At 61.5% G+C, this 55,458-nt stretch carries 56 protein-coding genes and 1 tRNA gene (2 of these 57 only partly in view); 30 read left to right on the top strand and 27 right to left on the bottom strand.

Annotated elements, in window-relative coordinates; genetic code table 11:
• A protein-coding gene (locus RHIBR816_RS0127930; RefSeq protein ID WP_018239879.1) for a pseudouridine-5'-phosphate glycosidase crosses the window boundary here: on the bottom strand, positions 1-77 show its beginning. Its footprint begins 862 nt before the window's first position; the window shows 77 of its 939 coding nt (coding positions 1-77); it begins with the start codon at positions 75-77; its stop codon lies beyond the left edge, outside the window.
• Positions 78-163: 86 nt separating this feature from the next.
• Positions 164-1,111: a carbohydrate kinase family protein gene (locus RHIBR816_RS0127925; protein ID WP_018239878.1), complete on the bottom strand. Its 948-nt coding sequence runs from the start codon at positions 1,109-1,111 to the stop codon at positions 164-166.
• A 231-nt stretch (positions 1,112-1,342) separates the two neighbouring features.
• Between RHIBR816_RS0127925 and recA the strand changes: the two genes are divergently transcribed.
• Positions 1,343-2,428 (top strand): recombinase RecA, encoded by a 1,086-nt coding sequence (gene recA / locus RHIBR816_RS0127920; protein ID WP_026187508.1) that lies wholly within the window; start codon positions 1,343-1,345, stop codon positions 2,426-2,428.
• Between the two features lie 229 nt (positions 2,429-2,657).
• Positions 2,658-5,321, top strand: coding sequence for an alanine--tRNA ligase (gene alaS / locus RHIBR816_RS0127915; RefSeq protein ID WP_026187507.1), 2,664 nt, complete (start codon positions 2,658-2,660; stop codon positions 5,319-5,321).
• A 47-nt stretch (positions 5,322-5,368) separates the two neighbouring features.
• Here alaS and RHIBR816_RS0127910 read toward each other — a convergent pair whose 3' ends face one another.
• Positions 5,369-7,027 (bottom strand): SulP family inorganic anion transporter, encoded by a 1,659-nt coding sequence (locus tag RHIBR816_RS0127910; protein ID WP_018239875.1) that lies wholly within the window; start codon positions 7,025-7,027, stop codon positions 5,369-5,371.
• A gap of 166 nt (positions 7,028-7,193) precedes the next feature.
• Between RHIBR816_RS0127910 and RHIBR816_RS0127905 the strand changes: the two genes are divergently transcribed.
• On the top strand, positions 7,194-8,042 hold the full coding sequence (locus RHIBR816_RS0127905) for a GyrI-like domain-containing protein (protein WP_018239874.1): 849 nt from the start codon (positions 7,194-7,196) through the stop codon (positions 8,040-8,042).
• Between the two features lie 184 nt (positions 8,043-8,226).
• Here the strand turns inward: RHIBR816_RS0127905 and RHIBR816_RS0127900 are convergent, their stop codons facing one another.
• Positions 8,227-9,441 carry an NADP-dependent isocitrate dehydrogenase gene (locus RHIBR816_RS0127900; RefSeq protein ID WP_018239873.1) on the bottom strand — a complete coding sequence of 405 codons (1,215 nt, stop codon included), beginning with the start codon at positions 9,439-9,441 and terminating at the stop codon, positions 8,227-8,229.
• Positions 9,442-9,647: 206 nt separating this feature from the next.
• On the opposite strand from RHIBR816_RS0127900, the gene RHIBR816_RS0127895 reads away from it, so the two are divergent.
• The 3 genes from RHIBR816_RS0127895 to RHIBR816_RS0127880 all read left to right on the top strand — a co-directional run bounded on the left by RHIBR816_RS0127895 (position 9,648) and on the right by RHIBR816_RS0127880 (position 13,191).
• Entirely contained in the window at positions 9,648-10,475 is an 828-nt protein-coding gene (locus RHIBR816_RS0127895) for an RNA methyltransferase (protein WP_018239872.1), read from the top strand.
• Positions 10,462-11,265 (top strand): glutamate racemase, encoded by an 804-nt coding sequence (gene murI / locus RHIBR816_RS0127890; RefSeq protein WP_018239871.1) that lies wholly within the window; start codon positions 10,462-10,464, stop codon positions 11,263-11,265. The genes RHIBR816_RS0127895 and murI overlap by 14 nt, the downstream gene beginning before the upstream one ends.
• A 411-nt stretch (positions 11,266-11,676) precedes the next feature.
• Positions 11,677-13,191, top strand: a complete 1,515-nt coding sequence (locus tag RHIBR816_RS0127880; RefSeq protein ID WP_018239869.1) for an ATP-binding protein — start codon at positions 11,677-11,679, stop codon at positions 13,189-13,191.
• A gap of 86 nt (positions 13,192-13,277) precedes the next feature.
• Here RHIBR816_RS0127880 and RHIBR816_RS0127875 read toward each other — a convergent pair whose 3' ends face one another.
• Complete coding sequence (locus RHIBR816_RS0127875; RefSeq protein ID WP_018239868.1) at positions 13,278-13,613, bottom strand: cupin domain-containing protein; 336 nt, start codon at positions 13,611-13,613, stop codon at positions 13,278-13,280.
• Positions 13,614-13,732: 119 nt separating this feature from the next.
• Here RHIBR816_RS0127875 and RHIBR816_RS0127870 point away from each other — a divergent pair, with 119 nt between their 5' ends.
• The 5 genes from RHIBR816_RS0127870 to RHIBR816_RS0127850 all read left to right on the top strand — a co-directional run bounded on the left by RHIBR816_RS0127870 (position 13,733) and on the right by RHIBR816_RS0127850 (position 17,981).
• The gene (locus RHIBR816_RS0127870; RefSeq protein ID WP_018239867.1) at positions 13,733-14,260 is read left to right on the top strand and encodes a MarR family winged helix-turn-helix transcriptional regulator; all 528 of its coding nucleotides are present in this window, start codon (positions 13,733-13,735) and stop codon (positions 14,258-14,260) included.
• 227 nt (positions 14,261-14,487) lie between these two features.
• Entirely contained in the window at positions 14,488-15,105 is a 618-nt protein-coding gene (gene rpsD / locus RHIBR816_RS0127865; RefSeq protein WP_018239866.1) for a 30S ribosomal protein S4, read from the top strand.
• A 107-nt stretch (positions 15,106-15,212) separates the two neighbouring features.
• A complete protein-coding gene (locus tag RHIBR816_RS0127860; RefSeq protein ID WP_018239865.1) occupies positions 15,213-16,160 on the top strand; it encodes a glutaminase in 948 nt (315 codons plus the stop codon).
• Positions 16,161-16,269: 109 nt separating this feature from the next.
• The gene (ttcA, locus tag RHIBR816_RS0127855; protein ID WP_026187505.1) at positions 16,270-17,160 is read left to right on the top strand and encodes a tRNA 2-thiocytidine(32) synthetase TtcA; all 891 of its coding nucleotides are present in this window, start codon (positions 16,270-16,272) and stop codon (positions 17,158-17,160) included.
• A complete protein-coding gene (locus RHIBR816_RS0127850; RefSeq protein WP_018239863.1) occupies positions 17,157-17,981 on the top strand; it encodes an inositol monophosphatase family protein in 825 nt (274 codons plus the stop codon). Before ttcA ends, RHIBR816_RS0127850 begins: the two co-directional genes overlap by 4 nt.
• Before the next feature lie 59 nt (positions 17,982-18,040).
• Here the strand turns inward: RHIBR816_RS0127850 and RHIBR816_RS0127845 are convergent, their stop codons facing one another.
• The 8 genes from RHIBR816_RS0127845 to RHIBR816_RS0127810 all read right to left on the bottom strand — a co-directional run bounded on the left by RHIBR816_RS0127845 (position 18,041) and on the right by RHIBR816_RS0127810 (position 26,722).
• Complete coding sequence (locus RHIBR816_RS0127845) at positions 18,041-19,270, bottom strand: MFS transporter (RefSeq protein ID WP_018239862.1); 1,230 nt, start codon at positions 19,268-19,270, stop codon at positions 18,041-18,043.
• A 150-nt stretch (positions 19,271-19,420) separates the two neighbouring features.
• The gene (locus RHIBR816_RS0127840; RefSeq protein WP_026187503.1) at positions 19,421-20,659 is read right to left on the bottom strand and encodes a multidrug effflux MFS transporter; all 1,239 of its coding nucleotides are present in this window, start codon (positions 20,657-20,659) and stop codon (positions 19,421-19,423) included.
• Positions 20,660-21,073: 414 nt separating this feature from the next.
• On the bottom strand, positions 21,074-21,409 hold the full coding sequence (gene grxD / locus RHIBR816_RS0127835; RefSeq protein ID WP_018239860.1) for a Grx4 family monothiol glutaredoxin: 336 nt from the start codon (positions 21,407-21,409) through the stop codon (positions 21,074-21,076).
• Positions 21,410-21,542: 133 nt separating this feature from the next.
• Positions 21,543-21,785: a hypothetical protein gene (locus tag RHIBR816_RS0127830; RefSeq protein ID WP_018239859.1), complete on the bottom strand. Its 243-nt coding sequence runs from the start codon at positions 21,783-21,785 to the stop codon at positions 21,543-21,545.
• 6 nt (positions 21,786-21,791) lie between these two features.
• Complete coding sequence (locus tag RHIBR816_RS0127825) at positions 21,792-22,025, bottom strand: BolA/IbaG family iron-sulfur metabolism protein (protein WP_014328481.1); 234 nt, start codon at positions 22,023-22,025, stop codon at positions 21,792-21,794.
• 127 nt (positions 22,026-22,152) lie between these two features.
• On the bottom strand, positions 22,153-24,384 hold the full coding sequence (gene purL / locus RHIBR816_RS0127820; protein ID WP_018239857.1) for a phosphoribosylformylglycinamidine synthase subunit PurL: 2,232 nt from the start codon (positions 24,382-24,384) through the stop codon (positions 22,153-22,155).
• 243 nt (positions 24,385-24,627) lie between these two features.
• A complete protein-coding gene (locus RHIBR816_RS0127815) occupies positions 24,628-25,215 on the bottom strand; it encodes an acyloxyacyl hydrolase (RefSeq protein ID WP_018239856.1) in 588 nt (195 codons plus the stop codon).
• A gap of 88 nt (positions 25,216-25,303) precedes the next feature.
• Positions 25,304-26,722 carry a PLP-dependent aminotransferase family protein gene (locus tag RHIBR816_RS0127810; protein ID WP_018239855.1) on the bottom strand — a complete coding sequence of 473 codons (1,419 nt, stop codon included), beginning with the start codon at positions 26,720-26,722 and terminating at the stop codon, positions 25,304-25,306.
• Between the two features lie 81 nt (positions 26,723-26,803).
• Between RHIBR816_RS0127810 and RHIBR816_RS38545 the strand changes: the two genes are divergently transcribed.
• Entirely contained in the window at positions 26,804-27,037 is a 234-nt protein-coding gene (locus RHIBR816_RS38545; protein ID WP_084811192.1) for a DUF1127 domain-containing protein, read from the top strand.
• A gap of 24 nt (positions 27,038-27,061) precedes the next feature.
• Here the strand turns inward: RHIBR816_RS38545 and RHIBR816_RS0127805 are convergent, their stop codons facing one another.
• From RHIBR816_RS0127805 to purC, 4 genes are all read right to left on the bottom strand, one after another.
• Positions 27,062-27,463, bottom strand: a complete 402-nt coding sequence (locus tag RHIBR816_RS0127805; RefSeq protein ID WP_018239853.1) for a hypothetical protein — start codon at positions 27,461-27,463, stop codon at positions 27,062-27,064.
• A gap of 51 nt (positions 27,464-27,514) precedes the next feature.
• Positions 27,515-28,186 carry a phosphoribosylformylglycinamidine synthase subunit PurQ gene (purQ, locus tag RHIBR816_RS0127800; protein WP_018239852.1) on the bottom strand — a complete coding sequence of 224 codons (672 nt, stop codon included), beginning with the start codon at positions 28,184-28,186 and terminating at the stop codon, positions 27,515-27,517.
• A 129-nt stretch (positions 28,187-28,315) separates the two neighbouring features.
• Positions 28,316-28,558, bottom strand: a complete 243-nt coding sequence (gene purS / locus RHIBR816_RS0127795) for a phosphoribosylformylglycinamidine synthase subunit PurS (protein ID WP_018239851.1) — start codon at positions 28,556-28,558, stop codon at positions 28,316-28,318.
• 19 nt (positions 28,559-28,577) lie between these two features.
• Complete coding sequence (purC, locus tag RHIBR816_RS0127790; RefSeq protein WP_018239850.1) at positions 28,578-29,342, bottom strand: phosphoribosylaminoimidazolesuccinocarboxamide synthase; 765 nt, start codon at positions 29,340-29,342, stop codon at positions 28,578-28,580.
• Between the two features lie 223 nt (positions 29,343-29,565).
• Here purC and RHIBR816_RS0127785 point away from each other — a divergent pair, with 223 nt between their 5' ends.
• On the top strand, positions 29,566-29,880 hold the full coding sequence (locus RHIBR816_RS0127785) for a DUF1476 domain-containing protein (RefSeq protein ID WP_018239849.1): 315 nt from the start codon (positions 29,566-29,568) through the stop codon (positions 29,878-29,880).
• A gap of 156 nt (positions 29,881-30,036) precedes the next feature.
• Here RHIBR816_RS0127785 and RHIBR816_RS0127780 read toward each other — a convergent pair.
• Positions 30,037-30,126: transfer RNA gene (locus tag RHIBR816_RS0127780), tRNA-Ser, on the bottom strand.
• 293 nt (positions 30,127-30,419) lie between these two features.
• On the opposite strand from RHIBR816_RS0127780, the gene RHIBR816_RS0127775 reads away from it, so the two are divergent.
• The 9 genes from RHIBR816_RS0127775 to RHIBR816_RS0127735 all read left to right on the top strand — a co-directional run bounded on the left by RHIBR816_RS0127775 (position 30,420) and on the right by RHIBR816_RS0127735 (position 40,705).
• Complete coding sequence (locus tag RHIBR816_RS0127775; RefSeq protein ID WP_026187502.1) at positions 30,420-31,427, top strand: septal ring lytic transglycosylase RlpA family protein; 1,008 nt, start codon at positions 30,420-30,422, stop codon at positions 31,425-31,427.
• 57 nt (positions 31,428-31,484) lie between these two features.
• A complete protein-coding gene (locus RHIBR816_RS0127770) occupies positions 31,485-32,639 on the top strand; it encodes a D-alanyl-D-alanine carboxypeptidase family protein (protein ID WP_018239847.1) in 1,155 nt (384 codons plus the stop codon).
• 56 nt (positions 32,640-32,695) lie between these two features.
• A complete protein-coding gene (gene tmk / locus RHIBR816_RS0127765) occupies positions 32,696-33,400 on the top strand; it encodes a dTMP kinase (RefSeq protein ID WP_026187501.1) in 705 nt (234 codons plus the stop codon).
• Positions 33,397-34,428, top strand: a complete 1,032-nt coding sequence (locus RHIBR816_RS0127760) for a DNA polymerase III subunit delta' (protein ID WP_018239845.1) — start codon at positions 33,397-33,399, stop codon at positions 34,426-34,428. Before tmk ends, RHIBR816_RS0127760 begins: the two co-directional genes overlap by 4 nt.
• 132 nt (positions 34,429-34,560) lie before the next feature.
• The gene (gene metG / locus RHIBR816_RS0127755) at positions 34,561-36,111 is read left to right on the top strand and encodes a methionine--tRNA ligase (RefSeq protein ID WP_018239844.1); all 1,551 of its coding nucleotides are present in this window, start codon (positions 34,561-34,563) and stop codon (positions 36,109-36,111) included.
• A gap of 14 nt (positions 36,112-36,125) precedes the next feature.
• The gene (locus RHIBR816_RS0127750; protein ID WP_018239843.1) at positions 36,126-36,905 is read left to right on the top strand and encodes a TatD family hydrolase; all 780 of its coding nucleotides are present in this window, start codon (positions 36,126-36,128) and stop codon (positions 36,903-36,905) included.
• Between the two features lies 1 nt (position 36,906).
• Positions 36,907-37,743: an MBL fold metallo-hydrolase gene (locus tag RHIBR816_RS0127745; RefSeq protein WP_026187500.1), complete on the top strand. Its 837-nt coding sequence runs from the start codon at positions 36,907-36,909 to the stop codon at positions 37,741-37,743.
• Between the two features lie 250 nt (positions 37,744-37,993).
• Positions 37,994-39,421, top strand: a complete 1,428-nt coding sequence (locus RHIBR816_RS0127740) for an ISNCY family transposase (protein WP_026187499.1) — start codon at positions 37,994-37,996, stop codon at positions 39,419-39,421.
• 282 nt (positions 39,422-39,703) lie between these two features.
• Positions 39,704-40,705 carry an IS30 family transposase gene (locus RHIBR816_RS0127735; RefSeq protein WP_018239840.1) on the top strand — a complete coding sequence of 334 codons (1,002 nt, stop codon included), beginning with the start codon at positions 39,704-39,706 and terminating at the stop codon, positions 40,703-40,705.
• Positions 40,706-41,014: 309 nt separating this feature from the next.
• Here the strand turns inward: RHIBR816_RS0127735 and RHIBR816_RS0127725 are convergent, their stop codons facing one another.
• Positions 41,015-41,770 (bottom strand): SDR family NAD(P)-dependent oxidoreductase, encoded by a 756-nt coding sequence (locus tag RHIBR816_RS0127725; protein ID WP_018239839.1) that lies wholly within the window; start codon positions 41,768-41,770, stop codon positions 41,015-41,017.
• 309 nt (positions 41,771-42,079) lie between these two features.
• Here RHIBR816_RS0127725 and RHIBR816_RS0127720 point away from each other — a divergent pair, with 309 nt between their 5' ends.
• The 7 genes from RHIBR816_RS0127720 (at position 42,080) to RHIBR816_RS0127690 (ending at position 46,701) form a co-directional block, all read left to right on the top strand.
• The gene (locus RHIBR816_RS0127720) at positions 42,080-42,667 is read left to right on the top strand and encodes a L,D-transpeptidase (protein WP_026187498.1); all 588 of its coding nucleotides are present in this window, start codon (positions 42,080-42,082) and stop codon (positions 42,665-42,667) included.
• A 190-nt stretch (positions 42,668-42,857) separates the two neighbouring features.
• The gene (locus tag RHIBR816_RS38540) at positions 42,858-42,998 is read left to right on the top strand and encodes a hypothetical protein (protein ID WP_018239837.1); all 141 of its coding nucleotides are present in this window, start codon (positions 42,858-42,860) and stop codon (positions 42,996-42,998) included.
• 159 nt (positions 42,999-43,157) lie between these two features.
• Positions 43,158-43,748, top strand: coding sequence for a hypothetical protein (locus RHIBR816_RS0127710; protein ID WP_026187497.1), 591 nt, complete (start codon positions 43,158-43,160; stop codon positions 43,746-43,748).
• An 84-nt stretch (positions 43,749-43,832) separates the two neighbouring features.
• Positions 43,833-44,420, top strand: a complete 588-nt coding sequence (locus RHIBR816_RS0127705) for a protein-S-isoprenylcysteine O-methyltransferase (RefSeq protein WP_026187496.1) — start codon at positions 43,833-43,835, stop codon at positions 44,418-44,420.
• A gap of 10 nt (positions 44,421-44,430) precedes the next feature.
• Positions 44,431-45,213, top strand: coding sequence for a hypothetical protein (locus RHIBR816_RS0127700; RefSeq protein WP_018239834.1), 783 nt, complete (start codon positions 44,431-44,433; stop codon positions 45,211-45,213).
• A complete protein-coding gene (locus tag RHIBR816_RS0127695; protein WP_018239833.1) occupies positions 45,210-46,097 on the top strand; it encodes an SDR family NAD(P)-dependent oxidoreductase in 888 nt (295 codons plus the stop codon). Before RHIBR816_RS0127700 ends, RHIBR816_RS0127695 begins: the two co-directional genes overlap by 4 nt.
• Before the next feature lie 187 nt (positions 46,098-46,284).
• Positions 46,285-46,701, top strand: a complete 417-nt coding sequence (locus tag RHIBR816_RS0127690; RefSeq protein ID WP_018239832.1) for a DUF4864 domain-containing protein — start codon at positions 46,285-46,287, stop codon at positions 46,699-46,701.
• A 20-nt stretch (positions 46,702-46,721) separates the two neighbouring features.
• Here the strand turns inward: RHIBR816_RS0127690 and tgt are convergent, their stop codons facing one another.
• The 8 genes from tgt to RHIBR816_RS0127640 all read right to left on the bottom strand — a co-directional run bounded on the left by tgt (position 46,722) and on the right by RHIBR816_RS0127640 (position 55,190).
• On the bottom strand, positions 46,722-47,852 hold the full coding sequence (gene tgt, locus RHIBR816_RS0127685; protein ID WP_018239831.1) for a tRNA guanosine(34) transglycosylase Tgt: 1,131 nt from the start codon (positions 47,850-47,852) through the stop codon (positions 46,722-46,724).
• Positions 47,849-48,934 (bottom strand): tRNA preQ1(34) S-adenosylmethionine ribosyltransferase-isomerase QueA, encoded by a 1,086-nt coding sequence (queA, locus tag RHIBR816_RS0127680; protein WP_018239830.1) that lies wholly within the window; start codon positions 48,932-48,934, stop codon positions 47,849-47,851. The genes tgt and queA overlap by 4 nt, the downstream gene beginning before the upstream one ends.
• Positions 48,935-49,123: 189 nt before the next feature.
• Positions 49,124-49,633, bottom strand: a complete 510-nt coding sequence (locus RHIBR816_RS0127675) for a peptidylprolyl isomerase (RefSeq protein ID WP_018239829.1) — start codon at positions 49,631-49,633, stop codon at positions 49,124-49,126.
• 23 nt (positions 49,634-49,656) lie between these two features.
• Positions 49,657-50,229 (bottom strand): peptidylprolyl isomerase, encoded by a 573-nt coding sequence (locus tag RHIBR816_RS0127670; protein WP_018239828.1) that lies wholly within the window; start codon positions 50,227-50,229, stop codon positions 49,657-49,659.
• A gap of 24 nt (positions 50,230-50,253) precedes the next feature.
• The gene (gene coaD, locus RHIBR816_RS0127665) at positions 50,254-50,748 is read right to left on the bottom strand and encodes a pantetheine-phosphate adenylyltransferase (RefSeq protein ID WP_018239827.1); all 495 of its coding nucleotides are present in this window, start codon (positions 50,746-50,748) and stop codon (positions 50,254-50,256) included.
• A gap of 552 nt (positions 50,749-51,300) precedes the next feature.
• Complete coding sequence (locus RHIBR816_RS0127655) at positions 51,301-52,689, bottom strand: MATE family efflux transporter (protein ID WP_018239825.1); 1,389 nt, start codon at positions 52,687-52,689, stop codon at positions 51,301-51,303.
• Positions 52,690-52,824: 135 nt separating this feature from the next.
• Positions 52,825-54,126: a TCR/Tet family MFS transporter gene (locus RHIBR816_RS0127650; RefSeq protein WP_018239824.1), complete on the bottom strand. Its 1,302-nt coding sequence runs from the start codon at positions 54,124-54,126 to the stop codon at positions 52,825-52,827.
• Between the two features lie 161 nt (positions 54,127-54,287).
• On the bottom strand, positions 54,288-55,190 hold the full coding sequence (locus tag RHIBR816_RS0127640; RefSeq protein ID WP_018239822.1) for a LysR family transcriptional regulator: 903 nt from the start codon (positions 55,188-55,190) through the stop codon (positions 54,288-54,290).
• A gap of 113 nt (positions 55,191-55,303) precedes the next feature.
• Here RHIBR816_RS0127640 and RHIBR816_RS0127635 point away from each other — a divergent pair, with 113 nt between their 5' ends.
• On the top strand, positions 55,304-55,458 hold the 5' portion of the coding sequence (locus RHIBR816_RS0127635) for an aldo/keto reductase (protein ID WP_018239821.1). 844 nt of this gene lie beyond the right edge of the window; 155 of the gene's 999 nt are visible here — the first part of the coding sequence; it begins with the start codon at positions 55,304-55,306; its stop codon lies beyond the right edge, outside the window.

The following is a 55,458-nucleotide window of genomic DNA, read 5'->3' as shown; positions in this document are numbered from 1 at the left end:
GGTGCACCACGCGCCCTGGCGGCTGCGACTTCTTCGGAATATTCGATCGGCAGGAAGGGCGAGGAAGGTTTTGTCATGGTCTTCGCTTCTTAAAAAGTGGGAGCGTGATGCGGGAGGAAAACTGCCCTTGCACTTTTCCGCCCGGAAAATTCGGCTGCCGATTTCATGACAGCATTTGCGGTTCCGGCACAAGGGCCAGCACCCGTGCAATATTGTCCGCCGACATCTCTTCTGCGGCGGCGAACGGCGAGTGGAGAGTGAGGACGGCGGCGGCGATGCCGTGTCGGAGACAGCCGGCGAGACCCATGCCGTCGAGCCGGGCGGCGAGAAAGCCCGATGCCAGCGCGTCGCCTGCACCGGTCACGTCTGCAAGCGCGGGCAGGGCGGGCGGCAGGACGATGCAGGCGTGTTTGCGGTCGAAGGCAACCGCAGCGTCCCCGCCGCGGGTTACAACCCCGCCGGCAAGGCCCGCAGACCGCAGCAGCGACGGCCATTCCTCTACGTTGGCGGCCTCGGCGCCGGTCAGCGCCCGGGCCTCGGCCTCGTTCATGAAGAGGAAGTCGAGCCCGGCCAGGCTTTGGCGGTACCGGACGACCTTGGCCGGGGAAACGGCGATGCCGGCAAGCATGCCGTGCGATCCGACCGTTGCATCGACCAGCGCTGTCAGCGTCTCTTGCGGCAGGTTGGCGTCCGTAAGTACAAGATCGCTCGCCGCGAGGATTTCGCGCGTCGCGCGCTGCTGCAGCCGCCGCGGCGAGAACAGCGCATAGAGCTCCATATCGGCGAGCGCGATCACCAGGTTGCCGTCGCGTTCGAGGATCGCCGTATAGCTCGGCGTCTTCCGGTCGAGAAAGGTGAACGGGCAATCAATGACGCCTGCAGTCGCCGCCGCGGCTGCCACCAGATCACCGGCCGGATCGCCGCCGCGCGGGCTGATCATCCGCACTTCGTGGCCAAGACGCGCCAGATTTCTGGCGGCGTTGAAGCCGCCGCCTCCCGCCTCCTCGAACCACGTCCCGGGATTGCTCGCTCCAGGCACCGTCGTGCCGCTGATACGGCCGCGTCGGTCGATATGGGCGCCGCCCAGAACGGTGATTTCCCGCTTCGTCATTCGAACACCTCTCTCGGCGAATCGGCACCATGGCGAAACGCCGGACCGAGCTGCCGCACAACCTGTGGAAATGCAGTACAATATCCCGTGAACAGGAACCGAACACCCAGGAGATATCTATTTTAGTTCAATAACTTGAAGCGCCATTGCCAAAACGGAACAAAACATGTACAAAAACTCCTGCGGCGGCTTCATTGCCTCGATAGCTCCAATAACCTAAAGGTGGACCCAATGGCACAAAACTCTTTGCGGCTCGTAGAGGACAAATCGGTGGACAAAAGCAAGGCACTTGAAGCGGCTCTTTCCCAGATCGAACGTTCGTTCGGCAAGGGATCGATCATGAAGCTCGGATCGAAGGACAGCGTCATCGAGATCGAGACCGTCTCGACCGGGTCGCTCGGCCTCGATATCGCGCTCGGCATCGGCGGCTTGCCGAAAGGCCGCATCATCGAGATTTACGGACCGGAAAGCTCGGGCAAGACGACCTTGGCGCTGCAGACCGTTGCCGAAGCGCAGAAGAAGGGCGGTATCTGCGCTTTCGTCGACGCCGAACACGCGCTCGATCCGGTCTATGCGCGCAAGCTGGGCGTCGATCTGGAAAACCTGCTGATCTCTCAGCCTGATACGGGCGAGCAGGCGCTCGAAATCACCGACACCCTGGTTCGCTCCGGCGCGATCGACGTGCTCGTCGTCGACTCGGTCGCAGCACTCGTGCCGCGTGCCGAAATCGAAGGCGAGATGGGCGACAGTCTGCCGGGCATGCAGGCCCGCCTGATGAGCCAGGCGCTGCGCAAGCTGACGGCGTCGATCTCCAAGTCCAACTGCATGGTGATCTTCATCAACCAGATCCGCATGAAGATCGGCGTGATGTTCGGTTCTCCCGAAACGACGACTGGCGGCAACGCCTTGAAATTCTACGCATCGGTCCGCCTCGACATCCGTCGTATCGGCTCGGTCAAGGAGCGCGAGGAAGTCGTCGGCAACCAGACGCGCGTAAAAGTCGTCAAGAACAAGATGGCGCCGCCCTTCAAGCAGGTCGAGTTCGACATCATGTATGGCGAGGGCGTTTCCAAGACCGGCGAACTGATCGACCTCGGGGTCAAGGCCGGCATCGTCGAGAAATCCGGTGCCTGGTTCTCCTACAACAGCCAACGCCTCGGCCAGGGCCGCGAGAACGCCAAGCTGTTCCTGCGCGACAATCCGGATCTAGCCCGAGAGATCGAGACGTCCTTGCGACAGAACGCCGGGCTCATTGCCGACCGGTTCCTGGAGAATGGCGGGCCTGAGAGCGACGGCGACGAAGCGGCCGACATGTAAGAGCCAGCCGCTTCTGTTTGCACCCTGTATCAACCGGCCATCGATCAGATCGGCCGGTTTTTGCTGCCGTCTGGACAGCATGATACGCGGAAGATAAAAGCCTGTGGTTCCGATGGCAGCGTCATCGGGGGAGGCGGCTATGCGTGATAGACGCGGGGTTGAAGGATAACGGCGCGCAGTGCGGAAAACGCGTAGGTCGCAGCCGGAATGTGCACAGATAGGACGCAAGATGAGCGGCGTGAATGAAATCCGGTCGATGTTTCTCGACTATTTCCGCAAGAACGGTCACGAGATCGTGTCGTCGAGTCCCCTCGTGCCGCGCAACGACCCGACATTGATGTTCACCAATGCGGGCATGGTGCAATTCAAGAACGTCTTTACCGGCCTCGAGCAGCGTCCCTATTCGACGGCGGTAACGGCGCAGAAATGCGTACGTGCCGGCGGCAAGCACAACGACCTCGACAATGTCGGCTATACGGCCCGGCACCACACGTTCTTCGAGATGCTCGGCAACTTCTCCTTCGGCGACTATTTCAAGGAGCGGGCGATCGAGCTCGCCTGGAACCTGATCACCAAGGAATATGGTCTCGACGCCAAGCGCCTGCTCGTGACCGTCTATCACACCGACGATGAAGCCTTCGGCCTCTGGAAGAAGATCGCCGGCCTCAGCGATGACCGCATCATCCGCATCCCGACGAGCGACAATTTCTGGGCGATGGGTGATACCGGCCCCTGCGGTCCGTGCTCGGAAATCTTCTACGACCACGGCGAACAGATCTGGGGTGGGCCGCCCGGTTCGGCGGATGAAGACGGTGACCGCTTCATCGAGATCTGGAACCTCGTCTTCATGCAGTACGAGCAGATTACCAAGGAAGAGCGGGTCAACCTGCCGCGCCCGTCGATCGATACCGGCATGGGCCTGGAGCGCCTCGCAGCCGTGTTGCAGGGCCAGCACGACAATTACGACATCGACCTGTTCCGCGCGCTGATCGCGGCCTCCGAGGAGGCGACAGGTGTCAAGGCGGAAGGCGACCGCCGCGCGAGCCATCGCGTCATCGCCGACCATCTGCGCTCCTCCGCCTTCCTGATCGCCGACGGCGTTTTGCCGTCGAACGAAGGCCGCGGCTATGTGCTTCGCCGCATCATGCGCCGCGCCATGCGCCATGCTCAGTTGCTCGGTGCGCAGGACCCGTTGATGTGGAAGCTCCTGCCGGCGCTCGTCGGCCAGATGGGCCGCGCCTATCCGGAACTGGTTCGAGCCGAAGCGCTCATTTCCGAGACGCTGAAGCTCGAGGAAACCCGCTTCCGCAAGACGCTGGAGCGTGGCCTGAACCTGCTTTCGGACGCTTCCGCCGACCTTTCCGAAGGTGACCAGTTCAACGGCGAGACCGCCTTCAAGCTCTACGACACCTACGGTTTTCCGCTCGACCTCACCCAGGATGCACTGCGCGCCAAGGGCATTACCGTCGACACTGACGCTTTCTCAGCTGCCATGGAGCGCCAGAAGGCAGAAGCCCGCGCCAACTGGGCCGGTTCCGGCGAAGCGGCAACCGAGACCATCTGGTTCGAGCTCAAGGAAAAACACGGCGCCACCGACTTCCTCGGTTATGACACCGAGACTGCCGAAGGTGTGATCCAGGCGATCGTACGCGACGGCGCCGCCGTTGCCTCGGCTGCCAAGGGTGACACCGTCCAGATCGTGCTCAACCAGACGCCGTTCTACGGCGAATCGGGTGGCCAGATGGGCGATACCGGCACGATCACCACCGAAGGCGGCAAGCTCACGGTGACCGACACGCAGAAGCGCGGCGAGGGGCTTTTCGTCCACTACGCTGTCGTTGCCGAAGGTTCGGTCAAGACCGGCGACGCCGCCCAGCTTGACGTCGATCACGCACGCCGCAGCCGCCTGCGCGCCAACCATTCGGCAACCCACCTCTTGCATGAGGCGCTGCGTGAAGTGCTCGGCACCCACGTGGCCCAGAAGGGTTCGCTGGTGGCACCCGAGCGGCTGCGTTTCGACGTATCGCATCCGAAGCCGATGTCGGCGGAGGAATTGAAGGTCGTCGAGGAGATGGCGAACGAGATCATCGTCCAGAACACGCCTGTGACGACACGCCTGATGAGCGTGGACGATGCCATCGCTGAAGGCGCCATGGCGCTTTTCGGCGAGAAATATGGTGACGAGGTCCGTGTCGTGTCGATGGGCCAGGGCATTCGCGGCTCGAAGGCCGGTAAGCCCTATTCGGTCGAACTTTGCGGCGGTACCCATGTCTCCGCGACCGGCGACATCGGCTTGGTGCGCGTCGTCTCGGAAAGCGCGGTCGGCGCCGGCGTTCGCCGCCTCGAGGCGCTGACCGGCGAAGCCGCGCGCGCCTACCTCAACGAACAGGACGACAGGGTGAAGACGCTGGCGGCGGCGCTGAAGGTGCAGCCCGGGGATGTTCTCGGGCGGGTCGAGACGCTGCTTGACGAACGGCGCAAGCTGGAGAGGGAACTTACCGAGGCGAAGAAGAAGCTTGCACTGGCAGGCGATGGCCAGAACGGGTCGGGCGATGCCGCCCGCGAGATCGGCGGCGTCCGGTTCCTCGGCAAGGTCGTTTCCGGCGTCGAGCCGAAGGACCTCAAGAGCCTTGCCGATGATGGCAAGAAGACGCTAGGATCCGGCGTCGTCGCTTTCGTCGGCGTGTCCGGCGACGGCAAGGCCAGCGCAGTGGTCGCCGTGACCGACGATCTCACGTCGAAGGTCAGCGCCGTCGATCTGGTGCGTGTCGCCTCGGCTGCGCTCGGCGGCAAAGGCGGCGGCGGGCGGCCCGACATGGCCCAGGCCGGCGGCCCGGACGGCGGGCGCGCCGCCGAAGCGATCGAGGCGGTTGCCGTCGCGCTGGCTGGATGAACGGCTTTGTCTGAAGGATGGAGAGAGGGGCGCTGCGGCGCCCTTTTTCATGCGCTCTCTTCGCTGCGGATGGTTTCGAGCGCTGCAGGGATCGAGGCGCGCATCACGACGCGGGGCGGGCGGACGTGATGCTGATAGAGGGCGCGGCGAACCTGCGTATTGGCCCCGACGATGACGAAGCGCACCCCGATCCTCTCCGCCTTGTTTAATGTACCTTCGATGACATTGGCGGCGGTCGAGTCCATGAAGGGGACTTCCGAGCAGTCGAGGACGAAGTTTCGGCGCTGGTCATTGATCCGGTCGAGCACCGTAGCAACGGTGGCCGCCGAGCCGAAGAAGAAGATTCCCGAGATCCGATAAATAACCGTATCGGGGTCATCGGCAATGACCGGGTGCTCTTCCTTGCCGTTCTCCACCCGCAGCATCTCCAGCGGCTTCGTCTCGCCGACCGAGATGTTTTTCGCCATCCGGTTTATGAACAGGATTGCGCCAAGTGCGACGCCGACCACGATCCCTTCCGTTAGGTCGCGGAAGACGACGATGAAAAATGTGGCGAGCAGCACGACGGCATCGCCGTAGGAGGATCGCAAGAGTGCCAAGAATGCCGGCTTTTCGATCATGTTCCAGGCGACGATCGCGAGGACGCCGGCAAGCGAGGCGAGCGGGACATAGCTTGCGAGCGGTGCTGCGAGAAGCATGAAGAGAAGAAGAAAGACGGAATGCAGCATGCCCGAGATGGGACTCGTCCCGCCGGCACGCACATTGGTGGCCGTCCGGGCAATGGTGCCGGTCACGCAAATGCCGCCGAAGAGCGCCGAACACAAATTGGCGATCCCCTGGGCGATCAACTCCATGCTGGATCGATGTCGCCGGCCCGTCATGCCGTCGGCAACCACGGCGGAAAGCAGGGACTCGATTGCGCCGAGGAGGGCGAAGGAGACCGCATCGGGGAAGACGGCGACGGCTTTCTCGAAAGAGAGCGGCGGCAAGGTCGGAAACGGCAGTCCCCGCGGAATACCGCCGAAGCGAGTGCCGATCGTTTCCGTCGGCAGGTTCAAGATGGCGACGAGGACCGATGCGACGGCGACGGCGATCAGCATGCCGGGCCAATGCGGCCGCAGTCGTCGCAACCCCAGAATAACACCGATTGTCAGGACTGCCGTCAGCGCGGCGGCCCAATTGACCGTATCGGCGGACCGGCCAAGTGCGACAATCTTCTCAACCATCGGCCCCGGTTCGCCACCGGCTAACGTTAGGCCGAAAAGATCGCGCAACTGGCTGGCAAAGATGATCACGGCAATGCCGGCCGTGAAGCCCACCGTGACGGGGTAGGGGATGAATTTTATGTACTGCCCCAGGTGCAGGTAACCGGCCGCGACAAGCATGACGCCGGCCATGGCCGTCGCGAGCAACAGCCCGTCGATGCCGTGCCGGGCGCCCGTCGCGGCGACGAGAACGATGAAGGCGCCCGCCGGGCCGCCGATCTGGACCCGGCTGCCGCCGAAGAGCGAGACGAGGAAGCCGCCGACGATTGCGGTATAAAGCCCACGATCGGGCGTGACGCCGGAGGCAATGGCGATCGCCATGGAGAGGGGCAGGGCGACGATGGCGACAGTCAGGCCGGCCAAGGCATCGGCCTTCAGTCGAGCAAGCCCGTATCCTTCTTGGAGGACGCTGACGGTTTTCGGGACGAGGGAATCGAGCATTGCGAGACTTCCGGATCCGCCACGTTGGCAGGATCGTACGTGCCGGGCATTCTCAGCCTATCTGAGTCGCCATGCGGCACAAGCGAATGGACGAGCTCAGGTCAGCAGGATTTGTCAAAGCGATACGTGGTTTGAACGTAGTCGAGCGAAACGCGAAAGGTTCGATATGACGGGCGGTTCATGGGCGACATATGAGAGGCGCCTTCATCGCGTCTCGGCCCATATCTACGCACATCTCGACGAAGAGCTGGATGTCGATCGGATATCGGAGATCGCCTGCCTGTCGCCGCATCATTGGCATCGCATCTACCGGGCGGTGTATGGCGAGACCTTGGCTGCAACGGTCAAGAGATTGCGGCTGCAGCGGGCGGCGGCGGATCTTGTGCAAAGCGAACTCACAGTCGATGCGATCGCGCGACGCTCGGGCTACCCGAATGTTCAGTCCTTCAACCGCACCTTCAAGGCCGTCTACGGCCTTCCGCCGGCGCGCTACAGGAAGGAGGGCAGCCACAAAACCTTTGAAACCGCTTCTATGGAAGGAAATGCTGTCATGTACGAGGTTACGCTGAAGACGATAGATCCGCTGACGCTGCTGGGCGTAGCCCATTCCGGCTCTTACATGGGCATCGGTCAGGCTTTCGAGACGCTCTACGGCACTCTTTTCGCACGTGGCCTGTTCCGGCCGGACATGGAAATGATCGGCATCTACTTGGACGACCCGGAACTGGTGGAGACGGATAAACTCCGGTCCTTCGCCTGCGTGACGACAAAGGACGAGGCGGCGATGGAGGCACCGCTGACGCCGCAGACGATAGACGGGGGGCAATATGCCGTGCTGCGGCATAAGGGTCCCTATGCCGACATGCCGAAGGCTTATCAATGGCTCTACGGGACCTGGCTGCAGAACTCGGGCCGAGAAATCCGCGACAGTGTCATGTTCGAGAAATATCTCAACAATCCCCGCGAGGTGGCACCGACCGAACTGCTCACGGAAATCTATCTGCCGCTGAAGTAACGCGATTCACGCCACCTGGGCCGTCTCATAGATCACTTCATCGTTTCATTGAAACGGTTAAATGATCTAACTCTTTGAAATTACGCAATTGCGGGCGGAAAACCGTTACACACTTTTCCTGGAATTGCTCGAGAAAAACCCGGCGCGAAGCCGGGTTTCTTCAGTTACGTCAGTGCCGGACCGCTTAAGCGGCCATGGCCTTCTTCAGGTTCTCGTCGATCTTGTCGAGGAAGCCGGTGGTCGAGAGCCACGGCTGATCGGGACCGATGAGCAGCGCCAGGTCCTTGGTCATGAAGCCGGCTTCGACGGTGTCGACGCAGACCTTCTCCAGCGTATCGGCGAACTTGGCAAGCTCGGTGTTGCCGTCGAGCTTGGCGCGGTGAGCGAGGCCACGGGTCCAGGCGAAGATCGACGCGATCGAGTTGGTCGAGGTTTCCTCACCCTTCTGGTGCTGGCGGTAGTGGCGGGTAACGGTGCCGTGCGCGGCTTCCGCTTCGACCGTCTTGCCGTCCGGAGTCATCAGCACCGAGGTCATCAGGCCGAGCGAGCCGAAGCCCTGGGCAACGATATCCGACTGCACGTCGCCGTCATAGTTCTTGCAGGCCCAGACGTAGCCGCCGGACCACTTCAGCGCCGAGGCGACCATGTCGTCGATCAGGCGGTGTTCGTACCAGAGCTTCTCGGCCTTGAACTTCTCGGCGAACTCTTCGTCGAAGACCTTCTGGAAGATGTCCTTGAAACGGCCGTCATAGACTTTGAGGATGGTGTTCTTGGTCGAGAGGTAGACCGGAACCTTGCGCTGCAGGCCGTAGTTGAACGACGCGCGGGCGAATTCGGTGATCGAATCGTCGAGGTTGTACATGCCCATGGCAACACCGGCAGACGGGGCGTCGAAGACGTCGTATTCGATTTCCTTGCCGTCTTCACCGACGAACTTCATCGTCAGCTTGCCCTTGCCCGGGAACTTGAAATCGGTGGCGCGGTACTGGTCGCCGAAGGCGTGACGGCCGACGATGATCGGCTTGGTCCAGCCGGGCACGAGGCGCGGCACGTTCTTGCAGATGATCGGCTCGCGGAAGATGACGCCGCCGAGGATGTTGCGGATCGTGCCGTTCGGCGACTTCCACATCTTCTTCAGCTTGAATTCCTCGACGCGGGCCTCATCTGGCGTGATCGTCGCGCATTTTACGCCGACACCATGCTTCTTGATGGCGTTCGCGGCGTCGATCGTCACCTGGTCTTCGGTCGCATCGCGGTTCTCGACGCTGAGATCGTAATATTCGAGATCGAGGTCGAGATAGGGATGGATCAGCTTGTCCTTGATGAACTGCCAGATGATGCGGGTCATCTCATCGCCGTCGAGCTCAACGACCGGATTGGCGACCTTGATCTTTGCCATGAATATGCCTCGTAGCTTGCGGAGCACCGCGTGCGGCATTCCGACGGTGGGAAAATCCAGAGCCCTATAGCACTGTGAACCCACAAGGCAAAGCATGCTTGGCCGAAACTTTGGGTGATGCAGGAAGGTTGCCGACTTCAGCGTCCCGGCTTTAACTTCGAGGGCTTTTGTGCGAGGGAAGCGGCGAACAGAGGCAAAGTATCACGATGGCAGGCACCAACAGCGAGCGCGAACTCTTGACCGAAGGTCCGGCGATCATTCTCGCCTATCCGCAGCTCGGCGAAAATATCGGCATGGTGGCGCGGGCGATGGCGAATTTCGGCTTGTCGGAGCTGCGTCTCGTCAATCCGCGCGACGGTTGGCCGAGTGAAAAGGCGCGCTCGGCCGCGAGCCGCGCCGATCATGTGATCGACGGGGCTAAGCTCTATAACACGCTCGAGGAGGCAATCGCCGACCTCAACTTCGTCTACGCCACCACGGCCCGCGACCGTGACGGCTACAAGCCGGTGCGTTCGCCGATCGTCGCCGCTCGTTCGCTCCGGCAGCGCTTCAAGATCGGAGAGGCGGTTGGGATCATTTTCGGTCGTGAGCGCACCGGATTGACGAATGAAGAAGTGGCACTGGCGGACGAGATCGTGACCTTCCCGGTCAATCCCGCCTTCGCCTCGCTCAATCTCGCCCAGGCCGTATTGCTGATGTCGTATGAATGGATGAAGACGGGCATGGAGTCGGAGGATGAGACGTCGTTTCAGGCAATCGAGCAGCGGCCGGCCACGAAGGATCATCTCCAGGGCCTGTTCGATCATCTCGAGGAGGCGCTCGACGCGCGCAATTATTTTCGCTCCGCCGACAAAAGGCCGAAATTGGTGGAAAATCTCCGCGCCGTTCTGACAAGGCCATCCTTCAGCGAATCGGAAATCCAGGTGCTGCGCGGCGTCATCTCATCGCTCGACCGGTTCACGCGGGAAAACCCGCGGGGTTCGGGCGCGCCGGCGCGCAGCAGGAAGGTGCAAGGCGGCGGTGACGACGACTGAACTGAAACCCATTCTCGTCTTCGACAGCGGGATCGGCGGCCTGACGGTGCTGCGCGAGGCGCGCGTGCTGATGCCGGAACGGCACTTCATCTATATCGCCGACGATGCCGGCTTTCCCTATGGCGGATGGGAGGAGAGCGCCCTGAAGGAGCGGGTGATCGCGCTTTTCGGTCAGCTTCTGGCCGACCACGATCCGGAAATCTGCATCATTGCCTGCAATACGGCCTTCACGCTCGTCGGAGCGGACCTGCGGGCGGCCTATCCGCAGATGACCTTCGTCGGCACGGTGCCGGCGATCAAGCCGGCGGCCGAGCGCACGCGTTCGGGCCTCGTCTCGGTTCTGGCAACGCCCGGCACGGTGAAGCGCGCCTATACCCGCGATCTGATCCAATCCTTCGCTATGCAGTGCCATGTGCGCCTCGTCGGCTCGGAGAACCTGGCACGCATGGCGGAAGCCTATATCCGCGGCGACAAGCTCGAGGACGAGGCGGTGCTGGCGGAAATCGCCCCGTGTTTCGTTGAGATGGACGGCAACAAGACCGACATCGTTGTGCTAGCCTGCACGCACTATCCGTTCATGGCGAACGTCTTCCGGCGGCTGGCGCCCTGGCCGGTCGACTGGCTCGATCCGGCCGAGGCGATTGCGCGGCGGGCGCGTTCGCTGGTCCCGCTGCCGAACGGTTTCGAACCGCTGAACGGCGAGGATCCGGCGATCTTCACCTCCGGCAAGCCGGATTTCGCAACGCGACGATTGATGCAGGGCTTTGGGCTTACGGTGCGTTCTGCATGAGCGTCAAAACGCCGTCGGCAGATGAAGACGGCTACAGCAAGGACAATGGCAACGGCAAGCGCGAGGCTAAGCCACGAGCGCTTCGGCCCGCGAGATGACGCGGTAGGCATCCTTGCCCGCCTCGCGCATATGCTTGTCAAATTGAAAGTGGTTCTCGGTTTCGCGCTGGGACATCAGTGGAGTCGTATGCCTATGTCGCCCGTCATCGGGTGATTCGAGATATGGGAACGGTTACACCCGATTTCCACTTTTGCGGGCTTTTTGCGGCAAAGCAGCCTTGCGATGTCCGAGGGACTACGTATTCCTGTGAGTTGTCGGAACGTGGTCCTGACCGCGGGCAAAACCGTGCTAGGTGTGCCCTGTTTGGCGATCCGGCCAAATCGCGAATCAATCGGTGACGAAGAGGTGGGAATGAAAGTCGGCATCGACATGGGAACGACGTCCGAGGGGACTTCGGCCTCGCTCGATATCGAAGAGCTTCTGGCAACGCGTCTCCTGGTGCAGGGCAATTCCGGCTCCGGCAAATCGCATCTGTTGCGCCGCCTGCTCGAGCAGTCCGCCCCCTGGGTGCAGCAGTGCATCATCGACCCGGAAGGCGATTTCGTTACGCTCGCCGACAAGTTCGGCCATGTGGTGATCGAGGGCGAGCGGACGGATGCGGAACTGATCGGCATTGCGACGCGCATTCGCCAGCATCGCGTATCCTGCGTGCTTTCGCTCGAAGGTCTCGACGTCGAGCAACAAATGCGCAGCGCCGGCGTGTTCCTGAATGCGATGTTCGATGCGGATCGTGACTACTGGTATCCTGTTCTGGTCGTCGTCGACGAGGCGCAGATGTTCGCGCCCTCGGTCGGGGGCGACGTGTCCGAAGAGGCGCGCAAGGTGTCGCTCGGCGCGATGACCAATCTGATGTGCCGCGGCCGCAAGCGCGGTCTTGCCGGCGTCATCGCGACGCAGCGCCTGGCGAAGCTTGCGAAGAACGTCGCGGCGGAAGCCTCCAACTTCCTGATGGGGCGCACCTTCCTCGATATCGACATGCAGCGCGCCGCGGATCTGCTCGGCATGGACCGTCGCACGGCAGAAATGTTTCGCGACCTGAAGCGCGGCTCGTTTGTGGCGCTCGGCCCGGCGCTTTCCCGTAGGCCGCTGAAGGTGACGATCGGTTCGGTCGAGACCTCGGCACGCTCGACGAGCCCGAAGCTGATGCCCTTGCCGGAAGCGCCGCAGGACGTCGCGGACCTGATCTTCACGCCGGATCCGGAGGAACTGAGCCGCCCCATTATCCGCCGTGCCGCGCCCCAGCCGCGCCCGGCAAGTGACATCCTTGCGGAATTGTCGCGGCCGCGGCCGGAGCCTGTGGCGCTGGTCGAATCGAAACCCGCCCAGCCGGAACTCTCCGTCGAGGAGCGGGAAGCTTTGCTCGACGGCGTCTTCGCCGAGATTCTCGCAATCCCGGAGGCGGCGTTCCGGCCCGATGCCGAGCTATATCAAGATTTCCTCGTCCGCTGCCGCATCCGCCGTGTGCCAGGCTCCGCGCCGTCACTCAGTGTTTTTCGGCGCAAGACGGCCGTGGCCCGCTCTGGAGTCGATGCCGAAACGGCGGCGACTGAAGCGTGGGCGTCGGCTCTTAAACTCGCCGATCGCGTGACCGAAGACCTGCAGGGCGTTTTCCTGATGATGGCGCAGGCGGCCGTGCGTGGAATGCCATGCCCTTCTGACGCGATGATCGCACGCGCTTACGGTACCCACTCGGCCCGCCGTGCGCGGCGGCTCCTCGGCTATTTCGAAGAGCAGGGGCTGATCGTCGTGCACGCGGATTTCGCCGGCAAACGAATCGTCGCTTTTCCTGATCTTGCTGCGGAAACTGCGCCAGGTGACGCGAACGGGCCTGATACGGCGAATCCGGCGGCCGCCGCGGCGGAGTGAGTCCCTCTCGCGTCGGAGACGTCATTTCCATATGCACATCCCTGCTGCTGGCTTACCGCGCGGCACACCCGGTTGCCGCGCCTGAACTAGAGCCAGCTTTGGATGACCCGATCGGACGCATGGATGCAGGTCATCTCCAGACGACTGGTGCCAGTGTTGACGAAACGATGCGGGGTTTCAGGGTCGACGACGATGATATCACCGGTCTTGCCCGTGATCGTTTGTGCATCAACCGTGAACTCAACCTCGCCGGAGTGAATGATCCAAGTCTCGGGATAAGGATGGACATGAAGAGCCGGACCTTGGCCCGGGGCGGCGTCCATCAGGAAGACCGAAATCGGCGTGCCGTACTGGCCGCCTTCGAAGAGGATCGTTCGGTTGGGGCTCTGCTTCTGCTCAGCACGAGGAATGACATGAAACATCCTAGCCTCCATTTTCGGTCCGATTGGCTTCCTGTACGAAATGATTTATCTTGACGAGAAGATATTACCTCAATCTATCTTCTCGTCAAGATATATCGTTGCAGCCACCGGAGTTAGCGATGCAGAATGATAAAGACGAGAGTGACCACGTCGACCGGTTGCGGGTGCAGTGGGAGCGTGAGCTGCCCGATCTCGATACCGAGCCAATGGCGATCCTCGGGCGCGCCTACCGTCTTTCAAATCTGGTGCGCCCGTCGATCGAGGAGACCTTTGCCTCCTTCAGCCTCGACCGCGGCGAGTTCGACGTGATCTCGACGCTCAGGCGATCCGGGCCGCCTTATCGGTTGACACCGACCGATCTCTATACGCTTCTGATGATCTCGTCTGGCGGGCTCACGCATAGGCTCGATCGATTGCAGAAGGCGGGCCTGATCGTGCGCGAGCGCTCTGCATCGGATGGCCGCAGCAGCGTTGTCGGATTGACTGAAAAAGGGATTGCGCTTGCGGAAGAGGCATTTCGCGCCGATATGGCGAGCGAGACGCGATATCTTGAAGGGCTCGGCAAGGAAGACCGCGCCGCACTCGGTGCGCTTCTCAGGAAACTGCTTATTTCGTTGGAACGGGCCGAGGCGGGTGATCCGGTTTGAACCGACGCTGGTTGCCACGATTTCGTTTGACAATGTGGTTCGCAACCACTAAAGCCGCCCCAACGCCGGGCAGCGATGCCCGGTGTTTCATTTGACATGTCCCGTGGTTTCTCCGGCAGCGTGATCGTGAGAAGCCTGTCAGAACTCCCAAAATGGGTTCAGAGGAGGGCGTGTTTCCTTGATCCGGCTTGGCAACAAGCCGGTGTAACCGTTTGAAAGGAAATGCGATGAGCAAGCGCGAATCGTCCAAGTACAAAATTGACCGCCGCATGGGCGAAAACATCTGGGGCCGTCCGAAGTCCCCGGTCAACCGCCGCGAATACGGCCCGGGCCAGCACGGCCAGCGCCGCAAGTCCAAGCTCTCCGACTTCGGCGTGCAGCTGCGCGCCAAGCAGAAGCTGAAGGGCTACTACGGCGACATCCGTGAAAAGCAGTTCCGCGCAATCTTCGCTGAGGCTTCCCGCCGCAAGGGCGACACCCCGGAGAACCTGATCGGCCTTCTCGAATCGCGCCTCGACGCGATTGTCTACCGCGCCAAGTTCGTTCCGACCGTCTTTGCCGCTCGCCAGTTCGTCAACCATGGCCACGTCAAGGTCAACGGCGTTCGCGTCAACATCGGTTCCTACCGTTGCAAGCCGGGCGACGTCATCGAGGTTAAGGACAAGTCCAAGCAGCTGGTTACGGTCCTCGAATCCGTTCAGCTCGCTGAGCGCGACGTTCCGGACTATATCGAAGCCGATCACAACAAGATGGTCGCGACCTTCGTTCGCGTTCCGGCCCTGACCGACGTTCCATACCCGGTCGTCATGGAGCCGCACCTGGTCGTCGAATTCTATTCGCGTTAATCCGGGCCTGGCCAGACAATTACGAAAACCGCCCGGAGACGGGCGGTTTTTTTTGTACGTTGGAGCGAGCCCATTCGTAGTGGCCGCTTGAGATCGAGGAGTGCCGTATGCCCGAGCAGAAAGCGCCACAGGATCTGCAATCGATCCTCGACGACATCTATCGCGAGCTGACACCACGGCTCGGCGAGGGCAAGGTTGCCGACTATATTCCGCAGCTTGCCCGCGTCGATCCCCGGCATTTCGGCATGGCAATCGTCACGACGGACGGCGCGGTGCATCGTGTCGGCGATGCGGAGGTGCCGTTCTCGATCCAGAGCATTTCAAAGGTGTTCACGCTGACGCTGGCGCTCGGCAAGCATGGCGAGAATATTTGGCGCCGGGTCGGGCGCGAGCCATCCGGTTCAGCCTTCAACTCGATCGTGCAGCTCGAGCACGAAGGCGGCAAGCCGCGCAATCCATTCATCAATGCCGGGGCGATCACGATCAGCGATCTTATCCTCGCCGGCCATACGCCGAAGGAACTGATCGGCGAGATCGTGCGCTTCGTGCGTTATCTTGCCGACGACGAGAATATCGTTATCGACCACGAGGTGGCCCGCTCCGAGACCGCCACAGGCTTCCGCAACTTCGCACTTGCCAGCTTCATGCGGTCCTTCAGCCGCCTTGATCATCCGGTCGAGCATGTGCTCGGCGTCTATTTCCACCATTGTGCGCTTGCCATGACCTGCAGCCAGCTCGCCAAGGCCGGCCTGTTCCTGGCTGCCGGCGGCACCAATCCTCTGACCGGCCATTCCGTCGTGTCGCGCCAGCGGGCGCGGCGCATCAATGCGCTGATGCTCACTTGCGGCCACTATGACGGTTCCGGTGATTTCGCCTATCGCGTCGGCTTGCCCGGCAAAAGCGGCGTCGGCGGTGGCATCATGGCCGTTGCGCCCGGCAAGGCGTCGATTGCCGTCTGGTCGCCTGGCCTCAACGAGAACGGCAATTCGCTGCTCGGATCGCTCGCTCTTGAGATGCTGGCCGCACGTACCGGGTGGTCGGTCTTCGGGCCGTGACTAACGGGCGGCTTCCCGCTTTTTCCTTGATCTTCCCGGCTGGACGGGGCAAGTGCTGGTGCAGACCGTTGGGCGCTCCATTGTGCCCGCAGATGCCGGGATCGCCCCCATGGAACTCTCACCATCGCCTGAGCGCGAGATGATGGACGTTGCTGCCAATGCGGAAGATAGCGTCTTCGACGCCGGCGCACATCCGTTGTTTGCGCGGATGCCGTCTTCCGTCTCCTTCAACAAGCTGAGGAAACGCCTGCTACGTCAGGTGCGTCAGGCTTTCGACGATTTCGGCATGCTGAAGGGGTCGAAGCGCTGGCTTGTCGGCGTTTCCGGCGGGAAGGACAGCTACAGCCTCTTGGCGCTGCTGATGGACCTGCAGTGGCGCGGGCATCTGCCAGTAGAGCTGATTGCCTGCAATCTCGACCAGGGCCAGCCGAACTTTCCGAAACACATCCTGCCGGACTACCTCGCCTCGATCGGCGTCAGGTACCGGATCGAGTATCGCGATACCTATTCGATCGTGAAGGAGAAGGTGCCGACGGGCGCGACCTATTGCTCGCTCTGTTCTCGGCTGAGACGTGGCAACCTCTACCGTATCGCGCGGGAGGAGGGGTGCGACGCGCTGGTTCTCGGGCATCATCGCGACGATATTCTCGAAACCTTCTTCATGAACCTCTTCCATGGCGGCCGGCTCGCATCCATGCCGGCGAAACTGCTCAATGACGAAGGCGACCTGACGGTCTTGAGGCCGCTGGCCTATGCCGCAGAGGACGACCTTCAGAAGTTCGCCGCGGCGATGGAATTCCCGATCATCCCCTGCGACCTTTGCGGTTCGCAGGATGGTCTCGAGCGCAACGCCATGAAGGCGATGCTTACCGATATCGAGCGCCGCATGCCCGGTCGCAAGGATACAATGCTGCGCGCGCTCGGACACGTGAACCCCTCGCACCTGCTCGATCCGAAGCTGTTCGATTTCCAATCCCTTTCTCCGGAGCCCAAAGAATGAGCCAGCCCGTCGACATCGCCGCCCTTGCCAATCTTTTGCAGGAGGCGGCGGTGAAGGAGATCCTGCCTCGCTTCCGGAACTTGGATTCGGGCGATGTGCGGGTGAAATCCGAGGCGATCGATCTGGTGACCGAAGGCGATGAGGCGGCCGAGAGGCTGATCAAGTCGAAGATCGATACCGTCGCACCGGGCGCGGTCTTCATCGGTGAGGAGTCGGTCGCTGCCGACCCGGCGCTCCTCGACAAGCTGGCGGATGCCGATTTCGCTATCGTCGTCGATCCGATCGACGGGACATTCAATTTCGCAGCCGGCCTGCCGCTCTTCGGCGTGATGGCGAGCGTCGTCGCCAAGGGCGAAACCGTCGCCGGCATCATCTACGATCCGCTCGGCAATGATTGGGTAATTGCCGAAAGGGGGTCCGGCGCCTGGATGTGCCGGCCGAACGGATCGCAGGAGAAGCTCTCGGTCACCGCCGGCGTACCGCTCGAGAGCATGGTCGGCGGCGCATCAACGGGCTTCTACAAGGAAGACGACCGCCGGATCGTCATGGCCAATATGGCCAAGGTGAGGATCGCCACCAGCTACCGCTGTGCCGCGCATGAGTATCGTATCTTCGCTGCGGGTCATCTGCATTTCCTGATGTACCAGAAGCTCATGCCGTGGGACCACCTCGCCGGCACGCTGATCGCCGAAGAGGCCGGCGCCTATGCGGCGCGCTTCGACGGATCGCCCTACCTTCCGGCACACACCAATGGCGGGCTGCTGCTTGCGACGGACAAAGAAAGCTGGGAGGCGTTGCGGCGCGAAGTCTTCACGGTGTGACAAGGACGATGAAGAGATCGTGATGAGAAGCCCGCCCGGAACACCGCGCGGGCTTTTTCTTATAGGTGGCCACCACCGTGGTCAGGCTCAGTATGCATATCGCCCGGATGCGTGAAGAGCTTTCCGTTTTCCGCCCAGAGCGTTGCGGCAATGGTCAGCAGTCCGAAGAGCGCGTAACCACCGAACAAGGGCTGCAGCGTGCCGTTGAAAAGTTGGCCGACGGCGCTGCCGATCAGGGCGCCGGCAGTCGTCGAGATGAAGCCGGTGATCGCCGTCGCCGTTCCGGCGAGGTGCCCCATTGGCTCGAGGCTGATGGCCGTGAAGTTGGTGGCGATCACGGCAAAAAACATCAAAAGCACCGAGAACAGCAGATAGCTGACGACGAAGGCCGGCGTGCCGGCCAACGAAAGAGCGTAGCCGACGGCTGCAATCAGCGTGAACAGGATCAGCGCAGCATGCGAAATGCGGCGCATGCCGAAGCTGCGGACGAAGAAGCCATTTGCAAAGTTTGCGACCGCGATGCCGCCGGCCGTTCCGGCAAAGGCGATCGGCAGCCAATCGGCAAGGCCGTAAATCTCACCGAAGACCTGCTGAACGCTGACGATGTAAGCGCAGATAACCGCCGTGAACAGCGTAAGCCCGATCATGTAGCCGCAGGTGATGCGGTTCGTCAGGACCGTCCGGAATCCGGACAGGATAGCGCCGACGGAGAGTGGCATGCGCTCTTCGGCCGATAGCGACTCCGACATGCGGGTCAAGGCCAAACCGAACAAAGCGAGGCCGATCAGCCCGATGAGGATGAAGATCCAGTGCCAATTCGCATACATGATGACAAGCTGTCCGAGCGACGGAGCGACGATCGGCACGATCATGAAGACGATCATCACATAGGACATGACGCGCGCCATCTCGCGGCCGCCGAAGCAGTCGCGGACGATCGCCATGGTGGTGATGCGCACTGCCGCGGCACCGATGCCCTGGATGAAGCGAAGCACCAGCAGCGCTTCGAAACTCGTCGCCTGCGAGGCGGCGAAGCTCGAGACGGTGAAGAAGGCCAAGCCGCCGAGCAACACCACGCGGCGGCCGAAGGCGTCGGAAAGGCTGCCGAAGAAAATCTGCGAGAAGCCGAATCCGAGGAAGAATATGCCGATGACGAGCTGTGCATCGTTGGCATTGGCAACGTCGAACGACTGCCCGATGCTCGAAAGCGCCGGCAGCATGCTGTCGATCGCGAGCGCCACGCTTGCCGTCATCACGGCAATCGTCACGATGAATTCGACGAGGCCCATTCCGATACGAGCCGCACCCGAAACCGAGTTGGTATCTCCCGCTTGTTGTCGGGCGTTGAGAGTGTCTTCTGAGATGGAAGTCATTGGAATATCCACAATAGGCAGATTTGGGAGGAACAAGCCGGCTGTTGTGCCACACCGGGCATCCGGCTAGCCGGCAGGATTGTGCGGTTTGAAAAGCCGGCCGCCCTCTGCAATCAGCACAAAGACGAGGGCAAGGACAGCTACGGTAGAAAAGCCGACGGCAAGCGGCGTCACCGTGCCGTCAAAGGCCTGGCCGATGACGGCGCCAATGACCCCGCCGGTGATCGTCTGCACGAAGCCGAGGACCGACGAGGCCGTACCGGCCACATGTCCAAGCGGCTCCATCGCCATGGCGTTGAAATTGGCAAAGATCACCCCGAACTGGAACATCGCCGCGGCGTAGAGAATCACAAAGACGGGCAGTGACAGCGGCCCGGTCAGGGACGCGGACATCCAGACGAAGCTTGCCAGGGTAAAGCCGAGAAGCGCTGCGTGCGAAAGCGCCCGCATGCCAAACCGCCGCACGAGACGGGAATTGGTAAAGGACGCGACCGCCATCAGGCCTGCGAAGGCAGCGAACGCGACCGGAAACCACACGCCGAGGCCGTAGATGCCGACAAGGACCTGCTGCGCCGAATTGATGAAGCCGAAGAGCGCGCCGAAGACCACGGATGTGGCCAACGTATAGAAAAGGGCAATCCGGTTCGTCAGCACGATACGGAAGCCGTCCAAGATCGCAGAGGCCGTGAAGGGCCGTCGATTTGCAGGAGCCAGGGTCTCCCTGAGGCGCATCGTCACAGGAACCGAGACGGTGAGCCCGAACAGGGCGATGACGAGGAAGATCATGTGCCATTCGGCAAAGATCATGATCAGTTGGCCGATGCTCGGTGCGATGACCGGGACGATCATGAACACCATCATGACCAGCGACATGATCTCCGCCATCTGGCGGCCGCCATAGATGTCACGGACGATGGAGACGGTCACGACCCGGGTCGCGGCCGCGCCGATCCCCTGGACGAAGCGGAAGAATAGAAGCGCCGCGAAGGTCGGCACGAAGACGATCGCCAGGGCGCTCAGGGAATAGAGCGCCAGGCCGCCGATCAGCGGCACCTTCCGCCCGAACCGATCGGAAAGCGGTCCGAAGAAGAGCTGGGCGAAACCCATGCCGAACAGATAGGCGGACAGGATATATTGGCGGTCGTTTTCATCGGTGACGCCGAGGCTCGCGCCGATTTCCTGCAGGCCCGGCAGCATGATGTCGATCGAAACGGCGTTGATCGACATCAGCATGGCCATGAGCGCGATGAACTGGACCTTCGTCAGTCCCGATAGGGTAGCGGTTTGATCAATGGGCCTTGTCATTTCGTGAATCCCTTGCGACCGGGAGAGATGGCAACCGGTCTACCGCGCTCCACCTTGATGGCGAACACGCAAAAATCTCTGCAATGTCTTGATCTGACTGAATAAATTCAGACTTCAACTAAGTCGGTCCGAACATTCTCTCGATGCACTATGCTCTGGACCGATAGGCAACAAAACGGCCGGCGCGCGCCGGTCGGCTTGTCTATGGGGGCGGCAACGGAACGCAGTCGCCGAAAAACGCAAGGCTGGCGCAGGTCAAACAATACGCTCCAGCGATCGCCCTCGGGAAAGAAGAACTTCGGGCTACGTGAGTGCTCATAGAGCACATCGAAAATTAGGCAACCGGCATGGAGTCCATGAATCAAAAAAGGCGGTCACCCGCCTTTTCGCTCTTTGCGAGGTGCTGCCGGGGTGTCAGGCAGCGCCCTTTACTGAAATGCCCTGTCCCTGAAGGTGCTCCTGCAACTCGCCTGCCTGGAACATCTCGCGTACGATGTCGCAACCGCCGACGAACTCGCCCTTAACGTAGAGCTGCGGAATGGTCGGCCAGTTGGAGTAATCCTTGATGCCCTGGCGCAGGTCCGCATCGGCGAGCACATTGATGCCCTTGTAGTCGACGCCGATGTAGTCGAGGATTTGCACCACCTGTCCGGAGAAGCCACACTGCGGAAACTGCGGCGTGCCCTTCATGAAGAGAACGACGTCGTTCGTCTTGACTTCGTTGTCGATGAAATCTTGAATTCCGCTCATGCTGTCTTCCTTACCTGGCCGGCTTCAAGGACCGGATGTCGATTGACAGCTTAAATAGCATGCATGGGCGAAGTTTTCACCCACCCAATCGCAAAAATGTTGATGGTCCTCAAAATTTGGCTTTCGAACCACCTCAGGCGAGGCGGCGTCGAACTTTGCTCCGGGATGCGGCGGTGCGGCGACGGCTCACCTGTTTCTTCGCCGGCTTGCGGATCGCGGCTTCGATGATGTCCGCGAGAATGCCGCCGGTCGTGGCCTTCCGCGTGCGGCGCTTCGTCCGTCGCGTCGCGGCTTTCCTGCCGCCGGTCTTTTTCAGAATCTCCTTCAGTGCACTCTCAACAACGCCGCTGACGAGTTCCTTGACCAGATCCGCCATGCACGCTTACTCCGGCGCGCTGGTCTGCAGGGCGAGCGCATGAAGTATGCCGCCCATATTTCCTTTGAGAGCGTTATAGACCATCTGGTGCTGCTGCACGCGGGTCTTGCCACGAAACGCTTCGGCCACGACTTCGGCGGCATAGTGGTCGCCGTCACCGGCCAAATCGCGGATCGTGACCTTCGCGCCGGGGATTCCGGCCTTGATCATGTCTTCGATATCGCCTGGTGTCATGGGCATGATATGCCAACTCCCTTGTTATTTTTCTGCGGGGGCAGGGGCCCACCCCCGCTCGTAGCCTCAAGGGAACCACGATTCAGGGGAGGAAAGCAAATGATGATTTGACGGTTTTCCGCCCCGTCTCCCGTCAATTGTCAGGAGCCAGATCGCTGGCCATGTAGGTCGGGAACCAGGCTTCGTGGGCCGATCGCAGGTCCTCGATGGAGACTGCCTTTGCATCGCCGAGCTTTACTGTGTCGCCGCCGGTCGTGCCGATCACCCGCAGGGAGACGCCGGCGTCTCTTGCCAGGGAAATAACGCTTTCCAGCTTTCCGGCCGAAACCGTCACGACATAGCGGCCCTGGTCTTCCCCGTAGAAGGCGGCAATCGGATCGTGCCCGGAGGGCGCTTCGATCGTCGCGCCGATCCCCGAGGCCATCGCCATTTCCGTGACGGCAAGGGCCAGGCCACCGGAAGAGCAATCATGCACGGCCGTCACCAGGCCGTCCTCGATCAGGCCGCGAACGAAATCGCCGACTTGGCGCTCATGCGCCAGGTCCACATGCGGCGCCGGGCCGTCGGTGCGGCCGTGAATGTCGCGCATATAGACAGACTGGGCGATATGGCTGCCCAAGCCTTCCGGAGCGCCCGCGAGCAGGATGGTCTCTTCCGCCGCGGCAAAGCGGATGCGCGCCATCCTTGCCCAATCCTTGACAAGGCCGACACCGCCAATGGTCGGGGTCGGCAGGATCGCCTGCCCATTCGTCTCGTTGTAGAGCGAGACGTTGCCGGAGACGATCGGGAAATCGAGCGCGCGGCAGGCTTCGCCGATGCCTTTGATCGCGTGCACGAACTGGCTCATGATCTCCGGCCGCTCGGGGTTGCCGAAGTTCAGATTGTCGGTCGCGGCGAGCGGCAAGGCGCCGGTTGCCGTGAGGTTGCGCCAGCACTCGGCCACTGCCTGCTTGCCGCCTTCGAACGGATCGGCCTCGACATAACGCGGCGTGACGTCCGAGGAGAAGGCGAGCGCCTTCGTCACATGACCTTCGATGCGCACCACGCCGGCGTCGCCGCCCGGCAGTTGCAGCGAATTACCCTGAATCAGCGTATCGTATTGCTCGTAAACCCAGCGGCGCGAGGAATTGTTGGCAGAGCCGACCAGTTTCAGAAGCGCTTCGGCGACATCGGCCTGGGGAATGTCGTTGGTGGCGAGCGGCGAGGGGGTCTTGGCCGGCGTCCAGGGGCGGTCATATTCCGGTGCCTCGTCGCCGAGTTCCTTGATCGGCAGGTTCGCCACTTCCTCGCCCTGGTGCAGGATGCGGAAGCGCAGGTCGTCGGTCGTCTTGCCGACGATCGCGAAATCAAGGCCCCATTTGACGAAGATCGCCTTGGCTTCCTCTTCCTTTTCCGGGCGCAGCACCATCAGCATGCGCTCCTGGCTCTCGGAAAGCATCATCTCGTAGGCAGTCATACGCTCTTCACGCACCGGCACCTTATCGAGGTCGAGCTCGATGCCGAGATCGCCCTTGGCGCCCATCTCGACGGCGGAGCAAGTGAGGCCAGCTGCGCCCATGTCCTGGATGGCGATGACGGCGCCGGTCTGCATCAGTTCGAGGCAGGCTTCGAGCAGGCACTTTTCGGTGAAGGGGTCGCCGACCTGCACGGTCGGGCGCTTCTCCTCGATCGACTCGTCGAATTCGGCCGAGGCCATGGTCGCGCCGCCGACGCCATCGCGGCCGGTCTTGGCACCGAGATAGACGACCGGCAGGCCGACACCTTCCGCCTTCGAATAAAAGATCGCGTCGGTCTTCGCGAGGCCGGCCGCAAAGGCATTGACGAGAATGTTGCCATTGTAGCGCGCGTCGAATTCGACCTCGCCGCCGACGGTCGGTACGCCGAAGGAGTTGCCATAGCCGCCGACGCCGGCAACGACGCCGGAAACGAGATGGCGGGTCTTCGGATGATCGGGCGAGCCGAAGCGTAGCGCGTTCATCGCGGCGACTGGACGCGCACCCATGGTGAAGACGTCACGCAGGATGCCGCCGACGCCGGTCGCCGCGCCCTGATACGGCTCGATGTAAGACGGATGGTTGTGGCTCTCCATCTTGAAGACGACGCAGTCGCCGTCGTCGATATCGACAACACCGGCATTCTCGCCCGGCCCCTGGATGACGCGCGGTCCCTTGGTCGGAAGGGTCCGGAGCCATTTCTTCGAGGACTTGTACGAGCAATGCTCATTCCACATGGCCGAAAAGATGCCGAGCTCGGTGAAGGTCGGCTCACGCCCGATCAGGCTCAGGATGCGCTCGTACTCGTCGGGCTTCAGCCCATGCGAGGCGATGAGGTCCGGGGTGATGGGGCGGGTGTTGGAAATCGTCATCGTCGACCGTCAATCCTTCGGGCGGCGCGCACCCCTTCCGACAGGGACACGGCGCGTGCGAACCGCAACACAAACAACTCAAGTGCTACAGCGACCTTTGCGCGTCTGATAAGACGCGCGGCGCTGCAGGGGGCGCTTTGCGGCTTCTTTAGCCTATGCCGCGCCGCGGCGCGACAGAAAAATACCGCAGATCAACAGGAGCCGGTCGACGCGCTCCCGACCGGAAATTCCGTTTCTCAGCCGTTAGAATTTGTACCCGAGCATCAGCCCCGCACGCGTCAACCCGTCGTTGGGGCCGTTGCAGAGATTGGCATTGGAGGAGTGTTCCACGGTTGCCGAAAGATTCCAGTGATCGTCGAAGCGAAACCCGGCGGCGGCATATTCGCGAAACATCAGGCGACAACCAAGCTTCGGCCCGCTCGTTCCGTCATCGTTCAGATCGCCGTCGTGGACTGTACCGCCGGCACCGAGCTCGACAAAGAAACGCTCGGTGATGTCGATGTCCCAACTGAACCCGCCATATACCTGGTTGACGCCACTCGACGCGGTTGCGATCGAGGCTCCCGCATGCACCCGTGGCCGCAGGACTTTTTCGACGAAGCCGGTGGCACTATCGGCACCAAACGGGTCGAAAAAAACGGTGAAGGACGGGAAGAGGCCGTCTTCCTGATTGTCGCCGTCGCCGATGGAGGTCGTCGCACCGAACCGCATTTCGTCGAAGATCGACTGGTCTGCCCGGGCGGGGACCGCTACAGCGCATGCGAACAGTGCCGAGACAGCGATAGCGCGCAGGAAAACGTCCCGCGCCGCAAGCCGGGTTGAACAGAGCATCTAGAATCCCTTGAAGACGAATCGACTCACATGGACTGCAAGCAACTATAAACCGTCGTCGCTTGCGCGAAAGTCGTCTGGCAGGGAATTAGTCGAAGCTGTCGTAGCCGGTGCGGCCGCTATCGAGCAGACGCCGCAGGATCTGGAATCCCGTTTCCACGTCCGTGCGCTTGGCAGGGGAGGAGAAACCGACGCGGATACGGTGGAAGACGCGGTCGGCGCGCCCCGCCTTGAACTCATCCTCGTCGTCGATCAGCACGCCTTCCTGCAGTGCTGCCTGCTTGAAGGTTCCCGACAGCCACGGCTCAGGGAGCTTGAGCCAGAAAAAGGGCACTTTGGGGTTGGAGTTGAACTCGAACCCGGAGAAGATTTCGCGCGCCATCGCCTCACGCTCGCCGATCTCCTCGACGCCGCGGCTGCGCAAGGTGGAGGCTGCCCCCGAAAGGACCAGGCGTGCGCAAAGTTCGGCAAGGAGGAAGGGGAGGCCGCCGCTGATCATCTTGTGGGCGATGCGGATGCGCTGGCTGAAATGCGGCGGGCAGGCGACCCAGCCGCCGCGCACGCCGGCGGCGACGGATTTCGAGAGGCCGCCGACGAGGAAGGTTCGCTCCGGGGCGAGTTCGGCAAGCAGCGGAATGGGATCACCGGTCATCGAACCGTAGAGATTGTCCTCGACCAACCACACGCCATGTTTGCGGGCGATCTCAGCGACCGCCCGGCGCCTGTCGAGCGGCATGATCGCCACTGTCGGGTTCTGGGCACTGGGCATCAGGAAGGCCAGCTTCGGATGCTGCTGGGCACAGACGCGCTCGAAATCTTCCGGGATCAAGCCGAACTCGTCGCTCGCCATCAGCGCAATCCGCCGTCCGATCAGCCCGGCACTGCGGCTCACCTGCGAATAGGTCAGCGTCTCGAACGCGATACGGTCGCCCGGCGAGGTGACGGCCGAAATCACCGCAATGACGGCGGCGTGCGCGCCGAGCGTCGGTACGATACTGTCCGGCGCCGGCCGGAAATTGCCGCTCGCCAGCCACTCCGCACCCGCCTCGAACCAATGATCCGGGAAATTGCGGGCATAGCTTGCGATGTCCGTGTGGTGCTCCCGACTAATGTCGCCGAGCAGTCTTGCCAGAATGTCGCCCTGGCCGATATCCGGTGCCGCCGTACTGTCAAAGCGCAGCTTTCCGGGCGGTGCGACGATCGGGCGGGTGCCGGCAAGCGATGTCGTGAGCGGATCGGCCTCTTCCGGCGGCCTGTTCTCCGGATGGTCGAGCACATAGGTGCCCCGGCCGACCTCGCCGCTGACAAGCCCGCGCTCCCGCACGATATTGTAGGCGCGGCCGATCGTGCCGATCGTCACCCCTATATCGAAAGCGAGATTGCGCTGCGGCGGCAGCTTGGCGCCGACGGGAAGGGCGCCGCTACCGATAGCCTGTTCGATCTGGTCGGCGATGCGCGCGTATAACGGACCGTGTCCCTGCTGTATGTCGGGAAGCCAAGTTGTCATAGTGACAATTATCTATATTGCATCAATTGCTCTGTCAACTATCACCATTGCAACAGATCCAACCCATTCAGGGCCAATGCAATGGATACAATTGATACAATCCGATTATCGGCACAGCCTGCCGGGAGTTCGGGCATTCGACGCCCATTCCGTGACGAAAATTTTCTGGCTCGGCTATTGCGCTTCTATCGAACATCGGTCGCCAGAAGGCGAAGCCGTCTGGCGCTCGGCAACTTGAACGCCGACGAACTTAGGGATATCGGCGTTACGGAAGCCGAGGCCCGGCGAGAAGCCGCCATGCCGTTCTGGCGTTAGCCATCGGGCGAGCGACCGATTGTATCAACTGCAGCCCTGGCCACCGGCGGCCCAGCGCCGCACGTCCGAGGTAATCCGTGTGCCGACCGGTTCACTCAGCAGCGGGCCGAAAGCCTGCAGCCGGGCAGGGTGCCCTTCGGCCTGGATGACGGCGAGGGGGCGCGATTCGGGCGACTTGCGTGGTACGAGAAGGATGCGCGGGCGCCCCGAGAAGGAATTGAGTTCCGGCGCGAGGCGATAGGCCTTGAAGGCCGGGTCACCCGATTTGAACCAGCAGCCATTGGCGCCAAGCGCAACGCGTTCCATCGTCGGCAAAGCGGCGGAACTCGCGGCCGGGGAGGCCGGTCGGTCGGATTGGCAGCCGGCGATGAAAAGGCCTGCGGCAGCGCAGCCAAGCGCGATGAAATGGCGGATCATGGATGACATAGGCGGCCTCGCACGGGTGACGATGGATGCCGCCTTCTAGCAGCGATAAGGTTAAGCAGCGATTACGTCGAGGGCCGATGCGAAGATGCCGCGACCATCCGAGCCGCCATGGGCCACTTCGATCAGGTTTTCCGGATGCGGCATCATGCCGAGCACATTGCCCTTATCATTGATAACGCCGGCAATGTCGTTGATCGAGCCGTTCGGGTTGGTGCTTTCCGCATAGCGGAAGACGACCTGGCCGTTGCCTTCGACCGCCCTCAGCGTTTCGGAGTCGGCGAAGTAGTTGCCGTCATGATGGGCGACGGGGCTGCGGATCACCTGGCCCTTGGCATAGGCACGTGTGAAGTCCGTGTCCGCGTTGACGACTTCGAGCTTCACCTCGCGGCAGACGAATTTCAGCGAGGCATTGCGCATCAGGGCGCCCGGCAGCAGACCCGCTTCGACGAGGATCTGGAAACCGTTGCAGACGCCAAGGACGCGCACGCCTTGCTCCGCCTTCGCCTTGATTGCCTGCATCACCGGCATGCGCGCCGCGATCGCCCCGCAGCGCAGGTAGTCGCCGTAGGAAAACCCGCCGGGAATGACGATCAGGTCGACATCCGGAATTTCCGTCTCGGTCTGCCATACGGTGACCGGCGCCTTGCCGGAGATCTTCGTGAGCGCGGCGATCATGTCGCGATCGCGGTTGAGGCCTGGAAGCTGAACGACGGCTGACTTCATGGCGTGAATACCTTGCCTTGACCCCACGGGCTTGAGCGGCGCGGGCGATTTTTCAATGCTTGGAAACGCCGGTGAACCGATCTGCGGTTGTGTCCGATCGAGGCTGCCGGCGGATGGCTTCCCCCGCCGTCAGGCGAGGGAAATGCTGTAGTTTTCGATCACGGTGTTGGCGAGCAGCTTCTCGCACATGGCCTTGAGCTCCGCTTCGGCCTTCACCTTGTCCGCGGTCTCGAGCTGCAGGTCGAACACCTTACCCTGACGAACCTGGCCGATACCGTCGAAGCCGAGCGCGCCCAGTGCGCCTTCGATTGCCTTGCCCTGCGGGTCCAGAACACCGTTCTTCAGCGTCACGGTTACGCGTGCCTTGATCACTTGAATTATCCTCGAAAAATTACTTGACCAGCACGGGACCGGAACCGCGCGGCGGCTCGTTCTCGTTGATGATGCCGAGACGGCGGGCCACTTCCTGATAGGCTTCGACCAGACCGCCCATGTCGCGGCGGAACCGATCCTTGTCCATCTTTTCCTTGGTCTCGACGTCCCACAGGCGGCAGCTGTCGGGCGAGATCTCGTCGGCCAGGACGATGCGCATCATGTCGCCTTCGTAGAGGCGGCCGCACTCGATCTTGAAGTCGACGAGCTGGATGCCGACGCCGAGGAAGAGGCCGGACAGGAAGTCGTTGATGCGGATGGCGAGCGCCATGATGTCGTCGAGTTCCTGGGGGCTTGCCCAGCCAAAGGCGGTGATGTGCTCTTCCGAGACCATCGGGTCGTCGAGCGCATCGGCCTTGTAGTAGAACTCGATGATCGAGCGCGGCAGAACAGTGCCTTCCTCGATGCCGAGACGCTTTGCCAGCGAACCGGCAGCAACGTTGCGCACGACGATCTCGAGCGGAATGATCTCCACTTCCTTGATCAACTGCTCGCGCATGTTGAGGCGGCGGATGAAGTGCGTCGGAATGCCGATCTTGTTCAGATGCGTGAAAATGTACTCGGAAATGCGGTTGTTGAGCACGCCCTTGCCGTCGATGACGTCATGTTTCTTCTTGTTGAAGGCGGTCGCGTCATCCTTGAAGAACTGGATCAGCGTGCCCGGTTCCGGACCCTCATAAAGGATCTTGGCCTTGCCCTCGTAGATACGGCGGCGACGATTCATAGACTTGTCTCTGTGGTTGTTGGCGCTCTTGGGTCGCGCATTTGGAATTTTCTCAGCGGGTCCATATCTGAAAAGAACGCATTTCACAATCGGCGTATCTTTTCGTCCCCGAATTTAGATTAGGGTATCATGAAAGTCGCCAAAGACGAAAAGGCACGTTGCGCATTCACCGGCGTGCTGGATTATGTGAGAATGCTTCCGCAGGAACTTGAGGGAGAGATTGATGACGACGATGCAGGATCGCGAGAAGGCCTTCGAGGCGAAGTTTGCCTTGGACGAAGAGTTGAGGTTCAAGGCCTTGGCGCGCCGCAACAGGATGCTCGGCCTCTGGGCCGCCGGTCTCCTGAACAAATCGGATCCGGAAGCCTACGCCCGGGAACTGATAGCGGCCGATATCGACGATGCCAGCCACGCCGGCGTCGTGGGTAAGATCAAAGCTGATTTCGACGCGGCAGGCGTGGCCCAGTCGGAGAGCGAAATCCGCGTCCGCATGCTGGAATTCCTGGCACAAGCGGTCGAGCAGGTGCAGAACAGCTAGCCTGCCGCTTTTGACGTGCCGCCACCTGGGCGAATCCTAGCTAGAGGCGATGTTTCTGCTCGGAAGCCGCTTAGGGTGGCGGAGGTCGAAGGTGCAGGAAATCGGCTCGGAAAGTCTTTCCTGCGCGCAAAAAGACACATCCAGAATCAATGTTTTTGGCGGAGGAGGTGGGATTCGAACCCACGGTACGCTTTCACGCACGCCGGTTTTCAAGACCGGTGCCTTAAACCGCTCGGCCACTCCTCCGGGCAGCGCGTTATTGCCCGAAGCAATAGGTGTTTGCAAGTTTTAGCATGAGCCGCCCGTGATTTTGTTGAAGTGGGAGGGCCGGGCATTCCGCATTGCCAGGCTCGGAGTCCGGAAATTTACCCTTCGTAAACCATAGCGCGAGATTTCCATCACGGCTTCGCCATCCGGTTCGCAATTTCGCCTTGTTGTTGTCATGATTACTCGATTGTTCCATTTCGGAACGTCGAAATATCCGCGGGGGCTAGAGCGGATTGTTTCGATACGGCTTCGCGAATGATCTTGTGGGACAGATGACATCCGATAGAAAAGCGGCATACCTTCTGAGGGGAATACGGCTTGCTGCCGTTCCGTTACTATGCGCGGGGCTTGCCGCCTGCGGATCGCCATCCAGCGTCAAGACAGCCAAGACGCGAAGCAAGGAATATTTCGCCGAATCCGTCTACGGAGTCAAAGCCAGCCCGCGGGTCGCCACCGGGCGCAATATTCCGAAGGGGGGCGGCCGCTATCAGGTCGGCAAGGCCTATCAGGTCAAGGGCAGGTGGTATCAACCGAAAGAGGATTTCGGCTACAACAAGACCGGTGTGGCGTCCTGGTACGGATCGGCCTTTCACGGTCGCATGACCGCAAACGGCGAAGTCTACGACAAGTATCACCTCTCTGCTGCGCACCCGACCTTCCCGCTCCCGAGCTATGCCCGCGTCACCAACATGGAGAACGGCACGTCGGTCATCGTGCGCGTCAATGATCGCGGTCCCTATGAATATGGCCGGATTATCGACGTCTCTTCGAAGACTGCGGACATGCTGGATATCAAGCGCAAGGGAAGCGCCAAGGTCCGCGTTCAATATGTCGGCCGGGCTCCGCTCGAAGGCAACGACATGCCCTATCTCATGGCGTCCTACGTCACCAAGGGCGATCGCAGCCCGGGCGTAAGGCCCGAGGGACAGATCGCGTCGGGGGTCATGGTCGCCTCGAACGAGCCAATGCGAAATCAGGTCCGGGACCTCGGCACAGGCGCCCCCGTGAATGCCCTGGCTGCGCCGGCGCAAGCCTTGCCGACGCCGCGCGCAATGTCCGAATTCGTGCTGCTGCCGGAGATCGGGCCGATTCCGACGGAAAGGCCCGAATTGATTCCGCTACCGGACGGCACCATGGCCTACGCCGCCGCCTATGTCGAAGTGCGGGTCAGCGATGAGCCCTCGCCCTTCGAGGCGATTATGGTCGATACCAATCCGCTGACGCCCGAATCGATCCTTGCCCATGCAAGGCGCCAGCAAGGGAACACCTCTTCCTATTGACGCCGATTGAATGGGGGTGTCTGCACTGCTATGCCCGTGTAGAAACCGGAGTTTCACATGCGCATGAAGTGGTTCGCGATCGTGGGCATCCTGGCGGCGATCGTCCAGGGGGAGGCAAGGGCGCAAACGCCGGCCTTCGATACCAAGGCGAAGCAGATCTATCTCATCGATGCGGAAACCGGGACCGCGCTGTTTGCACGCGGCGAAGATGACCCCATACCGCCCGCCTCGCTTGCCAAGCTGATGGCGATGGAGGTGGTCTTCGAGGCGCTCGACAAAGGCGAACTCACGCCGGAGACGATCTACACGGTTTCCGAGCATGCCTGGCGAACGGGCGGCGCCCCCTCCGGCACCGCCACGATGTTCGCGGCGATCAAATCGCAAATTCGCGTTGGGGACCTCATACAGGGCGCAACCGTCCACTTGGCGAACGATGCCTGCATCGTCCTCGCCGAAGGCATGGCCGGCAACGAGGCAGCTTTCGCTGAACGCATGACGGAACGCGCGCGCGAACTGGGCATGCCGGTTGCGACCTTCAAGAATGCGACGGGGCTCCCGGATCCGGGGAACAGGATCACGATGCGGGAGCTCGTCACCCTGTCGCGGCATCTGCGCGAGGCCCACCCGAACTTCTATCGCCTCTACGCGCAGCCGGAATTTGAGTGGAACAAGATCCTGCAGCGCAACAAGAACCCGCTGATTGCCGCCAATGTCGGCGTCGACGGCTTGGCGACCGGATTTGCGGAGGGCTTCGGCTTTTCGCTTGCCGCCTCCATGCAGCGCGGCGACCGCCGGGTCTATCTGGCGATGGGCGGCCTCGAAAGCGACAAGGAGAGGACAGAGGAAAGTCGTCGGGTGCTCGATTGGGCGATGACGAACTTCGAGAAGAGACGGATATTCGCCGACGGCGAGACAATCGGCGAAGCGAGCATCTATGGCGGCGCGGCCTCGCATGTCGGGCTCGTCGCGGGCGGCCCGGTCGAGGTGCTGTTGCCGGTCAACAATCCGGAACGGCTGACGGCCAGGATCGTCTATAAATGGCCGCTGACGGCACCGGTGGCGGCCGGTCAGCAAGTGGGCGTCGTCAAGCTCTGGAACGGCGACAAGCTCATCAGGGAAGTGCCGGTCAGGACGGCCGAGTCGGTCGGGTCCGGCACGCTCGCCAGCCGGGCGCTTGATGCGCTGCAGGAGCTTCTGTTCTTCTGGCTGTGACAAATGCGGTGCTTGGCGGTTCCTTCCGCCAGATCAATCGGCTAAACAGAAGCAATATGCACGCCGATCTGGAAGAACTTGTGTCGCTGGCAAAGGGTTTGTTCGTAACATTCGAGGGTGGAGAAGGGGCGGGAAAGTCGACCCAGATGCGCCTCCTCGCCGATTCGCTCAGCGCCCGGGGCTACGACGTGCTGACCACCCGCGAGCCCGGCGGCTCTTTGGGCGCGGAAGCAGTCCGCCACGTGCTGCTGTCCGGCGCGGCGGAAGCGTTCGGCATTCGCATGGAGGCGATTCTCTTCGCGGCAGCGCGCAGCGACCATGTCGAGGAAGTCATCCGCCCCGCCTTGCAGCAGGGGAGGATCGTTCTTTGCGACCGCTTTATGGATTCCTCCCGCGTTTACCAAGGTGTCACCGGCAACCTTGAGCCCGGTTTCGTCGAGACCCTGGAGCGCGTCGCCGTCAACGGCGTCATTCCCGATCGGACGATTATCTTCGACCTGCCGGCAGAGGTTGGGCTCGAGCGGGCCCGGCGGCGCTCCGCCAACGAGAACCCCGACCGTTTCGAGAAAGAGCAACTGGAGACACACGAGAAACGCCGTGAAGCCTTCCTAGACATCGCCGAGGCCGATCCCGAACGGTGCCGCGTCGTCGACGCCACGCGTGCGCCGGAGGCGATCGCCACGGAAGTGCTGAAGCTGGTGGAGGCGCTGCTGCCGGGCAATGGCGAACCGCAAGCGTCCGCGGTCGAAGCGGCATCATGACCATGGAACGTCCCGGTGTGCTGGAGGGAGCAGTCGCTCCTGTCGAAAACAACAAGCTCTTCGGCCATCGTGAAGCCGAAGCCTTTCTTGCCCAGAGCTACAGGTCCGGCAAGGGCCACCACGCAATCCTCATCGAGGGCCCCGAAGGGATCGGCAAGGCGACGCTCGCGTTCCGATTCGCCAATCATGTGCTCAGCCATCCCGAGCCCGCGGAGGCGCCCGAACTCCTCGGCGACCCCGACCCGGCGTCGCTCGTCACGCGGCAGCTTGCCTCCGGCGCGTCGCACAATCTGTTGCATCTCACGCGCCCCGTCGACGAGAAGACGGGCAGGGCGAAGGGTGCAATCACGGTAGACGAGGCCCGCCGCGCCGGGAAGTTTTTCGGTCAGACGTCCGGGACGGGGAACTGGCGCATCGTCATCATCGATCCCGCCGACGACCTCAACCGCAATGCGGCCAACGCGATTCTGAAGATTCTCGAGGAACCGCCACGCCGCTCGCTGTTTCTCGTGCTGACGCATGCGCCGGGAAAGCTGTTGCCGACGATCCGTTCGCGCTGCCTGCCGCTGCGGCTGAAGCCGCTGGAGCCGGAAGCCATGCGGCTGGCGCTCGCCCATCTGGGATTTGACCTGAGCGGACCAAACGCCGAGGGGATCATTGCCGCGGCGAGCGGCAGCGTTTCGGAAGCGTTGAAGCTGATCAACTATGGCGGGCTCGACATCGCGGCCGCCTTCGAGGACGTTCTCGCAGGGCAGGGACCGGCTGTCCGCAAGCAGATGCACAAGCTCGCCGACATCCTTTCAGCGAAGGATAGCGAAACGATCTACGACTTCTTCTCGTCGCTCGTCACAGGGCGGGTGATGCGGCTGGCGCGCGAGTCGGCCAGTGCCGGCGACATTCAGCGCGCCGAACGCTTCGCAAGGCTCTCGAGCAGCTTTGCCGAGCGTATAGCCTTGGGCGATGCATACAATCTCGATCGCAAGCAGACGATCCTGTCGCTGCTTGATGATCTGAAAGACGCCTTATAGGTCGGGCCGGAATTTCCACTTCCGCTCGATCGTCCCTATGGGGCGGCGTTTTTCTGGGTGTGGCGGTTCCCTACCTACAGGCGATGCGCTAATAGCACCCTAGTTTCTGATCCGAGAAAAGTCGAAGCCCCCATGAGAGATACGTCCCCGTTCTACATCACCACTGCGATCTCCTATCCGAACGGCAAGCCGCACATCGGCCATGCCTATGAGTTGATCGCGACGGACGCCATGGCGCGCTATCAGCGGCTGGACGGGCGGGAAGTGTTCTTCCTGACCGGAACGGACGAACACGGGCAGAAGATGCAGCAGACCGCGAAGAAGGAAGGCATTTCGCCGCAGGAGCTTGCCGACCGCAACTCGGCCGAGTTCGAAAAGATGGCTCAGGTACTGAATGCATCGAACGACGACTTCATCCGCACGACGGAAAAGCGTCACCACGAGGCATCGCAGGCGATCTGGACCCGCATGGGCGAGGCGGGTGATCTCTACAAGGACTCCTATACCGGCTGGTACTCCGTTCGCGACGAGGCCTACTACCAGGAAAACGAGACGGAACTGCGCGACGACGGCGTGCGCTACGGGCCGCAGGGAACGCCGGTCGAGTGGGTGGAGGAGGAGAGCTACTTCTTCCGCCTGTCGGCCTATCAGCAAAAGCTCCTGAAGCTTTATGAGGACAATCCGGATTTCATCGGTCCGGCCGAGCGGCGAAACGAGGTCATTTCCTTCGTCAAGTCGGGCCTGAAGGATCTCTCGGTCTCGCGCACGACCTTCGACTGGGGCATCAAGGTTCCGAACGATCCGGCCCATGTCATGTATGTCTGGGTGGATGCGCTGACGAACTACGTCACCGCGACGGGCCTCTTGACCGATCCTTCAGGGCCGCGGGCAAAGTTCTGGCCGGCGAATATCCACGTTATCGGCAAGGACATTATCCGCTTCCACGCCGTCTATTGGCCTGCCTTCCTGATGTCGGCCGGCCTGCCGCTGCCGAAGCGCGTCTTCGCGCACGGCTTCCTGCTCAACAAGGGCGAGAAGATGTCGAAGTCGCTCGGCAACGTGGTCGACCCGTTCAACCTCGTCGAACATTTCGGCCTCGACCAGATTCGCTATTTCTTCCTGCGGGAAGTGTCCTTCGGACAGGACGGCAGCTACAGCGAGGAGGGGATTGCGACCAGAATCAACTCCGACCTCGCCAACGGCATCGGCAATCTCGCCAGCCGCTCTCTGTCGATGATCGTCAAGAATTGCGAGGGTCAGATTCCCGTATGCGGACCGCTGACGGACGAGGACAGGGCGATGCTCGCGGCCGCCGATGCGCTTATCGAGACGACGCGTGAGGAAATGGGCAGACAGCTCATCCACCGGGCACTCGCCGCCATCATCGCCGTGGTTTCCGAGACGGATCGCTATTTCGCCGGGCAGGAGCCCTGGGCGCTGAAGAAGACCGATCCGGAGCGCATGGCGACCGTGCTCTACGTGACCGCGGAGGTGGTGCGCCAGATCGCGATCCTTCTGCAACCCTTCATGCCGGAATCGGCGGGCAAGCTTCTCGATCTGGTGGCGGTCCCCGAAGAAAGACGCAGTTTCGCCGATCTCGGCGAGGCGGGCCGCCTAGTCACCGGCACGCCGCTCGAGGCGCCGAAGCCGGTCTTCCCGCGCTACGTGGCGCCGGAAGCGTAAGCGAGAACGAACTGATGCTGATCGACACGCACTGCCACCTGGATTTCCCGGACTTCGAGGCCGAGCGCGACGAGATCGTCGAACGAGCCCGGCAGGCAGGCGTAACCCAGATGGTGACAATCTCGACCCGCGTGAAACGGTTCGAGACGATTTTGGCGATCGCCGAGAAATACGAGAACGTGTTCTGCTCGGTCGGTACCCATCCGCACAATGCCGACGAAGAACTGGACATCACGACGGAAGATCTCGTCGGCCTGTCGGCACATCCCAAGGTGGTGGCGATCGGTGAGGCGGGGCTCGACTATTTCTATGACAACGCGCCGCGCGAGGCGCAGGCGGAAGGATTGCATCGCCACATCGCGGCGGCGCGCGAGACCGGCTTGCCGCTCGTCATTCACAGCCGGTCGGCCGATGACGACATGGCGGCGATCCTGACCGAGGAAGCGGGGAAGGGCGCCTTCCCTTTCCTTCTCCATTGCTTTTCGTCCGGAGCGGAGTTGGCTCGTGTCGGCGTCGAGCTCGGCGGCTACGTCTCCTTTTCCGGCATACTGACCTTTCCGAAGTCGCAGGAACTCAGAGATATCGCCAAGACAATTCCCCACGATCGGCTGATTGTGGAAACGGATGCACCCTATCTGGCGCCGAAGCCTTTCCGCGGCAAGCGCAACGAGCCGGCCTATGTTGCGCACACAGCCGACGTGCTCGCCGAAACGATTGGTGTCTCAAAGGACGAGATCGCTGAGATCACCACGGAAAATGCCTTGCGGATCTTCTCGAAGATGCCGAGGCTTTGATATGGCGTTCCGGCGCGTGTTTACTATCCTTGGTTGCGGTTCGTCGCCGGGGGTGCCGCGCATCACCGGTGATTGGGGCGCCTGCGATCCGTCAAATCCTCGCAATCGGCGCTTGCGGGCGGCTCTGCTCGTGGAGCAGATTGCGCCGGATGGCGGTAGGACCACGGTGGTCATCGATACCGGACCGGATTTCCGCACCCAAATGGTGGCGGCCGATGTTCGCCATATCGACGCCGTGCTTTACACCCACGCCCATGCGGACCATCTGCACGGCATCGACGATCTGCGCGGCTTCGTCATCGAGAACCGCAGGCGTGTGCCGATCTGGGCGGACGCCTATACGATGGGGCGGATTCGCGAAGGATTTCGGTACTGTCTGGAATCGCCGCCTGGAAGCGGATACCCGCCGATCGTCGAACCCCATGTCATTCCAGAGGATCTTCCGCCGGTTATTATTCACGGCGCCGGCGGGCCGGTTGAATTCCAACCGTTGATGCAGTTTCACGGCAACATTCATTCGCTCGGTTTCCGGATCGGCAATTTTGCCTATTGCAGCGATGTCAGCGACTTTCCAGTCGAAACCATCGACAGGCTCAAGGGACTCGATCTGCTGGTCCTCGACACATTGCAATACAGGTTTCATCCGAGTCATCTGTCCTTGGTGCAGTCGCTCGGCTGGATCGCGCGACTGGAGCCGAGGCGCGCCGTGCTGACCCACATGCACGTGCCACTGGACTACGACGTCGTGCGCGGCGAGACTCCGGATCACGTCGAACCGGCCTATGACATGATGCGGCTGGAGTTCGAGATCGATATGCCGGCGGCCGAAGAGGCGTAAAGTACGCTCTTAGAATTTTTTCACACGGCATTGATTTAAATAATGATCCTGCGGTTTGAACCCATCGACATATGTTCCATAATCTATGTTATGCGATAATTATATGTAGCGGCAGTTTAGAGATGCGACACATGAGCCAGTTAGAGATGCGACAGCCGTCGCCTCTCGGGATGCTGGTCAAACGTCAACGTTTGGAAGGAAGACTGGCGACGTGAAGCGTGGCTGAGACCACGAGTTATTCGGAGTCGTCATGTCTTGTTTGATCGTCATGTCGCAGAAGGAATTGCATCGTCTTGAACTGATTCAGCGAATTCGTGGGCGTGGTCTGAGCGTCGTCCAGGCGGCCGAGTTGCTCGGTCTCAGTCGCAGTCAGGTGCACCGGCTGTTGCAGGCCTATGACCGGGCCGGCGCCGACGGTCTCGTGTCGAAGAAGCGCGGCCGGCCGAGCAACCGGCGCCACAGCGAGGACTTCCGCAACCTGGTGCTCGACCTGGTGCGCGAGCATTACGTGGATTTCGGACCAACGCTGGCGCGTGAGAAGCTGATCGAACTGCATCGGATTGCCGTCAGCAAGGAAACGCTGCGCCAGTGGATGATCGAAGCCGGCATCTGGGTGTCGCGACGCGAACGCAAGAAGCGGGTTTTCCAGCCGCGCGGCCGGCGCGATTGTTTCGGCGAACTCGTTCAGATCGACGGCTCGCTTCATTGGTGGTTCGAAGGCCGCGGACCCAAATGCGCCCTGCTCGTCTATATCGACGATGCCACCGGCAAGCTGTTGCACTTACGCTTCGCCGGATCGGAGAACACCTTCGACTATCTGCACGCGACGAAGGCCTATCTGCAGCAATGGGGCAAGCCGATCGCCTTTTACAGCGACAAGCATGGCATCTTCCGCACCACCCATGCTTCCAAGAAGGACAGAACCAGTGGCCTGACGCAGTTCGGGCGGGCCCTTTATGAGCTCAATATCGACATCATCTGCGCCAACACCCCGCAGGCCAAGGGGCGCGTCGAGCGCGCCAACCAGACGCTGCAGGATCGCCTCGTCAAGGAACTGCGGCTGCGCGGCATCGACACGATCGCGGCGGCCAATGCCTATGCGCCGGAGTTCATGGCCGACTTCAATCGNCGCTTNGGCAAGGCGCCGCGCAATCCGAAGGACATGCATCGGCCGTTTGCCGCGCATGAGAGCCTCGATGGCGCCATGTGCCGCAAGGAGATCCGCAAGCTGTCGCAGTCGCTGACGCTGCGCTACGACAAGGTGATGTTCATCCTCGATCCGACCGACCTCGCGACGGCGCTCGCCGGCAAGAAGCTCATTGTCTGCGACTATCCCGATGGTCGCCTCGAGGTCACCCATGAGGGGACGTCCCTGCCCTACAGGACCTTCGACACGCTGCGCTCGGTGCACCGCTGCGAAGTGGTTGAGAACAAGCGCCTTGACGACATGCTTTCGATTGTGGCCGAGATGCAGGCCGGACGAGAGCAACAGCGCAGCAAGGGCGGACCGCGCCGCACCGGCCAGACGGACCATATGTTCGGCATTCGCGACGGCAGCCAGAGCAATGGCTATCAGAAGCGTGGCACCAAGCCTGGCCGGAAGACGGATTTCACCAAGGATCCGGTCGTCATCGCCAAGCGCCAGCAGGCCCTTGCGCAGCTGAAGGCGGCGGAGTGATCGGGGTGTCAAAGCTAAAGTTTATTCTGCAGCTGGAGCCATCCGCCGCCGACCGGCCTGCGCAACCCTGGCCAGCTCCACCCGGCCGGCGGCTTGCGTCTACGTACTTTGTAAATATAGCAACTTGCAAACGCAGTACTAAGGAATAGGATGATGTCGCATTTCTAAATTGATTACTTTGTCTCATCTTTAAATAGCTGTGACATTATATGTAGGGGGGTACATTCTATTTCCAAGTGCGACATGCCAATAAAAACAAAGGCTTCGCTTGGAGATTTTTGGATGTCGCAGTGCTATTTGCAGCTCACTCTTCCCGATCGCCGCCGTTTGCATCAGCTCATCGAACGCAAGGTTCCTGTCGGTGAGATTGCCCGCCAACTCGGTCGGCATCGATCGACGATCTACCGCGAGCTGAAGCGCAATACCTTTCATGATGCCGACTTTCCGGAATACAGCGGCTATTACAGCGGCATTGCCAACGACATCAGCAAGGAGCGTCGGCGACGGCTTCGCAAGCTCAGGCGCCACCCGCAATTACGCGAACTGGTCATCGAGCAGCTGAAGGCACTTTGGTCGCCGGAGCAGATCGCCGGTCGCCTGCTTGCCGATGGCGTGAGCGCCGTCCGCGTCTGCACCGAGACGATCTATCGCTTTATTTATGGCAAGGAAGATTATCCGCTGGAGCTCTATCGGCATCTGCCGGAAGGCCGCCGCAAGCGCCGTCGCCGCGGCTCCCGCAAGCCCCGCGACGGCTTGATCCCATTTGACTGCAGGATTGCCCAACGGCCTGATTTTATTGCCGATCGCTCGCAATTTGGCCATTGGGAAGGCGATCTGCTGATCTTCGAGCGCGCGCTCGGGAACGCCAATGTCACCTCGCTGGTCGAGCGCAAGAGCCGCTACACGGTGATGATCAAGAATGGCAGCCGCCACTCGCGGCCGCTCATCGACAAGATCGTCGATGCCTTCGCACCGCTGCCGGCCTTTGCCCGGCAGAGCTTCACCTTCGACCGCGGTACCGAGTTTCGCGGTTTCAGGGCTTTGGAAGATGGACTCGGCGCTAGGAGCTGGTTTTGCGATCCGAATTCACCGTGGCAGAAAGGCGCGGTCGAGAACACCAACAAGCGCATCCGCCGCTTTGTGCCGAGCGATACGGACCTATCCGCCGTCAGCCAGCAGCAGCTGGTCGCCCTCGCCCACCATCTCAATTCACTGCCCAGGAAGTGCCTGGGCTACCGCACGCCCGCCGAGGTGTTCATGGCGCATTTGCGCGATTGCGGGTAATCCCCTACCCTCCACTCGTCATTGTTGCACTTGGTTTAGATTCTCCAGGGCTATTTAGTAATGCGACAGTTGGGCCAGTTAGAGATGCGACAGTCTCGCCTCTCGATGCGCTGGTCAACGTCAACGTTGGGAGCAAGGATGACGACTTTCAGCCTGGTGAAGACCATGAGCGTTCGGAGTCGTGATGTCCTGTTTGATCACCATGTCGCAGAAAGAATTGCATCGTCTTGAACTGATCCAGCGGATTCGCGGTGGCAGCCTGACCGTCGTTGAGGCGGCCGCGTTGCTTCGTCTCAGCCGCAGTCCGCCTCAGTGCGCCGTGTAGGCTCCGTCCACCAGATGGTAGCTGCCGGTGATGAAACTCGCCTGGTCGGACAGAAGAAAACATGCGAGGGCCGCCACCTCTTCCGGCGTGCCGCGTCGGCCCATCGGTTGTAGGGCCTCCAGTCGCCGGGTCTTCGCCAACTCGGCATATTCCGAGAGAAGCGGCGTTTCGATCCAGCCGGGGCCGACGGCGTTGATTCGGATGCCCATTCGCGCATATTCGATCGCTGCCGTCTTGGTCAGCCCGACGACGCCATGCTTGGCCGCGGTGTAGGCCGATGCGGTGGGCAAGGCGACGGAAGCAAGAATCGACGTCACGTTGACGATCGCGCCGCCTCCCCGTCCCAGCATCGCGGCGATCTCGTGTTTCATGCAGTGGAAGGTGCCGTTCAGGTTTACGTCGATCACACGCTGCCAGTTGTCGAGCGGATAGTCGGCCGTCGGCTTACGGACGCCTTCAACGCCGGCATTGTTGACGGCCAGGTTCAGGCCTCCGCATTCCTGGATGGCGAAGTTGACCATTTGGGACACCGCCTGCGGGTCCGTGATATCGACCGTGAAATGGCGCGCGCGACCTCCGCCGGAGCGAATCTCGGTGGCAATCTGCTGGGCCGCCTCGGGATTGACATCGGCAACAACGACTTCCGCCCCCTCGCCGCTCAATTGCCGGGAGATAGCGGCTCCGATTCCCGAACCGCCACCGGTGACGATCGCGACCTTTCCCTCGAAGCCAAGTTTCATCGCTGTCCATCCTCCTTGCCTGCGTCCGCCCCAGTCGAGCAGACGCAGGCGGTTGCCGCAAGCCGTTTAATCTGTTCATGAAGTGGGACGGTCCGGTGGTTCAAACGCGCCGCTAGGGTAGCTGGACGCGAATCGGTGCTGCCAGTTGAGCGCGCCAAACCGTATTGAGTCCCCGTAGCACAGGGGTTTTCGCGCCCTTGTGCTCGAAAACCACCGCGTCGTGCCCGCCTGAGATGCGAGGCTTGGCCAGCACGCGCAGCGGTGTTACACACACAGTCCGGGGACTCACTATTTTCTCAGCAGGTGAAGATGGACAAGAACCACGTTGCGCGTCGCATGCTCGTATTGGGTAGTCTGGCTTTGCTGGCCAGCGGATGTAGTTCGACCTGGCGACCAACGGCAAATCCGGTCTCCGCCAGGACGACGCGAATCGACCCGCGCTACCGCAGGCAGGAAGTGGCCTATGACGGCGGCGAATCACCGGGAACGATCGTCGTCGATACCGTGCAGCGATATCTCTACTACGTCGAAGGCGGCGGCACGGCGATCCGCTACGGCATCGGCGTCGGAGAGGAAGGACGCACGCTCAAGGGAAAGGCGACAATCGGCCGAAAGGCGGAGTGGCCGTCCTGGACACCCACCGAAAACATGATGCGCCGCAAACCCCACCTGCGTCAGTATGCGAGCGGCGTCTCAGGCGGCTTACACAATCCGCTTGGTGCATCCGCCCTCTACCTCTATCGTGGCGGGAACGACACTATGTTCCGGCTACACGGTACGAACGAACCGTGGACGATCGGTCAGGCAGTTTCGAGCGGTTGCATCCGCTTGACGAACGACGACATCGTTGATCTCTACAGTCGGACCCCCGTCGGGACCACGGTATTGATCATCTGATGGTGTTTGCGCGCGTATTTGGTATAAATAATTAAGCCATGTGTGTTGAAGAACCCGTTGAACAGTTCCGGACCGACAAACCTGATGCCAACTGTGTCCTTCTTGCACTAGGCCTAGGCGCAAATCGCCACTATTACTTCGAGTGTTGCCTTCGATAAACCATTCCGACTATTGAGGAAAGGACTTCTTGATGAGCAGAATTCTAATCGTGATGATTGCGTTGCTTTCTGTCACCGGCTTGACCGCTTGTGACACGATCGGCAAGGGCAAAGGGAAGGCCCCGCCGCCGGCTGCAGAGCCGGCAGTAGAGCCCGCTCCTGTTTACAAATAACAGCTAAATTTGCCCCGTGGGGAGGCTCTATGAGCCCTCCCCACGGGGCGCCTTTAGGACCGAATCAGCCCAGGGGCGACGGTCAATAAACGCCACTGATTGGCCGAGGCCGGTCCGAGTTCTGCGAGTAAGAGTTCGGCCACAGAGCGACGTGACGTGATGACATTAGCAGCAAGCCGTATCCTACCTGTGATCTTGCTCGCATTCGCTGCAGCAGCGTGCCAGACGCAAGACAAGAGCCCCCAACCGGCCTACGTTTCGAGCAGCCAGAATATTAGCGGGCCAGCCAAGCTCGTATCCCAAACCCGAGAGCAAGGGTACTTCATCGAATTCCGCTCACGCTATGCGCTGAGTTACGGCCACACCTATGCGGTTTTCGGCCGTACCAATGCGGCGGGCGCCATGATCAACCCCGAGGTTGCGGGTCTTGCTCCGGCTACGAACGATACGGCGCCCTATGTTCTGGGGCATTTCTTGCCCGTGCCGGCCGAGACTGGAGCCAGTGATGGTGACCTGGAAGAGCAATACAGGTCGGCAAGCTGGCGCATCATGCTCACCGAGGCAGAATACAACAAGGTCGTCGCTTACATACGAAAGCTGAAGGCAAAGTCGCGCGTCTGGCAGGCGACAGTCTACAATTGCAATGCCTTTGTCGCAGAGATCGCCCGCTCCATGGGCTACAAGACCCCGGGCATCTGGCTAAGGTCGCAGGAATTCGTTACAAGGCTCCGTGAGATGAATGGCGGCTAACGCGATCGGCTCCAGCCCTCCCCGCTTTGCCAGCTGCAAGATCGAAAGAGGCCTTCTGAGCCAGGCTCAGGACCTAGGGTGCGCATGTCTATAGCTTCCATCGGGCAAATTATCTGGGTGCTTGGCATCGTCGCCTGGTACTTCATTCGCCGTCCTTACGAACGCCGCGCGAAGCGCGTGCAGGTCGTCAGCAATCGCCGGACGCGCTCGGAGACGATCGGGCTCGCCGCCGCCCTGTGCGGCCTTGGAATCGTGCCCGGTTTCTATGTGGTTACGGGGATTCCCGAGGCGGCCGATTATCCAGCCGAGGCGTGGTCTGTGGTCGTCGGGGCCATCGTCTTCATTACGGCCATGTGGGTGTTTCGCAGAACCCATAAGGAACTTGGCCGAAACTGGTCCATCACGCTGGAGATACGCGATCGGCACGAGTTGATCAGCGGCGGACCCTATGCCCTTGTCCGCCATCCCATGTACACTTCGTTCATGCTCATGGGTGTCGGGCAGGCCTTCCTGCTGTCGAACTGGATCGCAGGCCTCGCTGGGCTGGCCGGTTTCGCAATCCTGTTTTTCCTGAGGGTGGATGAGGAGGAGCGCATGATGCTGGAAACATTCGGCCCGCAATACCGCGCTTACATGGAAAGAACCAAGCGAATCATCCCCTATCTCTACTAGAGGTGTCCTGATGCGAGGCCGAGCTCTCAAGCTTTCGGGGCCGCGCCGCCTCGTCGGCGATCTGATGCGGTTTTCGATTCGCGTCCCGCGGGTCACCGTGCAACGGCAGATGAATCTCGGCCCGCTGCTGAACGCCCGGATGGAACAGCAAAGCAGACCTTCCTGGACCGTCCTGTTCCTCAAGGGATATGCGCTTCTTTCTCTCGAAACCCCTGAACTGCGGCGGGCCTATATCAAGCTGCCGATACCTCAGCTCTACGAATATCCGGGAAGCATCGCCTCGATCGCGCATGAGCGTGAACTCGATGGCGAGCGAGCCGTGCTGCTGAGCTTGATCAAGAATCCCGAACGCCGTTCGATCGTCGAACTTGCGGCCCTGATCGAGGCGACGCGGACACGTCCCGTCATGGAGATCAAGGAGTTCCGGCGCGCCCTGAAAATCGCCCGGCTGCCGGGGCCGATCCGCTGGCTGCTCATGTGGCTGGGCCTCAATCTCGGTCGCCCGCGCGGCCGCCATTTCGGGACCTTCCAGTTGTCCGTGTATTCGGGACTAGGCGCCGAGTCGCTCAATCCGCTGACACCGCTGACGACCATCTTCAACTATGGTCCGATAGACGATCAGGGCACGGTGACGGTCCGCATTCACTATGATCACCGGGTCATGGATGGCGCCAACGTGGCGCGGGCATTGGAGCGATTCGAAAGAATTCTGAACGGTGACATCGCCACCGAGGTGGCCAATCTCGCGGAACCCGCCGGGGTCATGGGTGCCGGCGTCTCGGGTGCGGCATGACGGCAGAAAGCGAGCTTCGGCCAGCCGTCGTCGTGGTGGGTGGTTCACGCGGGATCGGCAAGGCGATTGCCGATGTCGCCGCCCGGGACGGCGTGGCCGTCGTGCTGGTGGCGCGTTCGCCGGATGATCTCGCGGCGGCCGCGGACGATATCCTGACGGCGGGCGGAGAGGTGTTCACCGTCGCTTTGGATCTCCTGACAGACGACGCAGCGGTCCAGATCGAATCATTCCTGTCTGCCAACGGCCTTTTCTGCGACGTCCTGGTCAACAGCGCCGGCTACGGTCTTCGCGGCAGCGCAACGTTGCTGCCTGTCGGTGATCAGGTCGGAATCGTCGATCTCAACATACGCGCCCTCACCGACCTTACCCTTCGCTTCCTACCGGGCATGGTAGCGCGCGGCCGCGGCGGCGTCATCAATCTCGGCTCCGTCGCGAGCTTCACGCCTGGCCCGTACATGGCGCTTTACTATGCAAGCAAAGGCTTCGTGCGGTCGTTCTCGGAGGCTCTTCACCAGGAGCTCCAGCGCACCGGCGTGACAGTGACCTGCGTCGCCCCAGGGCCGGTTTCGACCGAATTCCTCGAGCGATCCGGTGCCAACAGGGCGGCCCTGTTCAAGGTGCTGCCCAAGGTCGACTCGCACTACGTCGCCGAACGTGCCTGGCGCGGGTTCAAATCCGGCCGCCGCCTTGTCATACCCGGCATCTCGGCCAAGCTCGCAATCGTCGTCACCTCCCTTTTGCCTTCCGCGATCCTGCTGCCCCTGATCGGCCGCCTGCAGCGCCGGAGCAATGACCCCTGCCCTTGTGGCTCGGGCAAGAAATACAAGGCGTGCCACGGTGTGCGCCGAGGCAGCGCGGAACGCGTCGTTTCGAAGCGCGGGTAGATCTTCGATCTCAAATCACAAGATTGTGATTTCTGCGCAAGAGGTTGAACGGGCCCAGATAAGCTTCTGAAAATATTGAATCGCTGCCCGCGGATTTCTTCGCTCGTCTCCCGTTAAGCCGAATGTGGTGCTTATCAAAGCAACCGACGAGCATATGATTCCGTGATGAATAGCTAAGGAGGCTCCTATGACGAGAGCAGTCTCCATCGCTCTCTGTCTGCTGCTCGCCCTCAGCGCAGAACGCGCGCTTGCAGACCCAGTCGATACGGCGAGATCGGTCATTCGTGCCCAGATCCAGGCCTTTCTCGATGACGACGCGGAAACTGCCTATTCCTTTGCCTCCCCCGGCATCCGGGAGAAGTTTCCCGACCGGCTGGTCTTTTTCGAAATGGTCAAGAAAAGCTACCAGCACCTGTATCGCCCGGGCAATTTCGCCTTCGGGCGTTCGAAGCTGGTCGGCAAGGAAGTAGTCCAGGAAGTGCTGATCGTCGGATCGGACGGCAAGGACTGGACAGCAATCTACGAGCTCGTCCCGCAGCCGGACGGCAGCTATAAGATCAATGGCGTGCTGATGGTGCAGACTGCACCCGGCCCTGCCCTGTAACGATTTCCGGCATGTGCGACTCAGACCGGCGCAAGGTCGCCGCGCTGCCAGCCTTCCTGGGTCTCTGCCATGAAGTCGGCATAACGCCCCTCCTCGATCGCCTTGCGGATGCCGGCCATCAGTTCCTGGTAATAGGCGAGGTTGTTCCAGCTCAGCAGCATGCCGCCGAGCGATTCGTTGGAACGGATCAGATGGTGCAAATAGGCGCGCGAGTAATCCCGCGTCGCCGGACAAGACGATTGTTCGTCGAGCGGCCGCGTGTCTTCGGCATGGCGCGCGTTGCGCAAATTGATGCGGCCGTAGCGCGTGAAAGCCAGGCCATGGCGACCGGAGCGCGTCGGCATGACGCAATCGAACATGTCGATCCCGTGCGCCACCGACTTCAGGATATCGTCCGGCGTGCCAACGCCCATCAGGTAACGTGGCTTCTCCGCGGGCAGGACCGGGCAGGTGACGTCGAGCATGTCGAGCATCACCTCTTGCGGCTCTCCCACGGCGAGACCGCCGACGGCATAACCCTTGAGGTCCAGTTGCTTGAGCGCGATCGCAGAACGTTCGCGCAGTGTCGGAAGGTCGCCGCCCTGCACGATGCCGAACATCGCCTTACCTGGCTGGTCGCCAAAAGCGACCTTGCAGCGCTCTGCCCAACGTATCGACATTTCCATTGCGCGCTCGATTTCGCCGGGCTCGGCCGGCAGTGCGACGCATTCGTCGAGCTGCATCTGTATGTCGCTGTCGAGCAGACCCTGGATCTCGATCGAGCGTTCCGGCGACATATGATAGAGCGCGCCATCGACGTGGCTCTTGAAGGTCACGCCCTGTTCGTTGAGTTTGCGCAGGCTCGACAGCGACATGACCTGGAAGCCGCCGCTGTCGGTCAGGATCGGCCGTTCCCAGCGGATGAAGTTGTGCAGGCCGCCGAGCCGCGCGACGCGCTCGGCGCCGGGTCGCAGCATCAGGTGATAGGTGTTGCCGAGGATGATGTCGGCGCCAAGTTCGCGCACCTGGTCGAGATACATGGCCTTGACGGTGCCGACGGTGCCGACCGGCATGAAGGCCGGCGTGCGAATTGTTCCGCGGGGCATCGAAACCTCGCCGCGGCGCGCCTTGCCGTCGGTTGCAAGCAACTTGAATTGGAACGTCTCGGTCATTGGTCTTTCCGGAAGAGCAGGCTTGCATCGCCGTAGGAATAGAAACGGTAGCCGGCTGCGATCGCATGGGCATAGGCGGCACGCATCGTTTCCAACCCGGCAAAGGCAGAAACCAGCATGAACAATGTAGATTTCGGCAGGTGGAAATTGGTCATCAGCATGTCGACGGCACGGAAACGGTAGCCGGGTGTGATGAAGATTCCGGTCGGCCCCGACCAGGGACGAATCTTGCCTTCCACTGTAGCTGCGCTCTCGATCAGCCGGAGCGACGTTGTGCCGACGCAGACGACGCGTCCGCCGCGCGCCCGCACCGCATTCAGCCCTTCGGCGGTCGCGGCGTCCACGTGGCCGATCTCCTCGTGCATCACATGATCGTCGGTATCGTCGGCCTTAACCGGCAGGAAAGTTCCCGCGCCCACATGAAGCGTTACGAAGTGGCGCTCGATACCGGCCTCGTCAAGCTTGCCAAACAGCCGATCGGTGAAGTGCAGGCCCGCGGTCGGGGCCGCCACCGCGCCTTCCTCGCGCGCATAGACGGTTTGGTAGTCGGTTCGATCGCGCGTATCCTCGGGGCGCTTCGAGGCGATATAGGGTGGCAGCGGGATGTGCCCGACCGCCATGATCGCCTCATCGAGAACCGCGCCCGAAAGATCGAAGCGAAGAGTGACTTCGCCCGCCTCGCCCTTTTCCTCGACGGTCGCATCCAAGGCGCCGAGCAGGCAGGCGTTTTCGCCGTGGCCGAAACTGATCCGGTCACCGGGCTTCAGCCGCCGGGCCGGCCGCGCGAACGCCTTCCAGCGGTCGGATGCGACGCGCATATGCAGCGTCAGCGAGACCTGTGTGGCGACATCGTCGCCGCGCCTGCGAATACCCTCGAGTTGAGCCGGGATGACTTTTGTGTCGTTGAAGACGAGCGCATCGCCCGGCCTCAGGAAGGAAGGCAGATCGAGTACGCCGTGGTCGGCGAGGACCGGCTCCGCTTCCGGCTGAACGACGAGCATGCGCGCGCTGTCGCGCGGGCTTGCGGGCCTCAGCGCAATGGAAGTCTCCGGCAGATCGAAATCGAACAAGTCTACGCGCATATCGGTATCGAACAAAAGCAAACCCGCCCCGGTGGCACCAGAGCGGGATGAGGAAAAGTGCGTGCGGTTTTCCGCCCGCATCCCGCTCTAACTTGCTTGAACCGATCACGTTTTATGATTTTGGGCCGAATCGGCACAAAATCATCGTGATCTAGGCACGACCGGGGCGGGTCCGTGCATTAGCGCAAATCAGGCGTCGGCGGCAACCCGCATCGAGACGATCGAGTCGGGATCGCGCACCGGCTCGCCGCGCTTGATGTTATCGATGTTGTCCATGCCTTCGATGACCTGGCCCCAGACGGAATACTGCTTGTTGAGCCAGGGAGCGTCGGTAAAGCAAATGAAGAACTGGGAGTTTGCCGAATTCGGCATCTGGCTGCGCGCCATCGAACAAGTCCCGCGCACGTGGGAGATCTCGGAGAACTCCGCCTTGAGGTCCGGCTTGGAGGAACCGCCCATGCCGGCGCGCGCCGGATTGAAGTGCTCGCCGCCGCTCTTGCCGTACTGTACGTCGCCGGTCTGAGCCATGAAGTCTTCGATCACGCGATGGAAGACGACGCCATCATAGGCGCCCTCGCGCGACAGCTCCTTGATGCGGGCGACGTGCCCCGGAGCCACGTCCGGCCGAAGCTCGATCACCACCCTGCCCTTGGTGGTTTCCATGATGATCGTGTTTTCCGGATCCTTGATCTCGGCCATGGGTTTTCTCCTTCTGTCTGATCTTATTTACCGACCTTGACGCTGATCATGCGGTCAGGGTCCGTGACGGCACCGTTGTTGGCGTCGTCGCCAAGCTTGATCTTGTCGACATTCTCCATACCTTCGACGACCTTTCCGACGACCGTGTACTGTCCGTTGAGGAAGTCGCCCGGCGCGAACATGATGAAGAACTGCGAGTTGGCGCTGTTCGGATCCTGCGAGCGCGCCATGCCGATGGTGCCGCGCTCGAAGGGAACCTCGGAGAACTCGGCCGGGAGATCCGGTTTCGAGGAGCCGCCCGTGCCGGCAAGCTCCGGCTTGAAGCCGTCTTTCATGTCGCCATATTGCACGTCGCCGGTCTGCGCCATGAAGCCCTTGATCACCCGATGAAAGGCGACATTGTCATATTCGCCAGCGGCTGCCAGCTCCTTGATCTGCTGCACGTGCTTCGGCGCAATGTCCGGCCGCAGCTCTATGACCACGGGGCCGTCCTTGAGGTCAATCGTCAGGATGTTGTCGCTCGACTGTGCCTGGGCCCCTGCCGTGAAGGTGGCGAGCGCCAGGGCGCCTGCAAAAGCGAGTTGGAGGATTTTCATGCGTTCTCCTTGCGTGGTGGAAGCTCAGGCTTTGTGCTTCGCCTGCAGCGCCTGATAGACCGCTCCGGGAACAAAGGCGCTGACGTCGCCGCCCATGGCTGCGATCTGCCGGACCAATGTGGCCGTTATGGGCCGGGACGCGGTCCCCGCCGGCAGAAACAATGTCTGGATATCCGGAGCCATTTGCCGGTTCATGCCGGCCATCTGCATCTCGTAGTCAAGGTCCGTTCCATCCCGCAACCCGCGCACAAGAAGGCTCGCGTGGTGCCGGCGGGCGGCATCGACGACCAGATTGTCGAAGGATACGACGGCAACGTCCCCTGATCGTTCCGGCAGGAATTCGCTGAGCGAGCGGCGGATCAGCTCTGCCCGCTCATCGAATGAAAAGAGTGGCGTCTTCCCGGGATGGATGCCGATCGCGACGATCACCTTCGACGCTACGTTGAGCGCCTGAACGAGCACATCGAGATGCCCGTTTGTCATCGGATCGAAGGAGCCGGGATAGAATGCCGTGGTCATCGCGTCTGTTTCCGTTTGGTGAAGCCTTTTGTCACGGACCGCGGCCTGCCGCAAGGGTAACGCGATCCGCCTTTGGCTGTTCCACCGGAAACAGCAGCGACGGGAGAATGAATGCTAGATGAGTACAACGTTCAAGATGGTTTCACACCGGAAGTTGTAGCCTGAAACAACAAGTGAACGGAACTTTTCATAGGGCCTGCCGTTTAGCAGTCTGAAAGGAGATGGGACTTGCTCTGTTTTCGATGGCGATGTTTTTCGCGATGCTATTTGCGACGATACATGCGCTTCGCGACGAGGCCCGTGACCGTGTGACAGTCCTGTCGGCAGCAATGGATGGGCCGAAGAGAAAATGACGGCGACTGTAGCCGCAATGGCGTCGCTGTGGCTTTGAGATGAATGCCTCCAGGAAACTTCTGCCAGGAAGTTTCACCACAAGCGGTCTCATTTCTTCCCCTGGTGGGGCCGCTCATTATGAGCCGGACGGCATCCCCTGCCCGTCCGGCCATTTCTTTTTTGCCAAGCCCTTCGCGCTTCCCTCACGTGTCCTTGTGTTCATTCGCGGATCGACCGAAGCAGACGGAAGAAGCGCCAGTTGAGCAGCAGGGCTGCAGCCGCCAGCCCCAGCACGAACCCGAACCAGACGCCGACGCCGCCGAAGCTCAAAGGAAACGCAAAGGCCCAGGCACAGACGAAGCCGATCGGCCAATAGGATATCATCGCCAGCACCATCGGCACGGTCGTATCCTTCAGTCCACGCAACATGCCGGCGGCGATCGCCTGAAGCCCGTCGACGAGCTGGAACGCCCCGGCAATGACGATCAGCGGGCCGGCGAAGGCAAGGACCTCGGCCGCATCGGGACGGTCGGTGTCGAGATAAAGCGCCGCGAGCTGGTGCGGAAACAGAGCGAAGATCGTGCTGCCGATGGCCGCGAACCCGCAGCCGAGCGCCAGCACGGCGATGGCGGCGCGGCGGACGCCGACGAGATCGCCACTCCCGTAGGCGAGACCGACGCGCACCGTGCCTGCCTGGGCGAGGCCGAGCGGAATCATGAAGGCTATCGAAGCGAACTGAAGGGCAATGCCGTGCGCGGCGAGTTCGATCGTGCCGATCGTTCCCATGAGCAACGAAGCAACGGTGAAAAGGCTCACTTCCGCAAGGATCGTCAACGAAATCGGGACGCCGAGATGGATGACCTCGCGGAAGGCCGGCCAGTCCGGGCGCCAGAAACGTACGAACAGCTCGTACCGATCGAGTTCAGGTTGGCTGCGTATGTAGCCGATCGTCAGCGCTGCACCGAGCAGCGCGACCCCGAGGGCTGCGACCGCTGCGCCGAAAATACCAAGCGCCGGAAAGCCGAAATGGCCATAGATCAACAGGTAGCAGAGAACGGCATTGAGAACCAAGGTGGCGAGCGTCACGTAGAGAATGATCCCGGCGCGCTCCAGGCCGCTTAGAAAAGCTCGCAGCACCATGAAGACGAGGCTCGGGAAGATCGCCCATTGCGCGATGTGGAGATACTCCGCTGCAAGAGCCGAAACTTCGGGCTTCTGGCCGGCGAGCAGCAGGATCGGCTCGGCCATCCAGAGGACCGGCGCGGTGACGAGGCCGTAGAGCAAGACCACCCACATGCCCATGCGCACAGCGCGGCGAACGGAGCCTTGGTCTCCCCGCCCCTGGGCTTGCGCGACCATCGGCACCACGGCATTCGCGAAGCCGCTGCCGAAGATGAAGACAGTGAAGAAGAACTGCGTGGCAAGGATGATCGCAGCGAGCTGGACGGCGCCGAGCCGGCCGACCATCAGCACGTCGGTGGTGTTGATGGCAAGCTGTGCGAGCTGCGCACCGATGAAGGGCACGCCGAGATAGATGCTGGCGCGAAAGTGGGTGCCCCACGAGTTGTTCGTTTGCGCAGGCACAAATTCTCGGTTCGCGGTCAGCATGGAATAATCCTCGCTCTGCGGCGCAGCGGGCACAGATCAATTCTAGGAATATGCCGAATTACAGCACCACCGGGACGGGCGCCAGCAACAAGGGTGAAACTGCCTAATTTTTCATCGGTCCATCAAGAAAATTGATCAATCCGCAGCCGCCTGCGAGCGCGGCGCGAATTGTTCCTGGTGGGCGTCCTTCTGTGTCGGCGCGGCATTCTGGAATGCGTAGTCGCCGACCCCCCGCACCCGCCACAGGAAGACGGACAGACTTGCGACGATCAGGCATGCCGCCACTGCATAGGGCGCGCCGGAGAACGAATAGGCCGCTGCCGGGTTCGTGAAGACCGCAAAGATCTGCGTGAAGAGGAGCGGTCCCAAGATCGTCGTAATGCTCGAAATGCTGGTGAGGGCGCCTTGCAATTCCCCCTGCGCCGAGGGCGGCACGTGGACGGACGCGATGCTGCGCAGTGGCGGGTCGGCGAGGCTTTCGAGCGCCGTCGCGACGATCACGACATAGACCATCCATCCCTCCCACGCGGCCGCGTAACCGGCCATGCCAAGCGCGGTGAAGGCGAGGCCCAGCGTTGCCGTTCTTCGCTCGCCCAACTTCCCCACGACGCGCGGCAAGACGACGGCCATCACCAGCGCGCCGCCGACGCCGAAAATGCCGAGCGACAATCCGATCTGCCCCTCGCTCCAGCCGTAACGGTAGGACGAAACGAAGGACCAGACAGCCGGATAGACGGAATGGGCGAGCCAGTAGAGAAAGAAGACGAGGCCTACCCAGCCGATCCCGGGATAGTTGCGCATCTGCTTCAGTGCGCCGAGCGGATTCGCCCGGTGCCACTCGAAGCGCCGTCTGTTTGCCGGAGCGAGTGTCTCGGGGAGAAGGAACAGACCAATCGCGAAGTTGACGAAGGACAGCGCGGCCGCGCCATAAAACGGAACGCGCGGACCAAATTCGCCGAGGACGCCGCCGATGACCGGGCCGAGCGCGAAGCCCGTGCCGAAGGCGATGCCGATCAACCCGAAGTTCCGGGCGCGGTTCGAATCGTCGCTGACGTCGGCGATGAAGGCGGAGGCGGTTCCGAAGCTCGCACCGCTGATGCCGGCAAGTATGCGCCCGACAAAGAGCATCCAGTAGCTGGTGGCCAGCGCGCAGATCAGGTTGTCGATCGCGAAAGTCAGCACCGACGCCAGCAGGATCGGTCGGCGTCCAAATCGATCGCTCAAATTGCCGATCAACGGCGCGAAGAGAAACTGCATCCCCGAATAGACGAGCAGCAGCCAGCCGCCCTCGATGGCCGCCTCGCCGACATTCGCCCCGGTCAATTCCTGGAGATAGCTGGGCAACACCGGCACGATGATGGCGATGCCCATGATGTCGAGAAGCAGGATCAGGAAGACGAGGAACAGGCCGCGTCGGACGAATATCTTGTCGAGCATGGATCTCCCTCCCCGCTGTCCGCCGATACGGAGACAGAACATGAACGACGTCACCAAATAAGGTGTATCGCATCGCCTGGGGCGAAACAATCCAAGAACATTTCAAAGGTCTTTATCGGAATGATCACATCCGTGAATGACTCTTCGCCCATGGCTTGTAGTCATCGCAAACGCTGCCGTGCCTTGAGGAAATCGACGAAGGCACGCAGCGGCGCCGGAATGTGCCTCCGACCCGCATAGTAGAGGTATGGTCCGGGGAAGCTGGTGACCCAGTCTTCGAGGATGGGAACGAGCCGCCCGGCTTTGATTTCGGGCGTCAGGAACTCCTCAAAGGTCCGGATGATTCCGAGACCGTCAACAGCCGCACTGACCTCGAGGTCGATAGCGTTGGCGAGCACCGTCGGCGGCGGCGCCACCGTGATTGCCGCCTCGCCCTCGCCGAATTCCCAGGGCAAGGCAACGCCGTTCTGGAACCGATGACGGATGGCGGCGTGTTCGAGGATATCGCGCGGATGCTGCGGCACACCATGCCGGGCAAGATAAGCAGGTGAGGCCGCAGTAACGTAGCGTTGTACATGCGGCCCGATCGGGATCGCGATCATATCCTTTTCGAGACGCTCCTCGTAGCGCACGCCCGCATCGAAACCGGCGGCAAGCACGTCGATGAAGCCATCCTCGGCCGTCACCTCCAAGGCGATCGCCGGATGCGCCGCGAGAAAAGGACCGACAATCGGGGGCAGAATTTCGCGTGCGACGATCGTCGGCACGTTCAGCCGCAAGGCACCGGCCGGATTGTCGCGTTCGCTGGCCGCCTGGTCGAGAGCTCCAGCGATCTCTCCGAGCGCCGGCCCCAGCCGCTCGACAAGGCGTCTACCCGCCTCCGTCACCGTGACGCTGCGCGTGGTGCGATTGAGCAGCCGTACCCCCAGCCTGGCTTCAAGCCGACGCAGCGCCTCGCTAAGAGCGGACGCCGATACGCCGCGCTTCTTCGCGGCGGTCCGAAAGCTGCGTTCACGCGCTACGGCCGCAAAGGCGTCGAGATCGGCAAGAGGAAGATCGTTCATTGTGCGAAAATCCGTACAACCTGTGTCGTGAAAACCGGATTATCGCACAGATCGAACGGGAGTAAATGTTGCAGCGAACGAAACGACCGCAGGCCTTCCTAAGGAGAAATGAGATGCAGATGGTTTCGCTAGGCAAATCCGGTCCCGAAGTTTCAGCAATTGGCCTTGGCTGCATGGGCATGTCGGGAATGTACGGTCCCGCGGATCGTGCGGAAAGCATCGCCACGATTCATGCCGCGCTCGAGGCCGGTATCACACTGCTGGACAC

The sequence above is a fragment of the Ensifer sp. BR816 genome (assembly GCF_000378985.1).
GTDB lineage: Bacteria > Pseudomonadota > Alphaproteobacteria > Rhizobiales > Rhizobiaceae > Sinorhizobium.
Note: the sequence above shows the minus strand (reverse complement) of the source record. Positions and strands in the feature narration are given on the sequence as shown.

Excerpts from the sequence above, each read along its gene's own strand:
- RHIBR816_RS0127775 (WP_026187502.1), top strand. The coding sequence starts at position 30,420 with ATGACATCCGATAGAAAAGCGGCATACCTTCTGAGGGGAATACGGCTT.
- RHIBR816_RS0127880 (WP_018239869.1), top strand. The coding sequence starts at position 11,677 with ATGAAAGTCGGCATCGACATGGGAACGACGTCCGAGGGGACTTCGGCC.
- alaS (WP_026187507.1), top strand. The coding sequence starts at position 2,658 with ATGAGCGGCGTGAATGAAATCCGGTCGATGTTTCTCGACTATTTCCGC.
- RHIBR816_RS0127785 (WP_018239849.1), top strand. The coding sequence starts at position 29,566 with ATGACGACGATGCAGGATCGCGAGAAGGCCTTCGAGGCGAAGTTTGCC.
- RHIBR816_RS0127850 (WP_018239863.1), top strand. The coding sequence starts at position 17,157 with ATGAGCCAGCCCGTCGACATCGCCGCCCTTGCCAATCTTTTGCAGGAG.
- RHIBR816_RS0127895 (WP_018239872.1), top strand. The coding sequence starts at position 9,648 with ATGGCAGGCACCAACAGCGAGCGCGAACTCTTGACCGAAGGTCCGGCG.
- RHIBR816_RS0127720 (WP_026187498.1), top strand. The coding sequence starts at position 42,080 with ATGGACAAGAACCACGTTGCGCGTCGCATGCTCGTATTGGGTAGTCTG.
- RHIBR816_RS0127910 (WP_018239875.1), bottom strand. The coding sequence starts at position 7,027 with ATGCTCGATTCCCTCGTCCCGAAAACCGTCAGCGTCCTCCAAGAAGGA.
- RHIBR816_RS0127750 (WP_018239843.1), top strand. The coding sequence starts at position 36,126 with ATGCTGATCGACACGCACTGCCACCTGGATTTCCCGGACTTCGAGGCC.
- RHIBR816_RS0127770 (WP_018239847.1), top strand. The coding sequence starts at position 31,485 with ATGCGCATGAAGTGGTTCGCGATCGTGGGCATCCTGGCGGCGATCGTC.
- RHIBR816_RS0127830 (WP_018239859.1), bottom strand. The coding sequence starts at position 21,785 with ATGGCGGATCTGGTCAAGGAACTCGTCAGCGGCGTTGTTGAGAGTGCA.
- RHIBR816_RS0127700 (WP_018239834.1), top strand. The coding sequence starts at position 44,431 with ATGCGAGGCCGAGCTCTCAAGCTTTCGGGGCCGCGCCGCCTCGTCGGC.
- RHIBR816_RS0127845 (WP_018239862.1), bottom strand. The coding sequence starts at position 19,270 with ATGGGCCTCGTCGAATTCATCGTGACGATTGCCGTGATGACGGCAAGC.
- RHIBR816_RS0127670 (WP_018239828.1), bottom strand. The coding sequence starts at position 50,229 with ATGAAAATCCTCCAACTCGCTTTTGCAGGCGCCCTGGCGCTCGCCACC.
- RHIBR816_RS0127875 (WP_018239868.1), bottom strand. The coding sequence starts at position 13,613 with ATGTTTCATGTCATTCCTCGTGCTGAGCAGAAGCAGAGCCCCAACCGA.
- RHIBR816_RS0127860 (WP_018239865.1), top strand. The coding sequence starts at position 15,213 with ATGCCCGAGCAGAAAGCGCCACAGGATCTGCAATCGATCCTCGACGAC.
- coaD (WP_018239827.1), bottom strand. The coding sequence starts at position 50,748 with ATGACCACGGCATTCTATCCCGGCTCCTTCGATCCGATGACAAACGGG.
- tgt (WP_018239831.1), bottom strand. The coding sequence starts at position 47,852 with ATGACCGAGACGTTCCAATTCAAGTTGCTTGCAACCGACGGCAAGGCG.
- purL (WP_018239857.1), bottom strand. The coding sequence starts at position 24,384 with ATGACGATTTCCAACACCCGCCCCATCACCCCGGACCTCATCGCCTCG.
- tmk (WP_026187501.1), top strand. The coding sequence starts at position 32,696 with ATGCACGCCGATCTGGAAGAACTTGTGTCGCTGGCAAAGGGTTTGTTC.
- RHIBR816_RS0127825 (WP_014328481.1), bottom strand. The coding sequence starts at position 22,025 with ATGCCCATGACACCAGGCGATATCGAAGACATGATCAAGGCCGGAATC.
- RHIBR816_RS0127745 (WP_026187500.1), top strand. The coding sequence starts at position 36,907 with ATGGCGTTCCGGCGCGTGTTTACTATCCTTGGTTGCGGTTCGTCGCCG.
- RHIBR816_RS0127805 (WP_018239853.1), bottom strand. The coding sequence starts at position 27,463 with ATGTCATCCATGATCCGCCATTTCATCGCGCTTGGCTGCGCTGCCGCA.
- RHIBR816_RS0127690 (WP_018239832.1), top strand. The coding sequence starts at position 46,285 with ATGACGAGAGCAGTCTCCATCGCTCTCTGTCTGCTGCTCGCCCTCAGC.
- metG (WP_018239844.1), top strand. The coding sequence starts at position 34,561 with ATGAGAGATACGTCCCCGTTCTACATCACCACTGCGATCTCCTATCCG.
- queA (WP_018239830.1), bottom strand. The coding sequence starts at position 48,934 with ATGCGCGTAGACTTGTTCGATTTCGATCTGCCGGAGACTTCCATTGCG.
- RHIBR816_RS0127695 (WP_018239833.1), top strand. The coding sequence starts at position 45,210 with ATGACGGCAGAAAGCGAGCTTCGGCCAGCCGTCGTCGTGGTGGGTGGT.
- recA (WP_026187508.1), top strand. The coding sequence starts at position 1,343 with ATGGCACAAAACTCTTTGCGGCTCGTAGAGGACAAATCGGTGGACAAA.
- RHIBR816_RS0127810 (WP_018239855.1), bottom strand. The coding sequence starts at position 26,722 with ATGACAACTTGGCTTCCCGACATACAGCAGGGACACGGTCCGTTATAC.
- grxD (WP_018239860.1), bottom strand. The coding sequence starts at position 21,409 with ATGAGCGGAATTCAAGATTTCATCGACAACGAAGTCAAGACGAACGAC.
- RHIBR816_RS0127675 (WP_018239829.1), bottom strand. The coding sequence starts at position 49,633 with ATGGCCGAGATCAAGGATCCGGAAAACACGATCATCATGGAAACCACC.
- RHIBR816_RS0127815 (WP_018239856.1), bottom strand. The coding sequence starts at position 25,215 with ATGCTCTGTTCAACCCGGCTTGCGGCGCGGGACGTTTTCCTGCGCGCT.
- RHIBR816_RS0127760 (WP_018239845.1), top strand. The coding sequence starts at position 33,397 with ATGACCATGGAACGTCCCGGTGTGCTGGAGGGAGCAGTCGCTCCTGTC.
- rpsD (WP_018239866.1), top strand. The coding sequence starts at position 14,488 with ATGAGCAAGCGCGAATCGTCCAAGTACAAAATTGACCGCCGCATGGGC.
- RHIBR816_RS0127655 (WP_018239825.1), bottom strand. The coding sequence starts at position 52,689 with ATGCTGACCGCGAACCGAGAATTTGTGCCTGCGCAAACGAACAACTCG.
- RHIBR816_RS0127725 (WP_018239839.1), bottom strand. The coding sequence starts at position 41,770 with ATGAAACTTGGCTTCGAGGGAAAGGTCGCGATCGTCACCGGTGGCGGT.
- RHIBR816_RS0127735 (WP_018239840.1), top strand. The coding sequence starts at position 39,704 with ATGTCGCAGTGCTATTTGCAGCTCACTCTTCCCGATCGCCGCCGTTTG.
- RHIBR816_RS38545 (WP_084811192.1), top strand. The coding sequence starts at position 26,804 with ATGGATACAATTGATACAATCCGATTATCGGCACAGCCTGCCGGGAGT.
- RHIBR816_RS0127640 (WP_018239822.1), bottom strand. The coding sequence starts at position 55,190 with ATGAACGATCTTCCTCTTGCCGATCTCGACGCCTTTGCGGCCGTAGCG.
- ttcA (WP_026187505.1), top strand. The coding sequence starts at position 16,270 with ATGGAACTCTCACCATCGCCTGAGCGCGAGATGATGGACGTTGCTGCC.
- RHIBR816_RS0127925 (WP_018239878.1), bottom strand. The coding sequence starts at position 1,111 with ATGACGAAGCGGGAAATCACCGTTCTGGGCGGCGCCCATATCGACCGA.
- RHIBR816_RS0127900 (WP_018239873.1), bottom strand. The coding sequence starts at position 9,441 with ATGGCAAAGATCAAGGTCGCCAATCCGGTCGTTGAGCTCGACGGCGAT.
- RHIBR816_RS0127705 (WP_026187496.1), top strand. The coding sequence starts at position 43,833 with ATGTCTATAGCTTCCATCGGGCAAATTATCTGGGTGCTTGGCATCGTC.
- RHIBR816_RS38540 (WP_018239837.1), top strand. The coding sequence starts at position 42,858 with ATGAGCAGAATTCTAATCGTGATGATTGCGTTGCTTTCTGTCACCGGC.
- RHIBR816_RS0127870 (WP_018239867.1), top strand. The coding sequence starts at position 13,733 with ATGCAGAATGATAAAGACGAGAGTGACCACGTCGACCGGTTGCGGGTG.
- RHIBR816_RS0127905 (WP_018239874.1), top strand. The coding sequence starts at position 7,194 with ATGACGGGCGGTTCATGGGCGACATATGAGAGGCGCCTTCATCGCGTC.
- RHIBR816_RS0127710 (WP_026187497.1), top strand. The coding sequence starts at position 43,158 with ATGACATTAGCAGCAAGCCGTATCCTACCTGTGATCTTGCTCGCATTC.
- purQ (WP_018239852.1), bottom strand. The coding sequence starts at position 28,186 with ATGAAGTCAGCCGTCGTTCAGCTTCCAGGCCTCAACCGCGATCGCGAC.
- RHIBR816_RS0127840 (WP_026187503.1), bottom strand. The coding sequence starts at position 20,659 with ATGACAAGGCCCATTGATCAAACCGCTACCCTATCGGGACTGACGAAG.
- purC (WP_018239850.1), bottom strand. The coding sequence starts at position 29,342 with ATGAATCGTCGCCGCCGTATCTACGAGGGCAAGGCCAAGATCCTTTAT.
- RHIBR816_RS0127650 (WP_018239824.1), bottom strand. The coding sequence starts at position 54,126 with ATGCTCGACAAGATATTCGTCCGACGCGGCCTGTTCCTCGTCTTCCTG.